48 protein-coding genes, 12 pseudogenes and 1 riboswitch (2 of these 61 running past the window's edge) are annotated in these 57242 nt (G+C 71.8%); of the genes and pseudogenes, 30 read left to right on the top strand and 30 right to left on the bottom strand.

All coding sequences use genetic code 11. From position 1 onward, the window contains the following. The 10 genes and pseudogenes from MF408_RS24000 to MF408_RS23965 form a co-directional block, all read right to left on the bottom strand. A protein-coding gene (locus MF408_RS24000) for an ABC transporter substrate-binding protein (RefSeq protein WP_240249671.1) crosses the window boundary here: on the bottom strand, positions 1 to 1038 show its 5' portion. 495 nt of this gene lie to the left of the window's left edge; only the first 1038 of its 1533 coding nucleotides appear in the window; its start codon is at positions 1036 to 1038; its stop codon lies off the left edge, out of view. A gap of 96 nt (positions 1039 to 1134) precedes the next feature. Further along, the gene (locus MF408_RS23995; protein ID WP_240249670.1) at positions 1135 to 1890 is read right to left on the bottom strand and encodes an SDR family oxidoreductase; all 756 of its coding nucleotides are present in this window, start codon (positions 1888 to 1890) and stop codon (positions 1135 to 1137) included. Then, a complete protein-coding gene (locus MF408_RS23990) occupies positions 1887 to 2696 on the bottom strand; it encodes an enoyl-CoA hydratase/isomerase family protein (protein ID WP_240249669.1) in 810 nt (269 codons plus the stop codon). The genes MF408_RS23995 and MF408_RS23990 overlap by 4 nt, the downstream gene beginning before the upstream one ends. 1 nt (position 2697) lies before the next feature. Then, entirely contained in the window at positions 2698 to 3522 is an 825-nt protein-coding gene (locus tag MF408_RS26330; RefSeq protein ID WP_275693289.1) for a CocE/NonD family hydrolase, read from the bottom strand. After that, positions 3519 to 4328, bottom strand: a pseudogene (locus tag MF408_RS26325) (CocE/NonD family hydrolase); the annotation flags it as partial. The pseudogene MF408_RS26325 and the gene MF408_RS26330, both read right to left, overlap by 4 nt. Positions 4329 to 4375: 47 nt before the next feature. Beyond that, positions 4376 to 4600, bottom strand: coding sequence for an SDR family oxidoreductase (locus MF408_RS26320; RefSeq protein ID WP_275693531.1), 225 nt, complete (start codon positions 4598 to 4600; stop codon positions 4376 to 4378). 58 nt (positions 4601 to 4658) lie between these two features. Next, a pseudogene (locus tag MF408_RS26315) lies at positions 4659 to 5141 on the bottom strand (SDR family oxidoreductase); the annotation flags it as partial. A gap of 11 nt (positions 5142 to 5152) precedes the next feature. Continuing rightward, positions 5153 to 5905, bottom strand: coding sequence for an enoyl-CoA hydratase-related protein (locus MF408_RS23975; RefSeq protein ID WP_240249668.1), 753 nt, complete (start codon positions 5903 to 5905; stop codon positions 5153 to 5155). A gap of 62 nt (positions 5906 to 5967) precedes the next feature. Beyond that, positions 5968 to 6258 (bottom strand): annotated as a pseudogene (locus MF408_RS26310) (SDR family oxidoreductase); the annotation flags it as partial. Between the two features lie 1835 nt (positions 6259 to 8093). Next, positions 8094 to 9095, bottom strand: a complete 1002-nt coding sequence (locus MF408_RS23965; RefSeq protein WP_240249667.1) for a TetR/AcrR family transcriptional regulator — start codon at positions 9093 to 9095, stop codon at positions 8094 to 8096. 150 nt (positions 9096 to 9245) lie between these two features. Here MF408_RS23965 and MF408_RS23960 point away from each other — a divergent pair, with 150 nt between their 5' ends. The 4 genes from MF408_RS23960 (at position 9246) to MF408_RS23945 (ending at position 12244) form a co-directional block, all read left to right on the top strand. Continuing rightward, positions 9246 to 10463: an acyl-CoA dehydrogenase family protein gene (locus MF408_RS23960; RefSeq protein WP_240249666.1), complete on the top strand. Its 1218-nt coding sequence runs from the start codon at positions 9246 to 9248 to the stop codon at positions 10461 to 10463. Beyond that, positions 10460 to 11068, top strand: a complete 609-nt coding sequence (locus tag MF408_RS23955; RefSeq protein ID WP_240249665.1) for a phosphotransferase family protein — start codon at positions 10460 to 10462, stop codon at positions 11066 to 11068. Before MF408_RS23960 ends, MF408_RS23955 begins: the two co-directional genes overlap by 4 nt. Positions 11069 to 11178: 110 nt before the next feature. Next, the gene (locus MF408_RS23950) at positions 11179 to 11475 is read left to right on the top strand and encodes a hypothetical protein (protein WP_240249664.1); all 297 of its coding nucleotides are present in this window, start codon (positions 11179 to 11181) and stop codon (positions 11473 to 11475) included. Further along, positions 11468 to 12244, top strand: a complete 777-nt coding sequence (locus tag MF408_RS23945) for an SDR family oxidoreductase (RefSeq protein WP_240249663.1) — start codon at positions 11468 to 11470, stop codon at positions 12242 to 12244. Before MF408_RS23950 ends, MF408_RS23945 begins: the two co-directional genes overlap by 8 nt. Before the next feature lie 122 nt (positions 12245 to 12366). Here MF408_RS23945 and MF408_RS23940 read toward each other — a convergent pair whose 3' ends face one another. After that, on the bottom strand, positions 12367 to 13419 hold the full coding sequence (locus MF408_RS23940) for a 3'-5' exonuclease (protein WP_240249662.1): 1053 nt from the start codon (positions 13417 to 13419) through the stop codon (positions 12367 to 12369). Positions 13420 to 13628: 209 nt separating this feature from the next. Further along, positions 13629 to 15050 (bottom strand): annotated as a pseudogene (glnA, locus tag MF408_RS23935) (type I glutamate--ammonia ligase). A 255-nt stretch (positions 15051 to 15305) separates the two neighbouring features. Here glnA and MF408_RS23930 point away from each other — a divergent pair. From MF408_RS23930 to MF408_RS23915, 4 genes are all read left to right on the top strand, one after another. After that, positions 15306 to 15629, top strand: coding sequence for a hypothetical protein (locus tag MF408_RS23930; protein WP_240249661.1), 324 nt, complete (start codon positions 15306 to 15308; stop codon positions 15627 to 15629). A gap of 516 nt (positions 15630 to 16145) precedes the next feature. Further along, positions 16146 to 17024 carry a hypothetical protein gene (locus tag MF408_RS23925; protein ID WP_240249660.1) on the top strand — a complete coding sequence of 293 codons (879 nt, stop codon included), beginning with the start codon at positions 16146 to 16148 and terminating at the stop codon, positions 17022 to 17024. Then, entirely contained in the window at positions 17021 to 17584 is a 564-nt protein-coding gene (locus tag MF408_RS23920; RefSeq protein WP_240249659.1) for a hypothetical protein, read from the top strand. Before MF408_RS23925 ends, MF408_RS23920 begins: the two co-directional genes overlap by 4 nt. A gap of 27 nt (positions 17585 to 17611) precedes the next feature. Then, positions 17612 to 18157, top strand: a complete 546-nt coding sequence (locus tag MF408_RS23915; protein ID WP_240249658.1) for an RDD family protein — start codon at positions 17612 to 17614, stop codon at positions 18155 to 18157. Here MF408_RS23915 and MF408_RS23910 read toward each other — a convergent pair. The 5 genes and pseudogenes from MF408_RS23910 to lipB form a co-directional block, all read right to left on the bottom strand. Next, a complete protein-coding gene (locus MF408_RS23910) occupies positions 18093 to 18767 on the bottom strand; it encodes a DUF4191 domain-containing protein (protein ID WP_240249657.1) in 675 nt (224 codons plus the stop codon). The two genes, MF408_RS23915 and MF408_RS23910, sit on opposite strands and share 65 nt — an antisense overlap. A 58-nt stretch (positions 18768 to 18825) precedes the next feature. Then, on the bottom strand, positions 18826 to 19773 hold the full coding sequence (gene lipA / locus MF408_RS23905; RefSeq protein ID WP_240249656.1) for a lipoyl synthase: 948 nt from the start codon (positions 19771 to 19773) through the stop codon (positions 18826 to 18828). Positions 19774 to 19825: 52 nt separating this feature from the next. Next, positions 19826 to 20812, bottom strand: a complete 987-nt coding sequence (locus MF408_RS23900; RefSeq protein WP_240249655.1) for a hypothetical protein — start codon at positions 20810 to 20812, stop codon at positions 19826 to 19828. Further along, positions 20809 to 21761, bottom strand: a pseudogene (locus tag MF408_RS27525) (ABC transporter ATP-binding protein). Before MF408_RS27525 ends, MF408_RS23900 begins: the two are co-directional and overlap by 4 nt. Positions 21762 to 21864: 103 nt before the next feature. Next, complete coding sequence (lipB, locus tag MF408_RS23890) at positions 21865 to 22596, bottom strand: lipoyl(octanoyl) transferase LipB (protein WP_240249654.1); 732 nt, start codon at positions 22594 to 22596, stop codon at positions 21865 to 21867. Between the two features lie 82 nt (positions 22597 to 22678). Between lipB and MF408_RS23885 the strand changes: the two genes are divergently transcribed. Then, entirely contained in the window at positions 22679 to 23221 is a 543-nt protein-coding gene (locus MF408_RS23885; protein ID WP_240249653.1) for a hypothetical protein, read from the top strand. 16 nt (positions 23222 to 23237) lie between these two features. On the opposite strand, the gene MF408_RS23880 is transcribed toward MF408_RS23885, so the two are convergent. Together MF408_RS23880 and MF408_RS23875 are read right to left on the bottom strand one after the other, a co-directional pair. Further along, positions 23238 to 23642 (bottom strand): DUF1731 domain-containing protein, encoded by a 405-nt coding sequence (locus tag MF408_RS23880; protein WP_240249652.1) that lies wholly within the window; start codon positions 23640 to 23642, stop codon positions 23238 to 23240. Next, positions 23642 to 24130, bottom strand: coding sequence for an NAD-dependent epimerase/dehydratase family protein (locus MF408_RS23875; RefSeq protein WP_240249651.1), 489 nt, complete (start codon positions 24128 to 24130; stop codon positions 23642 to 23644). The genes MF408_RS23880 and MF408_RS23875 overlap by 1 nt, the downstream gene beginning before the upstream one ends. 121 nt (positions 24131 to 24251) lie before the next feature. Next, positions 24252 to 24486: riboswitch (cobalamin riboswitch) on the top strand. Between the two features lie 3 nt (positions 24487 to 24489). Between MF408_RS23875 and MF408_RS23870 the strand changes: the two are divergent. After that, a pseudogene (locus MF408_RS23870) lies at positions 24490 to 26193 on the top strand (ribonucleoside-diphosphate reductase subunit alpha); the annotation flags it as partial. Positions 26194 to 26251: 58 nt separating this feature from the next. After that, positions 26252 to 26980: a hypothetical protein gene (locus tag MF408_RS23865; RefSeq protein ID WP_240249650.1), complete on the top strand. Its 729-nt coding sequence runs from the start codon at positions 26252 to 26254 to the stop codon at positions 26978 to 26980. A 227-nt stretch (positions 26981 to 27207) separates the two neighbouring features. Here the strand turns inward: MF408_RS23865 and MF408_RS23860 are convergent, their stop codons facing one another. Beyond that, positions 27208 to 27843: a hypothetical protein gene (locus tag MF408_RS23860; protein WP_240249649.1), complete on the bottom strand. Its 636-nt coding sequence runs from the start codon at positions 27841 to 27843 to the stop codon at positions 27208 to 27210. Between MF408_RS23860 and MF408_RS23855 the strand changes: the two genes are divergently transcribed. After that, positions 27842 to 28036: a hypothetical protein gene (locus tag MF408_RS23855; RefSeq protein WP_240249648.1), complete on the top strand. Its 195-nt coding sequence runs from the start codon at positions 27842 to 27844 to the stop codon at positions 28034 to 28036. The genes MF408_RS23860 and MF408_RS23855 overlap by 2 nt on opposite strands. Positions 28037 to 28122: 86 nt before the next feature. Here MF408_RS23855 and sucB read toward each other — a convergent pair. The 3 genes and pseudogenes from sucB to lpdA form a co-directional block, all read right to left on the bottom strand. After that, positions 28123 to 29464 (bottom strand): annotated as a pseudogene (sucB, locus tag MF408_RS27520) (2-oxoglutarate dehydrogenase, E2 component, dihydrolipoamide succinyltransferase). After that, positions 29461 to 29937, bottom strand: a complete 477-nt coding sequence (locus MF408_RS23840; protein WP_240249646.1) for a biotin/lipoyl-containing protein — start codon at positions 29935 to 29937, stop codon at positions 29461 to 29463. The pseudogene sucB and the gene MF408_RS23840 overlap by 4 nt, the downstream one beginning before the upstream one ends. 80 nt (positions 29938 to 30017) lie before the next feature. Then, positions 30018 to 31427 carry a dihydrolipoyl dehydrogenase gene (gene lpdA / locus MF408_RS23835; protein WP_240249645.1) on the bottom strand — a complete coding sequence of 470 codons (1410 nt, stop codon included), beginning with the start codon at positions 31425 to 31427 and terminating at the stop codon, positions 30018 to 30020. A 137-nt stretch (positions 31428 to 31564) separates the two neighbouring features. Here lpdA and MF408_RS23830 point away from each other — a divergent pair, with 137 nt between their 5' ends. After that, positions 31565 to 31948, top strand: a complete 384-nt coding sequence (locus MF408_RS23830) for a hypothetical protein (RefSeq protein ID WP_240249644.1) — start codon at positions 31565 to 31567, stop codon at positions 31946 to 31948. Between the two features lie 29 nt (positions 31949 to 31977). Here MF408_RS23830 and MF408_RS26295 read toward each other — a convergent pair whose 3' ends face one another. From MF408_RS26295 to MF408_RS23820, 3 genes and pseudogenes are all read right to left on the bottom strand, one after another. Beyond that, positions 31978 to 32316 carry a hypothetical protein gene (locus tag MF408_RS26295; protein ID WP_275693530.1) on the bottom strand — a complete coding sequence of 113 codons (339 nt, stop codon included), beginning with the start codon at positions 32314 to 32316 and terminating at the stop codon, positions 31978 to 31980. A gap of 91 nt (positions 32317 to 32407) precedes the next feature. After that, positions 32408 to 32902: pseudogene (locus tag MF408_RS26290) on the bottom strand (leucyl aminopeptidase); the annotation flags it as partial. Beyond that, positions 32899 to 33354 carry a M17 family peptidase N-terminal domain-containing protein gene (locus MF408_RS23820; protein ID WP_240252161.1) on the bottom strand — a complete coding sequence of 152 codons (456 nt, stop codon included), beginning with the start codon at positions 33352 to 33354 and terminating at the stop codon, positions 32899 to 32901. The gene MF408_RS23820 and the pseudogene MF408_RS26290, both read right to left, overlap by 4 nt. 159 nt (positions 33355 to 33513) lie before the next feature. Here MF408_RS23820 and MF408_RS27515 point away from each other — a divergent pair. The 5 genes and pseudogenes from MF408_RS27515 to MF408_RS23805 all read left to right on the top strand — a co-directional run. Further along, positions 33514 to 33708, top strand: a pseudogene (locus MF408_RS27515) (glycine cleavage system protein T); the annotation flags it as partial. Between the two features lie 25 nt (positions 33709 to 33733). Next, positions 33734 to 34438, top strand: a complete 705-nt coding sequence (locus MF408_RS27510; protein ID WP_345893810.1) for a hypothetical protein — start codon at positions 33734 to 33736, stop codon at positions 34436 to 34438. Then, the gene (locus tag MF408_RS27505; protein WP_345893809.1) at positions 34429 to 34635 is read left to right on the top strand and encodes a glycine cleavage T C-terminal barrel domain-containing protein; all 207 of its coding nucleotides are present in this window, start codon (positions 34429 to 34431) and stop codon (positions 34633 to 34635) included. Before MF408_RS27510 ends, MF408_RS27505 begins: the two co-directional genes overlap by 10 nt. Beyond that, a complete protein-coding gene (locus MF408_RS23810) occupies positions 34632 to 34907 on the top strand; it encodes a hypothetical protein (RefSeq protein WP_240249643.1) in 276 nt (91 codons plus the stop codon). Before MF408_RS27505 ends, MF408_RS23810 begins: the two co-directional genes overlap by 4 nt. Before the next feature lie 5 nt (positions 34908 to 34912). After that, positions 34913 to 35707: a thymidylate synthase gene (locus MF408_RS23805; protein ID WP_240249642.1), complete on the top strand. Its 795-nt coding sequence runs from the start codon at positions 34913 to 34915 to the stop codon at positions 35705 to 35707. 28 nt (positions 35708 to 35735) lie between these two features. Here the strand turns inward: MF408_RS23805 and MF408_RS23800 are convergent, their stop codons facing one another. Next, positions 35736 to 35906, bottom strand: coding sequence for a hypothetical protein (locus tag MF408_RS23800; RefSeq protein WP_240249641.1), 171 nt, complete (start codon positions 35904 to 35906; stop codon positions 35736 to 35738). 758 nt (positions 35907 to 36664) lie between these two features. Between MF408_RS23800 and MF408_RS23795 the strand changes: the two genes are divergently transcribed. The 3 genes and pseudogenes from MF408_RS23795 to MF408_RS23785 all read left to right on the top strand — a co-directional run bounded on the left by MF408_RS23795 (position 36665) and on the right by MF408_RS23785 (position 38138). Next, positions 36665 to 37195, top strand: coding sequence for a dihydrofolate reductase (locus MF408_RS23795; RefSeq protein WP_240249640.1), 531 nt, complete (start codon positions 36665 to 36667; stop codon positions 37193 to 37195). A 5-nt stretch (positions 37196 to 37200) separates the two neighbouring features. Then, positions 37201 to 37596 (top strand): annotated as a pseudogene (locus MF408_RS23790) (LLM class flavin-dependent oxidoreductase); the annotation flags it as partial. After that, positions 37518 to 38138 carry an LLM class flavin-dependent oxidoreductase gene (locus tag MF408_RS23785; protein WP_240252159.1) on the top strand — a complete coding sequence of 207 codons (621 nt, stop codon included), beginning with the start codon at positions 37518 to 37520 and terminating at the stop codon, positions 38136 to 38138. The pseudogene MF408_RS23790 and the gene MF408_RS23785, both read left to right, overlap by 79 nt. Before the next feature lie 23 nt (positions 38139 to 38161). Here MF408_RS23785 and MF408_RS23780 read toward each other — a convergent pair whose 3' ends face one another. Then, the gene (locus MF408_RS23780) at positions 38162 to 39436 is read right to left on the bottom strand and encodes a sulfatase-like hydrolase/transferase (RefSeq protein WP_240252157.1); all 1275 of its coding nucleotides are present in this window, start codon (positions 39434 to 39436) and stop codon (positions 38162 to 38164) included. Between the two features lie 440 nt (positions 39437 to 39876). On the opposite strand from MF408_RS23780, the gene dapA reads away from it, so the two are divergent. Next, positions 39877 to 40773: a 4-hydroxy-tetrahydrodipicolinate synthase gene (gene dapA / locus MF408_RS23775; RefSeq protein WP_240249639.1), complete on the top strand. Its 897-nt coding sequence runs from the start codon at positions 39877 to 39879 to the stop codon at positions 40771 to 40773. After that, positions 40770 to 42456: pseudogene (locus MF408_RS23770) on the top strand (ribonuclease J). The gene dapA and the pseudogene MF408_RS23770 overlap by 4 nt, the downstream one beginning before the upstream one ends. A gap of 112 nt (positions 42457 to 42568) precedes the next feature. Here MF408_RS23770 and MF408_RS23765 read toward each other — a convergent pair. Next, positions 42569 to 43291 (bottom strand): Ig-like domain-containing protein, encoded by a 723-nt coding sequence (locus MF408_RS23765; protein WP_240249638.1) that lies wholly within the window; start codon positions 43289 to 43291, stop codon positions 42569 to 42571. A gap of 302 nt (positions 43292 to 43593) precedes the next feature. Beyond that, positions 43594 to 45756, bottom strand: coding sequence for a M4 family metallopeptidase (locus MF408_RS26285; RefSeq protein ID WP_275693286.1), 2163 nt, complete (start codon positions 45754 to 45756; stop codon positions 43594 to 43596). Between the two features lie 274 nt (positions 45757 to 46030). Between MF408_RS26285 and MF408_RS23745 the strand changes: the two are divergent. The 7 genes and pseudogenes from MF408_RS23745 to MF408_RS23715 form a co-directional block, all read left to right on the top strand. Beyond that, positions 46031 to 48610: pseudogene (locus MF408_RS23745) on the top strand (DNA translocase FtsK). Between the two features lie 422 nt (positions 48611 to 49032). Continuing rightward, positions 49033 to 50364 (top strand): RodZ domain-containing protein, encoded by a 1332-nt coding sequence (locus tag MF408_RS23740; RefSeq protein WP_240249637.1) that lies wholly within the window; start codon positions 49033 to 49035, stop codon positions 50362 to 50364. Positions 50365 to 50690: 326 nt separating this feature from the next. After that, a complete protein-coding gene (gene rimO / locus MF408_RS23735; RefSeq protein ID WP_240249636.1) occupies positions 50691 to 52130 on the top strand; it encodes a 30S ribosomal protein S12 methylthiotransferase RimO in 1440 nt (479 codons plus the stop codon). Then, positions 52127 to 52762, top strand: a complete 636-nt coding sequence (gene pgsA, locus MF408_RS23730; protein WP_240249635.1) for a CDP-diacylglycerol--glycerol-3-phosphate 3-phosphatidyltransferase — start codon at positions 52127 to 52129, stop codon at positions 52760 to 52762. The genes rimO and pgsA overlap by 4 nt, the downstream gene beginning before the upstream one ends. 243 nt (positions 52763 to 53005) lie before the next feature. Beyond that, positions 53006 to 54772: a putative Ig domain-containing protein gene (locus MF408_RS23725; RefSeq protein ID WP_240249634.1), complete on the top strand. Its 1767-nt coding sequence runs from the start codon at positions 53006 to 53008 to the stop codon at positions 54770 to 54772. After that, complete coding sequence (locus MF408_RS23720; RefSeq protein ID WP_345893980.1) at positions 54660 to 56252, top strand: ExeM/NucH family extracellular endonuclease; 1593 nt, start codon at positions 54660 to 54662, stop codon at positions 56250 to 56252. The genes MF408_RS23725 and MF408_RS23720 overlap by 113 nt, the downstream gene beginning before the upstream one ends. After that, positions 56239 to 57242, top strand: the 5' portion of a protein-coding gene (locus MF408_RS23715) for a 5'-nucleotidase C-terminal domain-containing protein (RefSeq protein WP_240249633.1). The gene runs 1111 nt beyond the window's last position; the window shows 1004 of its 2115 coding nt (coding positions 1–1004); the start codon lies at positions 56239 to 56241; the stop codon falls past the right edge of the window. The genes MF408_RS23720 and MF408_RS23715 overlap by 14 nt, the downstream gene beginning before the upstream one ends.

Below are 57242 nucleotides of genomic sequence, written 5' to 3'. Positions count from 1 at the left end.
GAGGGATCGCGCCTCGTCCTGGTCGAAGTCGTAGACCACGTCCTCCGGCGCTGCGGCCCAGTAGTCGGACGGGAAGAGGCTGGAGGCCGGACTGCCCAGCTCGAAGTAGGCGCTCTCGACGATCGCCTCGCGGTCGATCGCCAGGTTCAGTGCCCGGCGCACCCGTGGGTCGTTCAGCTCGGGCGCGGCGGTGTTGAAGTAGACCTGGTCCACCCACAGGCGCGGAGTCCGCTCCAGCTGGAGGTCCGAGTCGTCTCCCGCCGTGGAGGCCGCTGCTGCGGGGTAGCTCAGCGCGATGTGCTGCTGGCCCGAACGCAGGGAAGTGGCACGGGTGGTCGGGTCGGCGATCACGTTGAACTGGATCTCCTGGACCCGGGCAGCATCTGCGTTCCAATAGTCCTCGAACCGCTCCACTCGCAGCGACTGGCCTCGGTTCCACTCCACGTAGGACCAACCGCCCGAACCCACAGGGTTGTTGCTCACGTCACCGTCGCTGGCCTCGACGGCCGCCGGGGAGACCATCATTCCGGCGCGGTCGGAAAGAGCCATGAGGAGCGACGCGTCCGGCTCGGAGAGCAGGAGGGTGACGGTGCGCGGGTCCTCCACGCGGATCGTCTTCACCGCGGCAAGGTCCACGGCCACGTTCGACCCCTCGCCCCGGGCGCGCTCGAGGTTGAACTTCACGGCCTCGGCGTCCAGCGCGGTGCCGTCGTGGAACGTGAGGCCCTCGCGCAGGGTCAGCGTCAGCTCGGTCGGACTCGCCTGCTGCCACTCCTCGACAAGTCCCGGCTGCGGGGTCATGTCCGCGTCGAAGCTGATCAGCGTCTCGTAGATCGGGTAGAGCATGACGTGATCGCCGCCAGCACTCCCGAGGATCGGGTCGAGCGACGACGCGTCGGCCGGCACTGCCACCTCGAGCCGCTTGTCGCCGGACTTCGTCGAGTCGCTATCGGTGCCGCCGCACGCAGAGACCGCAAGAGTGATCGCCACGACGACCGCGGCCAACCGCGTTGGTCTGGCCAGTCTGTTGAGGTTCATGCCGTTCTTCCTTCCTCTCGGCGCGTTGGTGCGCCGCTGAGACCTACGGGAGTCGCTGTCGAACTGCCTGGACCCGGCTTCATTGGGTGACCTCCTTCACCCGAGGAGATGTCCGCCGTCGGCGACGACCACCTGGCCGGTCACCCAGCGGCCGTGCTCGCTGCAGACGAAACCGACGAGGGCAGCGAGGTCGTCGGGCTGGCCGACCCGGCCGAGAGGCGTACGCCGTGCGACGGCCGCCTTGAGGCGTTCGGGATCACCGGAGATGTCACCCAGGGCGTCGGTGTCGATCACGCCGCCGCTCACGACGTTGACAGTGACTCCGCGGCGGCCCAGCTCGACGGCCAGGTACCGCGTGGCGGCCTCGACGGCTGCCATCGAGGTCGCGATCGGGGCGTAGCCGGGGACATGAAGTCGCGTCCCCGTGCTGGCGATCGAGACCACCCGCCCGCCGTCGTCCAGATCCGCTCCTGCCGCGTCCACGAGACCGAGAAGTGCTCCGAGCCGAGCGGTGAACATCTCCTGGTAGACCGCGAGAGGGACGTCGAGGGCAGGACCCAACAGGGGCGTGTCGGCTCCGAAACCGGTGGCGTTCGAGACGACGGCACGGACTCGACCCAGTCGGTCGCGGGCCGCAGAGACGAAGTCGGCGCAGGACTCCGACGACCGGACGTCGACCTGGAGGGCGACCGCGTTCCGCCCTGCGGCGCGGATGTCCGCGGCCACGGACTCGCCCTCTGCTGCCCGGGAGTAGTAGCCGATCGCGACGTCGAACCCGAGGCGCGCGAGCTCCGCAGCGACCGCGCTGCCGACGCCGCGGCTGGCGCCGGTGACGACTGCGACCCCGCTCACGACGCGCCGCCCTCACCCAGGCCGTCGAAGCGGACGGGCTCGCCGGGCGCTGCGGCGGCGTAGCGCTGCCGTGCCGCTGCCTGGAGGCGGGTCGACTCGTCGGTTGCGAGCAGCTGGGCGAAGGTGCTGCCTTCGAGCCGTAGGGCGTCGGAGACCGGGAGCGCCATCCCGTCGCGGAGGACGGCCTTGGCTGCGACGAGTGCTGTGCGCGGAAGCTTCGCCACCGCGGCTGCCTCGGTGCGTACGACGGACGCGAACTCGCCGTCCTCGTACACCCGGCTCACGATCCCCAGCTCGAATGCTCGGGTCGCGTCGAACCTGGCGCCGGTGATCACCAGGTCGGTTGCCGGTCCTCGACCGATCAGTCGGCTCAGTCGCTGCGTCCCGCCGGCGCCCGGGATGATCCCCAGCGCGGTCTCGATGAACGAGAAGTGCGCACGACGGCTCGCCCAGCGCATCGTGCACGCCAACGACAGCTCGATCCCGCCGCCCCAAGCCTGACCGTCGATCGCCGCGATCACCGGCTGGGGCATCGTCTCGATGAGCCGCATCGTCGCGTACCAGGACCGAGCCTCCGGCAGGGGTCCGCTCGACAGCCGGGCGAGCTCTTCCAGGTCGGCGTGAGCCACGAAGTAGCCGTCGACGGCGCTTCGCAGCACGACCACCGACACCGCGGCGTCCTCGGAGAGCTCGCTGAGCAGGGTGCCCAGCTCGGCGAGTCCGTCGAAGGTCAAGAAGTTGCGCGGCGGGTTGCTGAGGACGAGCTCGGCGACGCCGTCCTGAGTCGTGACCGTCCATTGGGGCATGTCAGATGTCCTTCTGGTTGTCGATGGCGTCGACAGTGAGCGTGGAGCCGGCGGGGTGCAGGTTCACCGTGACCGTGCGTGCCTCGCCGGACGTGACCGACGGCTCGAGCGAGTTCAGGTTGCGGTCCGCGTGGGGGAACGCACTGCTGGTGATCAGCAGGCCCATCCGGTGGCCGGCCTTGAAGCGCTGAGCCGTGTAGCCGAGACCGATCCGGACGTCGAGGACCTGGCCGGACCGATCGTGCTGCTCGACCGCGTCGGTGCGATCCCGAAGGCGCACGATGCCTTCGGCGACCGGGTAGATGCGTCCGTCCGGCCAACAGTCGACCAGACGAACGACCACGTCGGTGTCCGGCTGGTCGATCTCCACGCGCAGGTCGGCGCGGACCCGGCCGACGACGTCGACGGCAGTGGAGAGTGGGGGAGTCTGGTAGCTCAGCACGTCCGAGCGGTCGAGCTGCCAGGAGAGGTCGATCGGGCCCGGTGTGGATCGGCCGAGGTGGATCACGCGCCCGCCGCGGGCGGGAATCGGTACGAGCGGGTCGTAGCGGTAGGAGTCGACCGCAGCGTTTCCGCTCGCAGCCTCGCCGAGGAGGCCGGAGCCGCCCCCGGCACGTGCGCCGGGGTGCAGGTGCAGGACGTACGCCGACGTGTCGGGAGGGGGCCAGCCTGGTGCCGAGTCCCAGCGGTCGGCGCCCATCAGGAAGTACGTCACCTCGTGCGACGGCGCGCCGGAGGCGGCGTCCTTCCGGCGGAAGAAGTCGAGCTGTCGGGCCGGGGAGCCCGGCGGCGCCGGCAGATGCCGTGATGCCGAAGTTGTGCTCACCGACGAGGTGGGACAGGGATCCCGTGTGTGCCCACGGTCCGACGACCAGTCGGTGCGACAGTCCCGGTTGCTCGGCGACGGCCTCCCCGGAAGGCGTCGACGGTCGCGGAGCAGAAGACGTCGTACCAGCCGGTCGTGACGAAGACCGGCACGTCGACGTCCGAGGCACGCCATTCCGGCGTCGTGCTGACCTCGCCGCTCAGGAGTGCAGCGACGTCGAGGGGGAACCCGGTGAGGGACGACATCGGGCCCTCGGCAAGCGGCAAGGCCGTGAGCGCGGGGCTCGGGTCAGCCCACAAGTCCCGCAGCGTGGCGACCGTGCGCTCGTCGGCCTGTTCCGGGTGCCGCGCGACCCAGTCCGTCGCCATGTAGATCAGCCAGGTGAGGACCTGCTCGAGGCGCATGGCGCCGCCCATCTCGCGTCGATCCCTGCTGCCGGTGGTCACCATGGCGGCGGCGACACCGGCGAGGCTGGGCGGTCGCGTCGACGCGCCGAGGAACGAGAGGATGCCGCCGTACGACGTGCCCGCGAGGATCACCTGGCCGTTGCACCACTCCTGGCGTGCGACCCACTCCACGGTGTCGAACGTGTCGAGGGCCTCCTGGTCCCACATCAGCGGGGCCCAGCCGCCGTCGGAGCCGAAGCGTCCTCGCGTGTCCTGCATGACGGCGGCATAGCCGCCGAGGATGCAGTCGAGCGGTTTGAGCACGTCGGAGGTGAGCGCACGTCGGCCGTACGGCGTCCGGAAGACCACGGCAGGAGCCGGCTCGTCGAGGCGCCACACGTCGGAGCGCAGCACCACGCCGTCGCGCATCGGTGTCTCGACGTCGCCGTGCCACGAGGCGTTCGTCGTCACGCCGGCGCCTTGATCTGGAGCATCCGGCTCGCCATCTCGTTCCAACCCGCGGTCGCCCCGCCGTCCACGTTGATGACGCCGCCGGTCAGGTAGGACGAGCCGGGGAGCGCAGCGAAGACGGCGGCACGGGCCTGTTCCTCGGGCTGGCTCAGTCGGCCCACGGAGGTCGAACCGACGAGGATGTCGCGCAGCTCGCCCTCGGGCCAGAGCGAGTCCACCATGGCCGTGTGCGTCGGCCCGGAGATCAGGGCGACCGCACGGATTCCCCTGTGCGCCGTAGTCGAGCGCGACGGACCGGGTCAGCCCCACCACCGCGTGCTTCGCCATGTTGTAGACGGGGGACCGGGGCGTGGCACCGATGCCACACATCGACGCGGTGAAGAGGAAGACGCCGCCGCGCTCGCGCATGTAGCGGACGGCGGAGCGGACGAGGAAGAAGTTCGCGTCGCAACAGACACCCATGACCCGGCGGTAGTCGGCGTCGGAGATCGAGTGCGCGCGGCCGGGCACGTTGATGCCCGCGTTGCCGTGGACGATGTCGAGGCGTCCGTACCGGTCGACCACCTCGGCCAGCCCGCGCTCGACGGCCTCGGAGTCGGACACGTCGACGCTGAGGATGTCGGGCCCCGCCTCGAGGTCGAACCCGACAGCGATGGCGCCTGCGCGACGGAACAGCTCCATCGAGGCCGCGCCGATTCCGCTGGCGGCCCCGGTGATCACCGCGACGTGTCCGTCGAAGCGTCCGAAGATGTCGTGATCCATGTGTGGTTTCCTCATTTCCCGGTGAACCGTGGGGTGCGCTTCTGCACGAACGCGTTGGCGCCTTCGATGGCGTCGGCGACCTCGACGTTGTTCCGGATGTGGACTACGTTCTGGAACCGCAGGGCAAGTTGGACGGGCTGGCCGGCGCACTGCTCGCGCAGCTCCTTGAACAGGCCGATCGCCGCCGTGGGCCCGTCTGCGAGCCGACGTGCCTGCGCGAGAACGGCGTTCGTCAACTCGTCGTGGGGTACCACCTCGGTGAAGATTCCGAGACGCCCGGCCTCGTGCGCGTCGAGGAGCTCGCCGGACAGGTAGATTTGGGTTGCGCGAGCGGCCCCGACGAGCCGCGAGAGCATCACGAGGCCGCCGGCCTGGGCCACCTTGATGAGCGCACTCCCGATTCGAGCCTCGGTGCTGGCGATCCGCAGGTCGCCGGCGCACGCGAGCTCGGCTCCAGCGCCAGCGGCGAACCCGTTCACAGCGGTGATCACGGGCACCCGGCTGGTGACGATGAGCTCCAGGATCCGCAAGTACATCGGGTCGAGCGTGTTGCCGATGACCGGCGACTGTCGGTAGTCCCCGTTGATGTGCTCCTCCACGGCGCCGAGGTCGTCGCCGGCGCAGAACGCCCTGCCCTCGCCGGTGATCACCACGACACGAGTTGCCGGGTCGCCCGTGAGGCGATCGAGAGCCTGGTAGAGATCCTCGCCGAGCTGCCTGTCGATCGCGTTGAGGCGGTGCGGCCGGTTGAGCGCGATCCACACGACCCCGGGGTGCGGGCTCGTCACCAGGAGCGTCTCCAGGTGGAGGTGGTCATCCTGAGTGGTCATTGGCGGTTCATTCCTCCATCGATGAAGAGCGACTGACCCGTGATGTAGGCGGACTCGTCGCTGAGAAGCCACGCCACCGCTGCGGCGACGTCGGCAGGGGTGCCGAGGCGCCGCAGCGGCAGACCGCGCGACACGCGCTCGGCGATCGAGCGCAGCGAGCCCTGGTCGAGCATCGGGGTGTCGATGAAGCCCGGGCAGACCGCGTTGGCGCGGACACCCCGCGGTCCGAGCTCGACCGCGAGGGAGCGAGTCAGCGTGAGCAGACCGCCCTTGCTGGCGTCGTACGCCGCTTGCCCCCGCGAATCCGATCACCGCGATCGAGCAGATGTTGACGATCGCCCCGGTCCCGCTCAGCGTCAGCGCGTCGGCCAGGTCGCGCGACAGGCGGAACGGGGCGTCGAGGTTGACGCTGAGGACCCGGGTCCAGTCGTCGTCGTGATGCTCGCCCAGCGGCGCGCGGTGCTCGACCCCGGCGTTGTTGACGAGTCCGTCCAGCCCGCCGAGCTCGTCACGACACAGCGTTGACACGGCGGCGAGGGCGGAGGGATCGAGCAGATCCACGCCGGCGAGCGTCAGGCCCGCCGGACCGTCGGCTACCCGAGCGGCCACGACCTCCGGCCGGTCCACCCCCAGGACGCACCGCACCCTCCGCAAGGAGCCGCTCCGTGAGCGCTGCGCCGATGCCCCCGAGCGCGCCGGTGACCAGGACGCGACGGTCTGCCAGGCGCCCGCTCATCGCTGCACCTGCCCAGCCGGTCCGAGCAGCCGGGAGGCGTTGCCGTGGAGCCAGGCCGCGCGTACGTCGTCCTCGAGCGGGAGGGCTGCTGCGGCGGCTGCGATCTGTCCGGGTGAGGTGCCATGTGTCCAGCTCGTGGAACCGAACATGACGCGGTGCTTCAGGGAGCGGGAACCGTGGAGGAAGAGGGGCTCCCCATCCCGACCCGGGCTGGGCCATCGTCTCAGGGTGATGTGAGGAGAACTCGAGGTAGACGTTCGGGTGGCGCTGCAGGAGCGCCACAGCCTCCGCGATCCATGGCCACCCCCGTGGCCGAGGACGATCTTCAGGTCCGGATGGCGCAGGGCGATCCGGTCGATGACCTGAGGGGCACTGATCGTCATCGGCGCCGCCGATGAGAAGTTCTGGCCGCTGTGGATCCACACCGGTAGGCCGCGATCGACCGCGAACCGCCAGAGCGGGTCGTGAACAGCGTCGCTCGGATCGACCCGATCGAGGAACGGGATGACCGAGAGACCCGTGAGTCCGAGCTCGTCGACGGCCCGGGTCGCCTCCGCTACGCGACCGGTCGGCTCCGCCAGAGACACGCCCGCCCAGCCTAGGAACCTGTCCGGATGGGCAGCGACGATCCCGGCGACGTGGTCGTTCAGGGTCCCGCCCCCCGCACGGCCAGGGTCCCCCGTGAAGGACCTGGACGACATCGTCGGCAACGAGCCCCGCGACGTGCTCGGAGAGTGTCACTGCCTCGGTCAGTGCTCCCGCGAGCCTGTCGATGGCAGCGTCGAGGTCGTCGGTGAGAAGGCAGCGGACGGTGGTGGGGGACAGGTCGGTCAGGCGAGCGAAGCGGCCGGCGAAGACGTCGCCGTACCGCGGCGCCTCGCGGAGCAGTGCGCCGAGATAGGTCTGCCAGCCGGCGCGCTCGTAGACGACGTCGCACATGTCGAGCGTCCGACCAGTTGGCTGCATGAACGTTTGTTTATCAGTGGCAGCGGTCACATGTCAACAAACGTTCATACATTCATCCTGTTAGAGTCCCCCCGTGACCGCCAGGCGTCGGGATGCCCGCCAGACCGACACCGCCGAACGGATCCTGCACGTCGCGACGGAGCTGTTCTTCGTTGCGGGCTACCCCGGTACGTCGGTACGCCAGATCATGCGCGCGTGCGACGTCTCGGCGGCATCGATGTACAACCACTTCACGTCGAAGGAAGACGTTCTCTACGCCATTCTCGTGCGATCGTTGGAGGACTCGTTGTCGTCGCTGCGGGTCGCCTCGGCGACTGCCGACCGCGACGCGGAGGCGCAGCTGCGGGCATTGGTCCGCGCCATCTCGACCTTCCACTCCGAGCGACAGCTCGAGGGCCTCGTCAGTCAGACCGAGTGGCGTTACCTACCGCCGGCGCGCGCCGCCGACGTGCTCGAACTCCAGAGGGAGGTGCGGGCGCTGTTCGAGGAATGCCTCTCCCGCGGGGTCGAGTCCGGCGAGTTCGCCTTGGGTGCGGCGGGCGTCGATGTCGAGGTCGCGGCGAAGTCGATCCTCGATCTCTGCATCAACGCGGGCAAGTGGTTCCGGCCGCACGGCAGGCTCGGCTCTGCCGACATCGCGCGCCAGCACGTCGAGTTGGTGGCATGCCTGGTAGGGGCGGGACGCGCGGGCGGTCGGCGGGCGGGCGACGCCGGCGGATCGTCCGCCATCGGTGGAGAGCCGGTCAGGTAGGACGGACGACGCAGACCCGGCCGCAGCTCGAGGCAGTCGTCCAGGCAGGTTTCCGCTATGAAGCGTTCCCCCACCATTGCCATCACCATCGCGACGTGCTGGCGTGCCAGCTCGGCCGAGGACACCCGACCGCCGTGCCGGAACCATCGGCCCGCGTTCATGCACAGGTCGAGGATCGCCTTCGCCGTGATGTCGACGTCGACCCCGCGGTCGACGAACGAGAAGGACCCGTCGTCGGCCCCCCGGCGCAGAACGCGCTCGAAGATCTCTCGCACCTCGCGCTGCCTGACCAGGATCGCCTGGGCGCGCTCGCGTGGCAGGTGCCGCCACTCCCGTTGGCTGACGATGCCCTCGACCTGGCGTTCGGTGTGGAACCTCGAGATCGCCTCCACCAAGGCGGCCAGCTGTGCGCCCGGGTCCTCGCCGGCGGCGTCCAGCCCGGACCGGAGCACCGTGAGCGTGTCGTCGTGCGAGCGCTCGAGGATCGCGTACAGCACGTCCTCCTTCGAGGCGAAGTGGTTGTACATCGACCCGGCCGTCACGTCGCACGCGGTCATGATCCGTCGCACCGAGGTGGCGGCGTAGCCGTCCGTGAAGAACATCTGCGCTGCCACGTCGAGGATCCGCTGGGCGGTCGGCGACATCGGCGCGGCTTGGCTGTTCCCGGTCACGCCCCGACGCTACACCGGGAGGGTGAACGTTTGTTGACCTCCGTCACCAGGACATGGTAAACAAACGTTCATGCACCGCCTTGGCGCCCCGAGGCTGGAAGCCGGGTGCCGGCCCATCCGCGGTGCGTCTCCGACCGCAAGGAAGAGGCCATGGCTGAAGCAATGGAGATCGGGCTCGGCGCCTTCCTGCGGCGCGCCGACGAGCTCGCCGACCTGGTCGAGCGCACCAGGTCCTTCGTGAGAGACGTCGTGCTCCCGATCGAGGACGCTGCCGAGGGCGACGTCGAGGCGGCCGGCGGTGACCGGCTGCGGGTGGAGCTCCAGCAGGAGGCTCGGGCCCGCGGGCTGCTCAGCCCGCACGGACCCGAGGACCTGGGCGGCCTCGGCCTCGGCATGGTCGACCGCGTCCCGGTGTTCGAGGCGGCCGGGTGGTCGCTCTTCGGGCCGATGGCGCTCAACATCGCGGCGCCCGACGAGGGCAACATGCACCTGCTCGACAGAACCGCGACCGGTGCGCAGCGGGAGGAGTTCCTCCGTCCGCTCGTCGGTGGCCAGGTGCGGTCGGCGTTCGCGATGACCGAGCCGGCTCCGGGCGCCGGGTCCGACCCGTCAGCGCTGCGCACCGAGGCCCGGCGGGTGCTCGGGGGCTGGCGGATCTCGGGCCGCAAGATCTTCATCACCGGTGCCGACGGTGCCGGCTTCTTCATCGTGATGGCGCGGACGTCGGGCCAGCCGGGGGACAGCAGCGGCGCCACGATGTTCCTGACCCCCGCCGACGTCGACGGCATCCGGATCGTCCGGCACGTCCGCACGCTCGACCGGTCCATGCTCGGCGGCCACTGCGAGGTCGTCCTCGACGACGTGTTCGTGCCCGATGATGGGGTTCTCGGGGAGGTCGACCAGGGCTTCGCCAACGCCCAGGTCCGCCTCGGTCCGGCCCGGATGACCCACGTGATGCGGTGGCTGGGGGCCGCCCTCCGCGGGCACGACGTCGCACTGCGTTACGTGACCGAGCGGCAGGCGTTCGGCGGCCCGCTAGCGGAGTCGGGCCTGGTCCACCAGATGGTCGCGGACAACGAGATCGACATCGCCGCAACCCGGGCGCTCCTGCTCGATGCGTGCCGCGAGCTCGACTCTGGCGGGCGCGCATCGGCGTCCACCTCGATCGCCAAGACGTTCGGCGCCGAGGCCATCGGGCGCATCGTCGACCGGTCCGTCCAGATGTGCGGCGGGCTAGGCGTGTCCGAGGACCTGCCCCTGGCCCGGCTCTCCCGCGAGGTCCGGCCGTTCCGGATCTACGACGGCGCCTCCGAGGTGCACCGCTGGTCGATCGCCCGACGCGCGCTGCGGAAGGTGGAGCGCGGATGACGGAACTGGCTCCCGAGGAGCTCCTGCGGGTCGGTGCCCTCCTCGCCTCGGCCGGTGAGGAACTCGCTGGGCCGCTCGAGGCGAGCCTCGTCGTGGGCGGTCGCTCCAACCTGACCTACCGCCTCTCCGACGGCCGGCGGTCGTGGGCGCTGCGGCGTCCACCACGCGCCGCGGTCATCGAGTCGGCGCACGACATGGCGCGCGAGTACCGCGTCGTCGCGGCGCTTCGGGGCACGGCGGTGCCCGTCGCCCGCCCCGTCGTCCTCGATGAGGGCGGCGCCCTGGGCGTGCCCTGCGCGATCGTCGAGTTCGTCGAGGGGCGCACGGTCCGCTCCCGGGACGCCCTGGTCGGCTGGTCGCCCGCCGACCACGCTCGTTGTGCCGCGGGGCTGGTCGACACCTTGGCCGCGCTGCACGCGATCGACCCGGCGTCGGTGGGGCTCGGCGAGCACGGCCGACCCGGCGGCTACGCCGCCCGTCAGCTGCGGCGGTGGCACCGGCAGTGGGAGCAGATCGGCGGCACGGACCCGCGGGCGGACCGCCTGCACGCGCGGCTCACGGCCCTCCCTGCCCGAGCAGCGGCTGACCGGCATCGTGCACGGTGACTTCCGCGTCGACAACCTGATCCTCGCACCGGACGACCCCGGGGAGGTGCTGGCGGTCGTCGACTGGGAGCTCTCCACCCTCGGCGACCCGGCCGCAGACGTGGCCCCTCATGTGCGCCTACCGCCATCCGGCGCTCGACGGGGTCCTCGGCCTCCCTGCTGCCTGGGCGAGCGAGCAGTTCCCGAGCGCCGACGAGCTGTGGGACTGCTACCAGGAGCGGTCCGGCCGCGACCTCGTGGACAAGGCGTTCCACATGGGGCTCGCCTACTACAAGATCGCGATGATCGCCGCCGGCATCAGCTACCGACACGGCCAGGGGGCCACCTCCGGCAACGGGTACGAGGGCGTCGCGGCCACGGTTCCGGTGCTCCTCGACGCGGGCCTGGCAGGTTTGGACGATGACTGAGGCGCGCGGCCGCGCGAGCGCCCTCGTCACGGGGGCGTCGCGCGGGATCGGGCTCGGGATCGCCGAGATGCTCGCTCGCCGCGGCACCGCGCTGACGATCACGGCCCGGGACGAGGAACGCCTCGCCGATGTTTCCGGGCACCTGCGTGAGCTGGGTGCGCCGGAGGTGGTGCCGGTCGCCGGCGACCTGGCCGACCCGGCGCTTCCAGACGTCCTGGGCAAGAGGCACGCCGAGGCGTTCGGCGACCTCGGTTGCCTCGTGCTCAATGCCGGTGTTGGGACCGCCGCGCCGATCGGCGACCTCCCGGAGGCACGGCTCGACAAGACACTGGCCGTCAACCTACGTGCTCCGGTGTTGCTCCTCCAGCGGCTGCTGCCCCTGCTGCGCGCGGCCGACCGCGCCCGCGTGGTGGTGCTCTCGTCCATCAGCGGCGTCTACGCGGAGCCCGGCTTGGCGGCGTACGGCGCGACCAAGGCGGCGCTCAACTCGCTGGTCGAGACGCTCAACGCCGAGGAGTCGGGCAACGGCGTCAGCGCCACCGCGATCGCCCCCCGGTTACGTCGACACCGACATGTCGGCCTGGACCCACGACCGCATCCCACCCGACGAGATGATCCCGGTGAGCGACTTGGTCACGCTCGTGGAGGCGCTGGTGTCGCTGAGCGCCCGGTCGGTGGTGCCCCGGATACTGATCACCCGCGCTGGGACGTCGGGCTTCGAAGCCTGAACAGCTCGGAGGGGAGACGCGAACCATGCGGCGCGACGTAGGTTCGCGTATCGAAGTGCCGTCGGCTTCGACTGCGCTACCGCGATTGAAGATGGAGCCAGATGCTCGATAGCGCGCGGGAGCTGCAGCGGCACGCGGAACGTTGCGAGGAAGTGCAGACCGGCTAGAAGAAGTCAGCGAGCATTGCGGCATCGCGCCACGCCTCGAAGCTCTTACCTGCGCTGACACCGCGGTCGTTTCGAAAGACATCTCTTGTGACTCCCGCATCCCGCGCGCGGCGAGCATCACGGGCGAACGCGAGACGCGAGGGATCAGACGGTGGGTTGTCGTAGAACTTCGCGTCGCGGAGCAGTGACTTCACGGTGTCCTGACTGACGCCGAGTGCGTCAGCGATATCGCTGCGTGACGAACCTGCACGCTGCATCGCGAGAGCCCGTGTCCCACGCTGGACGCGTGCCTTCATCGTGCTCCTTCCTGGCGGGTCGCCCAGCGCCCCGACATCGCTCCGCCCGGGAGTCGGTGGCGCCGTGGGCTGGAGCTCGCCGAAGTAGTCGGGAAGGGCGAGCGCCTTCGCGGCGGCCTTGAGCTGACGGATCTCTGCGGTCGTGAGCACGTCGTCGTCCAGCGCTACGACCTTGATCCCGTCGAGGAATCGCTTGTTCAGTGCGCCTACCTGCTCGCCGCCCATGCCGGCTGTCCCCGCGAGACGCGCAAGCACCTTCGCCTCATCGCCGGTGATGCGTCCATCGGAGAGCACCTCGGCAAGCGCGTCGAGATACGCCTCAGCGGCAGCGTCATTCGGTGCAAGCCCGGTGGTGGGCAGACGCGCCATGAGAGACTGCATCCAGCCGTCAGTTCCCTTGCGCAGCGCGACAGCTCGCGTCACCAATGGAAGTTGCCCGGCTGGGCTGTTGTGACTCCACGTCATCGGCCCGCCTGCGTAACGAACTGGAGACCGCAACTTGCTTGTCATCTGCGGCAGCAGTGCGGCCACTGCCCGCACATCGCCCAGTGCGGCATGCTTGTCGACGAGCGGGACGCCCGCAGCTCGTGCGATCGTGCTGAGCTTGTGGTTCGGCGTGGCGAATGCCTGCCGGCCGAGCCAGAGCGTGCACAGCGCCGGGATCGGAGAGATGTTGATACCCGCGCGCTGCAGTTCTCTCGCGAGGAACGCTTCCTCGAAGGTCGCGTTGTGTGCGACTGCGTCGCGGCTCACGCCGCAGAGGACCTCTGCACGTCAGGTGCCGCTCCAGGCGACCTCAGGAGCTCGAGCTCGATCGGATCTCCCACATCTACTCGATCTCGGACACCCCCGCGTGCGACCCAACGAGAAGTGGCGGCTGACGCCGCGGGAGTTTCCGCAGGTCAGCCGCCACTTTCGACGACTCTGGAGAACGAGTTCGAGCTGTTCTCCTATATCTGAGCCTAAATGTCGTAGTACAGCTCGAACTCGTGCGGGTGCGGGCGCTGCTGGACCGGCTCGATCTCGTGCTCGCGCTTGTAGGAGATCCAGGTCTCGATGAGGTCGGGGGTGAAGACGTTGCCCGCGGTGAGGAAGTCGTGGTCCTCCTCGAGGGCGTCGAGCACGGCGCCGAGCGAGGTGGGGACCTGGTCGATCTCGGCCATCTCGTCCGGCGGGAGCTCGTAGATGTCCTTGTCGATCGGCGCGGCCGGCTCGATCTTGTTCTGGATGCCGTCGAGGCCGGCGAGCATGAGCGCGGAGAAGGCGAGGTAGGGGTTGGCCGAGGGGTCGGGGGAACCGGGTCTCGATGCGCTTGGCCTTCGGGTTGGAGCCGGTGATCGGGATCCGGACCGAGGCGGAGCGGTTGCGCGAGGAGTAGACCAGCGAGATCGGGGCCTCGAAGCCCCTTCACCAGGCGGTGGTAGGAGTTCACGGTCGGGTTGGTGAACGCGAGCACCGCGGGAGCGTGCTTGAGGATGCCGCCGATGTACCACCGGGCGAGGTCGGAGAGGCCGCCGTAGCCGGTCTCGTCGTAGAACAGCGGCTCGCCGTCTTTCCACAGCGACTGGTGCACGTGCATGCCCGAGCCGTTGTCGCCGAAGATCGGCTTCGGCATGAAGGTGACCGACTTGTTGTTGTGCCACGCGGTGTTCTTGATGACGTACTTGAACTTCATGACGTCGTCGGCCGAGCGCAGCAGCGTGTCGAACCGGTAGTTGATCTCCGCCTGGCCGGCGGTGCCCACCTCGTGGTGGGAGCGCTCGACGGTGAGGCCGACGTTCTCCAGGTTCTTCACCATCTGGTCGCGCAGGTCGCCGTAGTGGTCGTACGGCGCCACCGGGAAGTAGCCGCCCTTGAACCGCGTCTTGTAGCCCAGGTTGTCGCCCTCGGCGCCGGAGTTCCACCAGCCCTCGACGGAGTCGATGTGGTAGAAGCCCTCGTTGGCGCTGGTGGAGTAGCGCACCTTGTCGAAGATGTAGAACTCCGCCTCCGGCGCGAAGAACGCCGTGTCGGCCACGCCGGTCGTCTCGAGGTAGGCGAGCGCCTTGCGGGCCACGTTGCGCGGGTCGCGCGAGTAGGGCTCGCCGGTGATCGGGTCGTGGATGAAGAAGTTGACGACCAGCGTCTTCGACTCCCGGAACGGGTCGACGTACGCCGTGGTCGGGTCGGGGGTAGAGCGCCATGTCGGACTCGTTGATCGCCTGGAAGCCGCGGATCGAGGAGCCGTCGAACCCGAGCCCGTCCTCGAACACCGACTCGTCGAACGTCGACACGGGGACGGTGAAGTGCTGCATGACGCCGGGCAGGTCGCAGAACCGGACGTCGACCATCTCGACGCCCTCGTCCTTGATGAAGCTGAGCAGCTCTTCGCTGTTGTTGAACATTCGTTCCTCCTCGGCTGAGCCGGGCTCAGCCTCCAGTCAGGATCGGTCTCGGGATCGAGGATTCGCGGTCGGGCGATCCGGGACGCGACGCTGCGTGCCGACCTCTGCCCGAAACCTAGGGAGAGGCCGTTTCTCGACCATCACCACTTTGTTTCGTCGATGTAACAGGTTCGTCGGGCTGCCAGCCTACGTCGCGGGTTTACCGCGGGCGCGCACCGGTCAAGAACCGGGGGGAGTGCGAGGAGGGTCCCAGGAGTGGGTCACGAGTTCTACATCGACTACGACGGGTCGGGCGCCGCGGCGACCCGGTTCGCCTCGAAGGCGCGCGAGCTGGACGCCGCCGCGACCCGGGGTGCCGAGGGCGCCCGGGCCTTCCCCGACGACCCGTCGAGCTACCTCGACGACCTCCTCCTCGGCCCGCTGCGCGCCGGCATGGACGTCGTCAACGCCGCCGACGACGTCCTGACCGCGGTCGGCGGCCGGCTCGGCGCGTTCTCGATGGAGCTGGAGGCGCTGAGCACGCTGGTGAAGGACACCGTGCGGGTGACGAACGAGATCGACGTGGAGTACCGGCTCTGATGGCCAGCGAGGCCGCCCGCGCCCGCTTCCCCTACCCGCCGGAGGACCCGGGCATCCTGCGCTCGCAGCAGCGCGCCGTCCACAACCTGGGGCAGCTGCTGCTCGACAGCCACGCCGAGGTCGACGACGACTCGCTGCGGCTGGCCGAGTCGTGGCGCTCCGACACCGCCACCACCGCCGTCGCCGACGTCCGCGTCCTCGCCACGACGATGAAGGGCGACAGCGACCGGCTGGGCGACGCGGCGACCGCGCTGGCGACGTACGTCGGCCACGTCGAGGACGCGCGCGGCGACATCGACGGCATCCGCCGGCGCTACGACGACGCCGTGGTCGACCGGGCCGCCGCCGACCGCGACATGCCCGACGCCGTCGACACCCGGTTCGAGCGCGAGGAGCAGCGCGACATCAACCGGCAGGCCTTCGATCGCGCCGTCGCCGGTCTCGACGGCGAAGTACGACGACGTCCTCGAGGACCTCAGGACGCGTGGCCGCCCCGTCCTCGACCAGCTCCGCGGCGTGCTGCGGCACTTCGTCGGAGCCAACCCGCCGACGGGCTGGACGCTCGGCGAGGTCGCCTACGACCGGGTGTCGGACCGGCTCGAGCTGACCGGCAACCGGATCGAGTACCGCCTCCGGCAGGAGGGCCTGCTCAGCGGCCCGCTGCCCGAGGGCTACTACACGCAGTGGCTGGAGAACGCCGACCGCCGGGGCGTGCCGGCCGAGACGATCATCGAGATCGCTCGCGAGCACGGCATCACGCCCGAGGACTTCGAGGTGCTCGACGGGCTGGAGGAGATCACGGACCCCGACGGCAAGTCTTACTTCCTGCTCCCCGACGGCATCAGCGGCGACGACGCCCGCAAGGCGGTGCTGATGACCTACATCCTCAACGCGGGCACCGACTACGGCGACGGCCACCAGACCGACTTCACGCCCGAGGCGTACTCCGCCGACGAGGTGCAGCGGATCATCGACCGGCAGGCTGCCAACGACTGGTCCTACGACGAGGACGTCGGCTTCGTCCACGACAACGGCGGCCGGCTGGTCACCACGCCCAACGGGATGCTCATGGGCCTGGGCGGCAACTGGCTGCAGGACCTCTACAGCCAGAAGGGCGGCACCGCCTGGGGCGACATCTTCATGGCGAACATCGACGACCCCGACGACGCCGCCGAGCAGCTGCGCGACATGGTCCGGTCGGGCAACGCGTGGTACACCGACGACGACGGCAACCCCTACGAGGGCACCCTCGACCTCGACCGCCTGCTCCACCACGAGGAGCGGCACTCCCGCCAGTGGGCCGACAAGGGCCGCTGGGGCATGATCTGGGACGTGGCGACCGACAGCGACGGCATCGAGGAGGAGGCCGGCCTCGGGGACGGCGGCTACCGGTGACCCGCCTCCGCGCACTGCCGGCAGCGGCCGTCCTGTCGCTGGTCGCCGCACTCGGCGCGTGCGACGACACCGGCGACCCCGACGACGGGTGGGACCCCGACGCCCAGTTCGCGCCGTCGCTGCGCCCGGCGTTCGGCGTCCGTGCCGCCGACGACGGCGGCCTGCGGATCTGGACCGGCTCCGCGTGCTCCCGGGTCACCCGGGTGGCGCTGGCGTTCGAGCCGGGCGACGACGAGCTGGTGCTCACCGCCCGCGGCGAGCGGGGCGCCACGGTCGAGCACCTCCCGCTCGCCGGGCCGCACCGCGGGTTCGAGGTGGAGCAGGCGCTGCCGGAGGACTTCGACTGGCGTGACGCGACGTCGGTGCGGCTGTCGGTCGACGGCGATCCCGGCGGCTGGGGGTCGAGCGCCGACCTCGCGGAGGTCGTCGACGGCTCGGCCGAGCACCCCGCCGACACGTTCTGGTTCCAGGACGTCGGCTGGCTCGGCCCGGCGGAGGTGGCCGAGCGCGACGGAGAGTCGTTCCTCGCCACCTGCACGCCCGACCCGGCGAAGGAGTGACCGCTCCGGCCGCCCTAGGGTGGGCGGGTGCCTGACAGCCCGCCCCGCAGCCTGCCGTTCGAGACCGCGTCCTGGGGACGGCGGGTCCTCGCCCTGGTCGTCGACTGGTTCGCTTCGTCGCTGGTCGTGGTGGCGTTCGTCGGCCTCGAGGAGTTCACCCGGCCCGAGACCACCCCGTCGGACTTCTACCCGCTCCTCGTCTACGTGGCCGAGTCCGCGCTGTTCACCTGGCTGCTCGGCGGGTCGTTCGGCAAGCTCGCCACCCCGGCTGCGCGTCGTGCCGGCCGACGGCCGGTTCCGGCCGATGAACCCGTTGCGGCTGCTCCTGCGGCAGGTGCTCGTCGCGCTGGTGATCCCGCCGCTCGTGTTCCGCCAGGACGGCCGTGGCCTGCACGACCTCGCCACCGGCACGGCGACGGTGCGGCTGGAGACGTTCCGCGCCCTGACCGCGCCCTGACCCGGCCGCCGGGCGCTGATCAGCGGCCGCGCAGGTTCTGCCGCATCCCCTTCATGCTGGTCGGCACCGGGCCGCGGGGGGCGGGATCTTCGGCCGCTGGGCGTCGAGCGCCTTGAGCCGGTAGAGGATGTCGGTCATCTCGGCCGGCTTGACCTGCCGGCCGAGCTTGCGGACGTGACGGACCAGGTCGGGCAGCCGCACCTGGCCCTCGCCCTGACCGACGACGATCTCGTGCACGGGGAACTCCGCGGCCACCCGCTCGTGCTTCTTCCGCTCGCTGGTGAGCAGCGGGCGCAGCCGGCTCGGGTTGCCCTCACCGACGAGCACGATGCCCGGAGGGCCCACCACGCGGTGCACCATGTCCTGCTGCTTGGTGAAGCCGATCATCTCCTCCAGCTGCCACCCGCGGCGCAACATGGTGAGCGCCCGGGCGGCCGCGCCGAGCTGGCCCTCGAGCCGGGCGTACGCCGCGCGCTGGGCGCGCCGGCTGAAGACGATCATCATCGCCAGCAGGCCGACGAGCAGACCGCCGACGATCGCCATCACCAGCGCGAACGTGCCGCTGCCGGGGAGGATCCAGAAGACACCGAAGCCGATCGCCCCGAAGACCAGGAACGCGCCGAGCATCCACCACGGGAGGGCGCGGTCGACCTCCTTCGACATCCGGAACGTCTCGACGATCTGCTGCCGTCGGCTCATCTTCGCGGGGTCGATCTGCTTCGCCATCGTGCGGGGTGCCTGACTTCCTCGGTGCTGCGGGGCTTGCGTGGGTGTGGACGGGCGGTCAGGCCGTGGCCCGCTCGCGCGCGTCCATCGCCTGACGGTACAGCCGACCCGCCCGGTAGGACGAACGGACGAGCGGCCCGGACAGCACGCCGGCGAAGCCGATCTCGTCGGCCTCCTGCTGGAGCTCGACGAACTCCTGCGGCTTCACCCACCGCTCGACGGGGTGGTGGCGCACGGAGGGCCGGAGGTACTGGGTGATCGTGAGCAGCTCGCAGCCGGCGTCGTGCAGGTCGCGCATCGCCTGGCTGACCTCCTCACGGGTCTCGCCCATGCCGAGGATCAGGTTGGACTTGGTCACCAGCCCGAAGGCGCGCGCCTGCGTGAGCACGTCGAGCGAGCGCTCGTAGCGGAAGGCGGGGCGGATCCGCTTGAAGATCCGCGGCACGGTCTCGACGTTGTGGGCGAGCACCTCGGGACGCGACTCGAACACCTCGGCGAGCAGCTCGGGGCGGCCGTTGAAGTCGGGGATCAGGTTCTCGACCCCGGTGCCGGGGTTCAGCTCGTGGATGGCGCGCACGGTCTCGGCGTACAGCCAGGCGCCGCCGTCGGCGAGGTCGTCGCGGGCGACGCCCGTGATCGTGGCGTAGCGCAGCTCCATCGTGCGCACCGACTCCGCGACCCGGCGCGGCTCGTCGCGGTCGAGCGGCTGCGGCTTGCCGGTGTCGATCTGGCAGAAGTCGCACCGCCGTGTGCACTGGTCGCCGCCGATGAGGAACGTCGCCTCCCGGTCCTCCCAGCACTCGAAGATGTTGGGGCAGCCGGCCTCCTGGCACACGGTGTGCAGGCCCTCGGACTTCACCAGCGACTGGAGCGCGGTGTACTCCGGGCCCATCTTCGCCCGGGTCTTGATCCACTCCGGCTTCCGCTCGATCGGGGTCTGCGCGTTGCGCACCTCGAGGCGGAGGAGCTTGCGACCTTCGGGCTGCGGGGCGGGAGCGGTCGTCACGCGCTCCAGCCTACTCCGCGGGCCTCGGCCGATCCTCGCGGGCCGCTCCGGCTCAGGGGACGTCGCGGCGCTGGAACGAGACGACGGAGGCGGCGACGGCGGCGGCGAGGATCGCGGAGACGTACGCCGCGCCGCGGCGCAGCGACAGCTCCCGCTCGACGCCGCAGAGCTCCCCGCTCCCGGGGAGTCCGCACGGCTCGTCGGCCCAGTAGGTGGCGCCGTCGAGGACGACGGCGGCGAGGTTGAGACCCGGGTTCCAGACGGAGTCGACGCCGACCACAGCGAGCACCACGCCGCCCGCCAGGCTCAGGGCGAGCAGGATGCCGAGCGCTGCCACCGTGCTGCGGAACAGCATGGTGAGCGCGTAGCCGGCGAGCGCGACGCCGCCCGCGACCAGGGCGCCGCGGCCGCCCATCTGCAGGCAGTCGACCAGGACCCCGTCGCGCACCCGGATGTCGCGGCTGCCCGCGACCACGTAGAGCGCCAGCCAGTAGGAGGTGACCACGACCGCGGTCACCACCGCGGCGAAGCCGGCCACGACCACGCCCTTGGCCGCCCAGACCCGCAACCTCCGGCTCTCGAAGAGCAGCTGGTTGCTGACCGACCCGCTCGCCCAGTCGTGGCCCGCGAACGTGGTGCCGACCAGCAGCATGAGGATCGCGAGCACGACGACGACGGCCAGCCCCGAGCCCTCGTCGCGCTCCTCCGCCAGCCGGAGCTCGTCGTGCCACAGGTAGTCGTCGACGCTCGGGGTGAGCGCCTGCTCGCAGGCCGCGCGCAGGTCGTCGGCGCCGGGCGGGACGCCGTACCGCCGCGGCCGGTCGGTGCACCGCTCGACGTCGCGTTGCCACCACCGCGAGGAGACGTCCTGCGCGATCGCCTCCTCGGCCTGGGCCCGCTCGGCGTCCGACGGGGGAGCCGTGTTGACGACCCGGGCGATGCCGATGACGGCCGGGACCACGACGGCGACCGCGAGGAGGACGAGCACGGCCCGGCGGCACAGGAGCCGGGTCAGCTCCACCCGCAGGAGGCGGCTCATGCGGCACCTCCGGCTCGCGGGCCGGCCGTCGGGTCGCCGAGCTGCTCGCCCTCGGTGAGCTCGAGGAAGTAGGACTCGAGGTCCGCGCGCAGCGGCGCGAGCTCGGTGAGCCAGATGCCGGCCTCGCCGAGTACCCGGGTGAGCCGACCCGGGTCGTCGGTCTCGACGTGGACGGCGCCGTCGACGTGGCTGGGGGCGAAACCGGCGCGGCCGAGGACCTCCGCGGCGGCCGCGGTGTCGGGCGCGACCAGCCGGTACGCCGACCCGCTACCGAGCAGCTCGTCGACGGTGCCGGAGGCGAGCAATCGCCCGGCGCCGATGATCGTCGCGCTGGTGCACACCTGCTGCACCTCGGCGAGGATGTGCGAGCTGAGCAGCACCGTCACGCCCGACGCGCCGAGGTCGCGGATCGTCTCCCGGATCTCCCGGATGCCCGCCGGGTCGAGGCCGTTGGTGGGCTCGTCGAGGATCATCAGGTCCGGCCGCTTGAGGAGGGTCGCGGCGATCGCCAGCCGCTGCTTCATGCCGAGCGAGTAGGACCGGTAGCGGTCCTTGTCCCGGCCGGTGAGGCGCACCGTCTCGATCGCGTGGTCGACGCGCCCGGCCGGGGCGCCGATGGCGCCGGCGAGGAGCTGGAGGTTGCGGCGACCGCTGAAGTTGGGGAGAACTTCGGCGACTCCACCACGGCGCCGACGCGTCCGATGACGTGCGGGAGCTGGGCCGGAACCGGCCGCCCGAAGAGCCGCATGGTGCCCGCGGTCGGCCGGGCCAGCCCGAGCAGCATCCGGATCGTCGTGGTCTTGCCCGACCCGTTGGGGCCGAGGAACCCGTGCACCCCGCCGGCGGGCACCGCGAGGTCGAGGCCCTGCACGGCCACGCGCAGCCCACCGCGACGGCTGCGGAACTCCTTCCGCAGCCCGGTGGTCTCGATGACCAGGTCGCTCCCCATGCCGCCCCCGTCACGCCGTCGTACGTCGACGGCCGGACGATCCGACCACACCGGACGGAGCGGCGGCGCAGGACACGCCGACGGGCTCGGGAGCCGGTCGTCCCTACCGGCCCGGCGTGAGCACCGGCACGCGGGGGACCCGCCCCGGCTCAGGCCGCGGCTCGTAGTCGGGGGTCGGCTCGTAGGGCTGCCAGGCGAGCAGGTCGGCCAGGTGGTGACGCACGGAGGGCAGCACCTCCGCGACGGTCACCTCGCGCCCGAGCTCGCGGGAGAGGCTCGTGACCCCTGCGTCGTCGATGCCGCAGGGGACGAACCGGTCGTACCAGCCGAGGTCGACGTCGCAGTTGAGCGAGAATCCGTGCATGGTGACCCGGCGGCTCACCCGGATCCCGAGGGCGGCGATCTTGCGCTCCGGCCCCCGCTCGTCGGCGCGCATCCAGACGCCGCTGCGCCCCGGCACGCGGGCGGTCGCCACGCCGAGGTCGCGGCACACGCCGATCAACGCCTCCTCGACGCGGCGGACGTAGTCGACGACCTTCACGTGGTCGGGCAGCCCGACGATCGGGTAGCCCACCAGCTGCCCGGGGCCGTGGAAGGTGATCTTGCCGCCGCGGTCGACGTCGACGACGGCCGCGCCGCCCGGGTCGGTGGGGCGCTCGTGCGGCTCCGTCCGCTTGCCGGCCGTGAAGACCGGCGGGTGCTCCAGGAGGAGCACGGTGCCCGGGCGGGTGCCGTCGACCACCTCGGCGTGCACGCGGCGCTGGAGCTCCCAGGCCTCGAGGTAGTCGACCGCGTCGTCACCCAGACCGGCTTCCCGGAACTGCAGCTCGCTCACGATCGCGAGCCTACCCCCGGGCGGCGCCGCGGCCTGTGGAGAGGCAGGTGCGCCGACCGGCCGACCGGGGTAGGACGGACCCGTGCCCGGCCGCCACTCGCACCGGCCACGGGCCCGGCTCCGCGGGCCGGTGGCGCTGCTCGTCGCGGTCGTGGTGGCGGCCGGCACGGTGCGGGGGTGCGGCGGCGACCGGGTGCCGGGGGAGCGGCCGGTCGCCGTCGCGCCGCGGGTGGAGGCGTCGGGGCCGCAGGCGCCACCGGCCGCGGTGGCCGTGCTGCACTCCTGGGACCGGGCCCGGGCGGCCGCCTGGGCGCGCGGCGACGTCGACGCGCTGCGGCGGCTCTACCTGCCGGGCTCGGTGGCCGGCGACCACGACGTCGCGATGCTGCGGAGGTGGTCGGACCGCGGCCTGCGGGTCCGCGCGATGCGGATGCAGTTGCTGGCCGCCCGCACCCGGGTCGAGAGCGCGGACCGGCTGGTCCTCCTCGTCACCGACCGGCTCGCGACCGCCACGGTCGGAGCGGGCCTCCGGCTGCCCCGCGACCGGGTAAGCACCCGCCGGCTGGACTTCCGGCGTACGACGGACCGCTGGGTGCTCGCGTCGGTGCGCGACGTGCGCGGCTGACCTGGGCCGACCCGGTTCAGCGCTCGCCGGCGGCGCCCGCGCGGACGACCGAGGCGACGTCGGGGTCGTGGAACTCGTAGCCGAGAGTGAGCAGCTTCTCCGGCCGGGTGCGCATCGAGCCCAGCAGCTCGGAGGTGAGCCGCCCGGCCGCCCGCACCGCCGGGCGGGGTGCGTGCACGATCGCCGGCCGGCCGACCTCGGCCGCCAGCGCGGCGGTGTAGTCGGCGTTGGTCGGGGTCTCGACGCAGCACAGGTTGACCGGCCCGGAGGCCGCCGGGTGCTCGACGACGTACGCCGCCGCGCCGACCCAGTCGCGCAGCGAGATCATCGGCATGTACTGCCGTCCGGTGCCGAGCCGGCCGCCGAGGCCCAACCGGAACTGCAGCAGCTGCTGCTTGAGCGGCGGACTGGTGCGGTCCATCACCGGCGCGGTGCGCAGGACCGCGACCCGGGCGCCGGCGCCGGCCGCGGGGAGGTAGCCGCCTGCCACTCCCGGCACACCGCCGTCATGAAGGCGTGCCCGCGGGTGTCGGCGTCCTCGGTGAGCACCGCGGCGCCGTGGTCGCCGTACCACCCGACCCCGTTGCCCGCCACGAACGCGGGCGGCGTGCCCGAGCGAGCGGCGGCGGCGATCGTCTCCGCCAGCAGGCCCGTCGTGCGCAGCCGGCTCTCCCGCAGCCGGTGCGCCCAGCGCCGCGACCACGGGTTGCCCAGCGTCGGGGAGCCGGCGAGGTTGACGACCACGTCGGCCGACGCCACCAGGTCGGCGTCGACCTGGTCGGCGTCGGGGTCCCACGTCGACTCGGACGCGGACCGCGCGGGACGGCGGACCAGGGCGGTCACCCGGTGGCCCCGCCGCTCGAGCTCGGTGCGCAGGTGGCTGCCGAGGAACCCGGAACTGCCCGCCATCACGACGTGGAGGGGGCGTCATGCCTGTACCTTGCCACGCCGCGGAAGGGATCCGTCTCGTCTCCTGCTTCCGACACGCCGGCACAACATGTCGTCCCCGGACGGGCCCTGGTCCCCACATATGGTGGCGTGTGCAGCTGGTTCGAGTGCTCTGACAGGGGCGATCGAGGCAAGAGGGAACCCGGTGCGAGTCCGGGACTGCCCCGCAGCGGTGAGTGGGAACGACCTCCGTCAAGAGCACTGGGACGCAAGCCGGCGTCCTGGGAAGCGACGGTCAGTAGGGGTCGCGGTCAGGCGTCTGCCCGACCGCGGCGAGCCCGCGAGTCCGAAGACCTGCCAGCGCGCCATGCCCGCCGGGCATGGTGGTCCGAGGCCTCGAGGGAAGGCCGACGGCTGGTGGGAGCTGCGCGACCGTGGCTGCCCGCGACCGTCGCCCTCGCGTCCCGGACCGTCAGGACCGATCTCGCGAGGAGAGAGAAGTGACGGTCACCGCAACACCACAGCGCGCCCCGATGCGCGTGCGCAAGCGCAACGGGGACACCGAGCCCGTCGACGTCGCCAAGATCGTGCGTGCCGTCGACCGGGTCGCCGACGACCTTCCGGACGTCGACCCGATGCGGGTCGCGACCCGCACGATCAGCGGGCTCTACGACGGCGCGACCACCGCCGAGCTCGACCGGCTGTCGATCCAGACCGCCGCGGAGATGATCGGGGAGGAACCGGAGTACTCCCGGCTCGCCGCCCGGCTCCTGGCGGCCTACGTCGACAAGGAGGTGCGCAACCAGGGCGTCGCCTCGTTCAGCCAGGCAGTCGCGCTCGGTCACGCCGAGGGGCTGATCGGCGAAGAGACCGCCCGGTTCGTGAAGGACAACGCGCGCAAGCTCGACTTCGCGGTCGATCCCGACGGCGACCGGCGGTTCGAGTACTTCGGGTTGCGCACGGTCTACGACCGCTACCTGCTCCGGCACCCCGCGACCCGGCTCGTCCTGGAGACACCGCAGTACTTCCTGCTGCGGGTCGCCTGCGGCCTCGCGACCTCCCCGGCAGAGGCGATCGGGTTCTACCGGCTGATGTCATCGCTCGCGTACCTGCCGAGCAGCCCGACACTGTTCAACTCCGGGACCCGGCACACGCAGCTGTCGTCGTGCTACCTGCTCGACTCGCCGCGCGACGAGCTCGACTCGATCTACAGCCGCTACCACCAGGTGGCGCGGCTGTCGAAGTTCGCCGGCGGGATCGGGCTCGCCTTCTCGCGCGTGCGCTCCCGGGGCGCGCTGATCCGCGGCACCAACGGCCGTTCCAACGGGATCGTGCCGTTCCTGCGGACGCTCGACGCGTCGGTGGCCGCGGTCAACCAAGGCGGCCGACGCAAGGGGGCAGCGTGCGTCTACCTCGAGCCGTGGCACCCCGACGTCGAGGAGTTCCTCGAGCTGCGGGACAACACCGGCGAGGACGCCCGCCGGACCCACAACCTCAACCTGGCCAACTGGGTGCCCGACGAGTTCATGCGCCGCGTGGAGGCCGACGAGGAGTGGTCGCTGATCGACCCGGACCAGGCGCCGGAGCTGCCCGACCTGTGGGGAGACGCGTTCGACGTCGCCTACCGCCGGGCGGAGGCCGAGGGTCGCGTCGTCCGCACCGTCCGGGCCCGCGACCTCTACGGCCGGATGATGCGCACGCTCGCCCAGACCGGCAACGGCTGGATGACCTTCAAGGACGCGGCCAACCGCACCTGCAACCAGACCCGCGACGACGGTGGACCGGTCGTGCACCTCTCCAACCTGTGCACCGAGATCCTCGAGGTCACCTCCGAGGAGGAGACCGCTGTCTGCAACCTCGGCTCGGTCAACCTCGCGCGCCACCTCACCGCCGACGGCGTCGATTGGGACCGGCTCCGGGAGACCGTGCGCGCCGCCGTGCCCCTGCTCGACCGGGTGGTCGACATCAACTACTACCCGAGCGAGGAGGCCGCCCGGTCCAACCCGCGGTGGCGGCCGGTCGGACTCGGGCTGATGGGCCTGCAGGACGTGTTCTTCGCCCTCGGGCTGCCGTTCGATTCCGCGGAGGCGCGGGGAGCTCTCGACCAGGATCTCGGAGGAGGTCTACCTCACCGCGCTCGAGGTGTCCTGCGACCTCGCGACCGAGCACGGCCCGCACCCGGCGTTCCCGGAGACCCGGGCCGCCGCAGGGCAGCTGCAGCCCGACCTGTGGAGTGTCAGCCCCACCCAGACCGAGCGGTGGGCGTCGCTACGCGAGCGGATCGCCGAGCACGGGCTGCGCAACGCGCTGCTGGTGGCCATCGCGCCGACGGCGACCATCGCGTCGATCGCCGGCTGCTACGAGTGCATCGAGCCGCAGGTGTCGAACCTGTTCAAGCGCGAGACGCTCTCCGGTGAGTTCCTCCAGGTCAACACTGCCCTGGTCCGTGAGCTCAAGCAGCGCGGGCTGTGGACGCCCGAGGTCCGCGAGGCGGTCAAGCGCGCGGAGGGGGTCGGTGCAGGGCGTGACCGACCTGCCCGACGACGTACGGACTCTCTTCCGCACCGCCTGGGAGCTACCGCAACGGGCCTTGATCGACCTCGCCGCGGCGCGCGCCCGTACGTCGACCAGAGCCAGTCGCTGAACCTCTTCATGGCCGGCCCGACGATCGGGAAGCTCTCCTCGATGTACCGCTACGCCTGGCGCGCGGGGTTGAAGACGACCTACTACCTGCGCTCCCGTCCCGCCACCCGGATCCAGCAGGCGACCGTCTCCGTCGCCACGCCGACCACCGTGAGCACCACCCCGACCGACCAGGCGGCAGTCGCCTGCTCCCTGGAGAACCCCGAGACCTGCGAGGCCTGCCAGTGACGACCCAGCGCTCCACGACCGAGACCCCCACGACCGCCACCGACCACTCCGAGACCCGGATGCTGCTCGACCCCGGGATGAACCTCACGCTTCGCCCGATGCGGTACCCGCACTTCTACGACCGGTACCGCGATGCGATCAAGAACACCTGGACCGTCGAGGAGGTCGACCTGCACTCCGACCTCGCCGACCTCGACCGGCTGACCGACGCCGAGCGGCACCTTGTGTCACGGCTGGTCGCGTTCTTCGCGACCGGCGACACCATCGTGGCCAACAACCTGGTGCTCAACCTCTACCAGCACGTGAACTGCCCGGAGGGGCGCCTCTACCTCTCGCGGCAGCTCTTCGAGGAGGCGGTGCACGTGCAGTTCTACCTGACCCTCCTCGACACCTACGTGCCCGACGAGGCGGAGCGGCACGACGCGTTCGCCGCCGTCGACAACATTCCGTCGATCAAGCACAAGGCCGACTTCTGCTTCCGGTGGATCGACTCGGTCTTCGCCCTCGACCGATTGGAGACGCGCGAGGACCGGCGGGCGTTCCTGCTGAACCTGATCTGCTTCGCCGCGGTCATCGAGGGGCTCTTCTTCTACGGCGCCTTCGCCTACGTCTACTTCCTCCGCTCGCGAGGGCTGCTCAACGGGCTCGCCTCCGGCACCAATTGGGTGTTCCGCGACGAGTCGATGCACATGGCGTTCGCGTTCGACGTCGTCGACACCGTCCGCCAGGAGGAGCCGGAGCTGTTCGACGACGAGCTGGCCGCGCAGGTGCGGCAGATGCTCGTCGAGGGCGTCGACGCGGAGGCGCAGTTCGCAGAGGACCTCCTCGGCGGGGGGCGTCGCCGGGCTCTCGACCGCCGACATGCGCGCCTACCTCGAGCACGTCGCCGACCGCCGGATGCAGCGCCTCGGGCTCGAGCCGATCTACGGTACAGCGAACCCGCTGTCGTTCATGGAGCTGCAGGACGTGCAGGAGCTGTCGAACTTCTTCGAGCGGCGGGTCTCGGCCTACCAGGTGGGCGTCACCGGCGCCGTCGGGTTCGACGAGGACTTCTGACGCGGCCGGACCGCGGTACGACGAACGCCGGGTGCCCCGCGCGAGGCACCCGGCGTTCGTGTCGTCGCCGTGGGGTTCGGTGTCGCTCAGACCTCGAACTTGCCGGCCTCGAGGCGCTTCTTGACGTCCTGGAGGAACCGGCCGGCGTCGGCGCCGTCGACCAGCCGGTGGTCGTAGGTCAACGCCAGGTAGACCATGTGCCGCACCGCGATCGTCTCGCCGAGCTGCGGGTCGTCGATGACGACCGGGCGCTTCACGACCGCGCCCGGCCCGAGGATCGCGACCTGCGGCTGGTTGATGATCGGCGTGTCCCAGAGGGCGCCGACGCTGCCCAGGTTCGTGATCGTGAAGGTGCCGCCGGAGAGCTCGTCGGGGCCGATCTTGTTGGTGCGGGTGCGCTGGGCGATGTCGGCGATCTTCTTGGCGAGGCCGGAGATCGACAGGTCGCCGGCTCCCTTCACCACCGGGGTGATCAGGCCCTTCTCCGTGTCGACCGCGATCGCGAGGTGCTCCTGGTCGTGGTAGGTGACCGTGCCTGCGTCGATGTCGAGCGTCGCGTTGAGCGCCGGGTGCTCCTTGAGCGCGTCGATCGCCGCCTTCGCGAAGAACGGCAGGTAGGACAGCTTCACGCCCTCGCGGGCCACGAAGTCCTGCTTCACGCTCTCGCGCAGTCGCGCGATGTTGGTGACGTCGACCTCCACGACCTGCGTAAGCTGGGCGGAGACGTGGAGCGACTCCACCATCCGCTCCGCGATGATCTTGCGCAGCCGGCTGACTTTCTCGGTGCGTCCGCGCAGCGGCGACGGCCGCGCCGGTGCGGGCGCGTCCGACGAGGACGACGAGGCCGCGGGGGGCGGCGGCAGCCGCCGGCGCGGGCTGCGACTTCTTCGCGGCCGCGTCGAGCACGTCCTGCTTGCGGATCCGGCCGCCGACGCCGGAGCCCTGCACGCTCGACAGGTCGACGTCGTGCTGGGCGGCGAGCTTGCGCACCAGCGGCGTCACGTAGCCGGGGCCGTCGCCGCTCGGCGCCGACGGCTGCTCCTGCTTGTCCTCCTGGCGCGGCGCCGGAGCCTGCTGCTGCTGGGGCGCCGGCTTCTGCTCCTCCTGCTGCTGCGGAGCGGGAGCCGGCTCCTGCTGCTCCTGCTGGGGCGCCTGCTCCTGCTGGGGCTCGGGGGCCTGCTCCTGCTGCTGGGGCGCCGGGCTGCCGGAGCCGATGATCGCCAACTCGGCGCCGACCTCGACCGTCTCGTCCTCGCTGGCCTTGATCTCGAGCAGGGTGCCGGCGACCGGCGACGGGATCTCGGTGTCGACCTTGTCGGTGGAGACCTCGAGCAGCGGCTCGTCGACGGCCACCTCGTCACCGACCTGCTTCAGCCACCGGGTCACGGTGCCCTCGGTCACCGACTCGCCGAGCGCGGGCAGGGTCACCGGCGTGCCGTCCCCACCGGACTGGCCGCCCGACTGGTCACCGGACGGGTCACCGGACGGGGGCGTCGTCCTGCGGCGGCTCGGGTGCCGACGGCTGCTCGGCCGGCGCCGGCTGCTGCTCCTGCGGGCTGGGCTCCTCCTGCTGGGGAGCCTGCTCCTCCCTGCTGGTCCTGCTGGTCCTGCTGGTCCGACTGGTCGGACCCACCGCCCGAGCCGGAGTCGGAGGAGGCCTCGTCCTCGGCGCCGACGATCGCGAGCACCGCGCCGACCTCGACCGTGTCGTCCTCGTTGGCCTTGATCTCGAGGAGGGTGCCGGCGACGGGGGAGGGGATCTCGGTGTCGACCTTGTCGGTGGAGACCTCGAGCAGCGGCTCGTCCACCGCGACCTGGTCGCCGACCTGCTTGAGCCAGCGGGTGACGGTGCCTTCGGTGACGGATTCGCCGAGTGCCGGGAGGTTGACTTCGGTGGCCATGGATTCCTCGTCTTCGCTGTTGGGTCTGGCTGGGTCTGGCTGGGTCGGGCTGGATCTGGTCGTGCGTGGCTGCTGATCGGTCAGCTGTGGGTGTGGAGCGGTTTGCCGGCGAGGGCGAGGAACGCCTCGCCGAGAGCCTCGTTCTGCGTCGGGTGCGCGTGGACGAGGGGGGCGACGTCCTCGGGGTGGGCCTCCCAGCCGTAGACCAGCTGCGCCTCGCCGATGAGCTCACCGACGCGCTCGCCGACCAGGTGCACCCCGAGCACCGGTCCGTCGACCTGGCGCACCAGCTTGACGAAGCCCTGGGTGCGCAGGATCTGGCTGCGTCCGTTGCCGGCGAGGTCGTAGGTCAGCGTCGTCACGGCGTCGTCGCCGTGCTGCTCCTTGGCCTGCTCCTCGGTCAGTCCGACGGAGGCGACCTCGGGCCGGGAGTAGGTGACGCGCGGGATGCCGCGCTCGTCGATCGGACGCGGGTCGAGCCCCGCGACCTGCTCGGCCACGTGGATGCCCTGCTGGAAGCCGCGGTGCGCGAGCTGGAGGCCCGGCGTGATGTCGCCGACGGCCCAGATCCCGTCGACGGCGGTGCGGCAGTGGTCGTCGACCACGACGTGGCCGCGCTCGAGGGTCACGCCCTGCTCCTCGTAGCCGAGGCCCTCGGTGCGCGGGACCCGGCCGACGGCGACCAGGAGCAGGTCGGCGGTCAGCACCGTGCCGTCGGAGAGCGTGACGGTGACGCCCACGGTGGCGTCGGCGCCGGTCTCGACCCGTTCGACGGACGTGCCGGTGCGGACGGTGATCCCGCGCTTGCGGAACGCGCGCTCCAGCGCGGCCGAGGACGCGGCGTCCTCCGGCGGCAGCAGCCGCGGCAGCGCCTCCACGACCGTCACCTCGGCGCCGAAGCTGCGCCACACGCTGGCGAACTCGCACCCGATCACGCCGCCGCCGAGGACCACCACCGATCCGGGCACCCGGTCGAGGCGGAGCGCGTCGTCGGAGGTCACGACCCGCGTGCCGTCGACGTCGATGCCGGGCAGGGCGCGGGGGGCGGAGCCGGTCGCGAGCACGACGTTGCGGCCGGTGACGACGGTGCTGCCGTCGGCGCCCGTCACGGTCACCTCACGCGGACCGGTCAGCCGGCCGGTGCCCTCGACGACCCGGATGCCCCGGCTCCGCACCAGGCCCGTCAGTCCCTTGAACAGCCGGTTGACCACGCCGTCGGCGTAGGACCGGACGCCCGCGGCGTCGACGCCGTCGAGCTTGGCGAGCACACCGAAGGTGTCGGCCTCGCGGGCGGCGTCGGCGACCTCGGCGGCGTGGAGCAGCGCCTTGGTGGGGATGCAGCCGACGTGGAGGCAGGTGCCGCCGAGCTTGGCCTGCTCGACGATCGCGACCGTCAGGCCGAGCTGCGCGGCGCGGAGGGCACAGGCGTAACCGCCGGACCCCGCACCGAGGATGAGTACGTCGACCTCGCCGTCGTCCGCCTCGGCCACCGCTGCTCCTTCCCTGTCCACGAGTGCGCGGACCATCCTTGCACCCTCCTGGATGCGCGGCACAACGACCTCGGCCAAACCGGTCGCGTCCGGCGCGACGTCCGGCCGGGACGGAGCGGATCGGGCACACTGGTGCCATGGCGTTGTGGGACCGGTTCCGGCGCGGACCGAGGATGAGCGGGCCGGCGAAGGACGCGGCGCGCACCGGGTCGACGCGCGTGCGCGCGGCCGACAAGGTCGACGAGCAGCACCTGCGCGAGTGGGTGGCCGCCCGCCGTGGGGTGGAGGGGTTCGTCGAGCCGCGCACGGCCGTCAGCGAGGTGACGCTCCTGCTGGTCGCGCACGACGGCGAGTGGACGCGCCGTCGGGTGCCGGGCGTCTCCTGGGCGCACGACTTCTGCAACCGCCACCAGGTGCCGTCCTACGACGCCGCGGTGGTGGGGATCCCGCAGCGGATGCGCGACTACAACGCGCGGGTGCGCAAGGCGCAGAAGCAGGCGCGGCCGCCGCTGGCGGAGTAGCGAGCCCCGGCGCGACCAGCGCGACCGGCTCAGCCCGCCGGCGGCGCCAGCGACCGCACCAGCTCGACCAGGGTCGCGACACCGAAGCCGGTGCCGCCCGACGTCCAGTGGCCGGTCGGGCCGCCCTTGTTGAACGCCGGCCCGGCGATGTCGAGGTGCGCCCACGGCAGACCGCCGGTGAAGGAGCGGAGGAACGCGGCCGCGAACAGGCCGCCGCCCCAGCGGATCCAGTCGTGCTGGGAGAGGTCGGCGATCTTCGAGCTGCGGATCCGCTCCTCCATGTGCTCCGGGATCGGCATCGGCCACGCCTCCTCGCCGGCCGCCCGCGCCGCGGCGAGCACCTGCTCGACCACGGCGTCGTCGCCCATCACGCCGCAGATCCGCTCGCCGAGGGCGAAGCACCATGTGGGCCGTGAGCGTCGCGACGTCGACGACCAGGTCCGGCTCGCGCTCGACCGCCCGGCCGAGCGCGTCGGCGAGCACCAGCCGCCCCTCGGCGTCGGTGTTGGAGATCTCGACCGTCGTGCCGCCGTACGTCGTGATCACGTCACCGGGCCGCATCGACGCGCCCCCGACCATGTTCTCGGCCAGGGCGGCCACGCCGGTGACCCGCACCGGCAGGCCCAGCCGGGCGACGGCGAGCACGGCCTGGACGACCGCCGCCGCGCCGGCCATGTCCTCCTTCATCGTCGGCATGCTCGTCGCAGGCTTGATGGTGAGCCCGCCGGAGTCGAAGGTGATGCCCTTGCCGACGAGCGCGACGTGGGTGGTGGCGCCGCGGGGCCGGTACTCGAGCTCCACGAGCCGCGGCGCGGCCGCCGACCCGGCGCCGACCGCGAGGATCCCCCCGCAGCCCAGCTCCGTGAGCCGGGCCTCGTCGTGGACCGTCACCTTCACCCCGCGGACCTTCTTCGCTGCTGCGACGACCTCGTCGGCGAGGACCGGCGGCGTCAGGTCCGCGGGCGGGGGTGTTGACCCAGTCGCGGGCGGCGACCACGGCGTCGACGACGAGCTGAGCCTCGTCGAACGCGGCGGCGGTCTCCCTTGCGCCGGGCGACGGGCGAGAGGACGACGATCTCGGCGGGTGCGGTGTCGGACCCGTTGCTCTTGTAGCGGGAGTAGGTGTAGCCGCCCAGCCGGTAGCCCTCGAGCACGGCCCGCACCAGCTCGGGCGTGGTGGCGGGCAGTGCCAGCGCGACCGTCGCCGCGTTGGTGACCGCCCGGGCGGCGGCGCCGGCGGCCCGCCGGACGGCGAGGGCATCGGGGTCGCTGCCGAGCCCGACGAGGACCAGGAGCGGCGAGCCGATGGTCCCCGCGGTGGGGACCTTGACGACCTCGCCGGGCTTGCCGGTCATCCCGACGGTGGCGAGCAGCGGCGCGAGCCGGCGGCCGTAGGCGTCGGCCACGGGCTCGCCTCCTTCGGCCAGCCGCGCGGCGCCCGGTCCTCACCGGCGAGCACGCCGACCACCACCGCCTCGGCGCGGGTCTTGGCGGGACTGGCGGTCCGGAGCGCGTACGTCGTCACCGCGGCAGGATAGACACAGCGCGGGGGTAGATTCGCCGCCATGCCCGACGCGAGCCCTCCCGCACTGTCCCACTCGCCGCTGCACGAACGGCACGTCGCGGCCGGCGCCAAGCTCGCGGAGTTCGGCGGCTGGGAGATGCCGCTGGAGTACCCGACCGGTGTCGTCAAGGAGCACACCGCGGTGCGCGAGGGGGTCGGCGTCTTCGACGTCAGCCACCTCGGCAAGGTGGCCGTGCGCGGCAGCGGGGGCGGCGGCGTACGTGAACCGCACGCTGACCAACGACCTCGGCCGGATCCGCCCCGGGAAGGCCCAGTACACGCTCTGCTGCGACCCGGCGACCGGCGGCATCGTCGACGACGTCATCGCCTACCTCGAGGGCGACGACGACGTGCTGCTGGTGCCCAACGCGGCCAACAGCGCCGAGGTCGTCCGCCGCCTGGTCGCCGAGCTGCCGGACGGGGTGACGGTCACGGACCACCACCACGAGCAGGCGGTGCTCGCCGTCCAGGGTCCGCGGTCGGACGAGGTGCTGTCGGCGGTGGGCCTGCCGGTCGGCCACGAGTACATGAGCTTCGTCGACGCCGAGCTCGGCGGCCGGCGGCTGACGGTGTGCCGCACGGGCTACACGGGGGAGCGGGGCTACGAGCTGATCGCCCCCGCCGAGGTCGCCGTCGAGCTGTGGGACGCGCTGCTGGAGGCGGGTGCGGAGCACGGCATCGTGCCGTGCGGCCTCGGTGCCCGTGACACGCTGCGCACCGAGATGGGCTACCCGTTGCACGGTCAGGGACATCGGGCCCGAGGTCACCCCCAACGAGGCGCGGCTCGGGTGGGCCGTCGGGTGGTCGAAGCCGGAGTTCTGGGGCCGGGACGTGCTGCTCGCGGAGAAGGAGAAGGGGCCGCGGCGCCGACTCGTCGGGCTGGTCGCGGCCGGGCGGGCGATCCCCCCGCCCGCACATGTCGGTGAGCCTGGTGCCCGACGTGCTGCTGGGCGAGATCACCTCCGGCACGTTCTCGCCGACCCTGCGCAAGGGGATCGGCCTGGCGCTGGTGGCGTCGGTCGTCGCCGACGACGCCGAGGTCGCGGTCGACGTCCGCGGCCGCCGCGAGACGTTCCAGGTCACCCGACCGCCGTTCGTCCGGACCCAGGTGCGTGAGTCGTGAACCTCCCCGACCCGCCCCCGATCTTCCGACAGCCGTCCCCGGCCGAGCGGCCCTGGTGGTGGCGCCTCGAGGACGCCGCCGGCACCGAGGTCGAGCTCACCGGGCCCGCCGCCGAGGAGTACGGCGACCGCCGGTTCGCCAGCCAGGCCGACGCCGAGTCGTGGATCGGCGAGACCTGGTCCGCCCCTCGCCGACGAGGGCGTCGCCGCCGTCACCCTCTTCGAGCTCGACCGCGAGGTGTACGGACCGATGTCGCTCAGCGCGTAGGCTGACCGCCGTGCAGGCCTACCTCGATCTCGTCCGCCGGATCCTCGACGAGGGCGTGGCGAAGGGCGACCGCACCGGCACCGGGACGCTCAGCGTGTTCGGCCACCAGATGCGGTTCGACCTCGGCGAGGGCTTCCCGCTGGTGACGACCAAGAAGGTGCACACCCGGTCGGTGTTCGCCGAGCTGCTGTGGTTCCTCCGCGGCGACACCAACGTCAAGTGGCTGCAGGACCGCGGCGTCACCATCTGGGACGAGTGGGCCGACGACGACGGCGACCTCGGCCCGGTCTACGGCGCCCAGTGGCGGTCGTGGCCGGCACCCGACGGGCAGCACATCGACCAGCTCGCCCAGGTGGTCGACCAGCTCCGCACCGACCCCGACAGCCGCCGCCACGTCGTCTCGGCGTGGAACCCCGCCGACATCCCGCAGATGGCGCTGGCGCCGTGCCACACGCTCTTCCAGTTCTACGTCGCCGACGGGCGGCTCAGCTGCCAGCTCTACCAGCGCTCGGCCGACGTGTTCCTCGGCGTGCCGTTCAACATCGCGTCCTACGCGCTGCTGACCCACATGGTCGCGCAGGTCACGGGCCTGCGCGTCGGCGACTTCGTGCACACGCTCGGCGACGCCCACCTCTACTCCAACCACCTCGAGCAGGCGCGGCTCCAGCTGACCCGCGACCCGCGGCCGCTGCCGACGCTGTGGCTCGACCCGTCGATCACGGAGATCGACGCCTTCGACCTCGAGCACGTCCGGGTCGAGGGCTACGACCCGCACCCGGCGATCAAGGCGCCGATCGCGGTCTGACAGGAGGGGCCCGGCCCGGACGGCGAGCTCAGCCGTCGCGGCCGAGGTGGCAGGTCTCGAGGCCGTGGTCGATCGCGGCCCGCCCACCCGCGGGTGACATCCGGAGCACGAACCGCCCGGTGCGACCGCCCACCCGGAGGGTGAGCCGGAAGGCGGTCGCGCCGCCCGCCTCGAGGAAGGCGTGGCTGTCGCAGCGCACCGGCGTGACGGGCAGCGCGAAGCGGCGGGGGCGGGTCGGAGGCCTCGACCCGGGCGCGGATCGTCCACGACTCCCCGGGCGGGGGCCCGAAGACCGGCGTCCCTCCCACCTCGACGACCTCGACCGCTCCGGGCCGTCCGGTCGGCGTCGCCACCAGGGTCAGCGTGCCGATGCCGTCCCGCGCGGGGACCGTGTCCGCCCAGCGCAGGTCGACCAGCCGGCGTACATCGACCTCGAAGCAGCGCGCTGCGACGTACTGGCCGACGACGTCGACCGGATCGGTCACCGGCACCGGCTGCCGTCCGGACGCGGTGTGCACGACGACCACCGGGTCCCGGGCCGGCACGTCGGCGCAGCGCGGCTCGGGCAGCGGCAGCGGGTAGCCGCGGCGCAGCCCGGCGGGGGGCGGTGCGCAGCCGCTGCGCGCGGATCGGGCGGGACAGGCGGGGGTCGTCGTAGACGATCCGCGTCGGCTCGACGTCCTCGCCGGTGCCGTTGTCGAGCCACACCTGGATCCGGTGCCGGGCGGCGTCGCGGGAGTACTGCAGCAGCTCGGCCTCCACCCGGCCGCTCGGCGTCGACGGAGGCACCACGACCACCGACGGCGACTCCTCGGCGCCGCCGCGGGGCTCGTCGACGTCGGAGCCCTCCGTCGAGCACGCCGCCGTCGTGGCGAGCAGCAGCGCCACGACCGCGGATGGCAGGCTTCGTCCCATGACTGCGCGAGTGTCCACCGATTCCCCGATCGGCGCCACCGGATGACCCCGGGCGGCAGGCCGGTGACGATGGTCGCCGCGGTGGCGGACAACGGCGTGATCGGCGCGGCGCGGGGCATCCCGTGGAAGATCCAGGCCGACTGGGACCACTTCAAGGCCCTCACCACCGGGCACGTGCTGCTGATGGGACGCACCACGCACGAGGGCATCGGCCGGCCGCTGCCCGGCCGCACGACGGTCGTCCTCACCGGCGACACCGGCTGGTCCGACGAGGGGGTCCACGTCGCCCACAGCGTCACCGAGGCCCTCGCGCTCGCGGACCGGCTGCTCGACGGCACCCCGGCGGACCGGCAGGTGATGGTCGCCGGCGGTGCGGCGGTCTACGCGGCGGCGCTGCCGTTCGCCGACGAGCAGGTGATCAGCGAGATCCACCTGAGCCCGGAGGGCGACACGTTCTACCCTGGTTTCGACCGCACCGAGTGGCAGGAGGTGCGGCGGGAGCCGCGCGACGGGTTCGAGATCGTGTGGTGGCGGCGCACGGAGGAGGCGGTCAGGAGGCGTCTGGAAGGCTAGGAGCCATGGAGCTCAGAGTCTTCACCGAACCCCAGCAGGGTGCCTCGTACGACGACCTGCTCGCGGTCGCCCGCACCGCCGAGCAGCTCGGCTACGGCGCCTTCTTCCGGTCCGACCACTACCTGACGATGGGCGGGGACGGGCTGCCCGGACCGACCGACGCGTGGACGACGCTCGCCGGTCTCGCCCGGGACACCAGCACGATCCGGCTCGGCACGCTGATGACCAGCGCCACCTTCCGGCACCCTGGCGTGCTCGCCATCCAGGTCGCCCAGGTCGACCAGATGAGCGGCGGCCGGGTGGAGCTCGGCCTCGGCGCCGGTTGGTTCGAGGGCGAGCACACCGCCTACGGGGTCCCGTTCCCCGGCACCGGCGAGCGCTTCGAGCGGTTCGCGGAACAGCTCGAGCTGGTCACCGGGCTGTGGGCGACCCCGGCGGGGAGCGCTACGACTTCGAGGGGCGGCACTACCGGCTGGCGGACTCGCCCGCGCTGCCCAAGCCGGTGCAGGACGGTGGCCGCCGGGGCGGCCCGCCTGTCCTGGTCGGCGGGCTGGGCAAGAAGCGCACGCCCGCCCTGGCGGCGGCGTACGCCGACGAGTTCAACCTGCCCTTCGTCGACGTGGACACGACCCGCGAGCAGTTCGGCCGGGTGCGCGCCGCCTGCGAGGACGTCGGTCGCGACCCCTCCTCGCTGACCTGGTCCAACGCGCTGGTGCTCTGCGTCGGCACGGACGAGGCAGAGATCGCCCGCCGGGCGGGTGCGATCGGCCGGGAGGTCGACGAGCTGCGGACCAACGGGCTCGCCGGCACCCCGCAGGAGGTCGTCGACAAGATCGGCACCTACGCCGAGGCCGGCGCCCAGCGCGTCTACCTCCAGGTCCTCGACCTCGCCGACCTCGACCACCTGCACCTGGTGGCCGAGGAGGTCATGCCCCACGTGTGACCGACCGGCGGCGCCAGGGGCGGTCAGTAGTGGTCGCCGGAGGGCTGCATGCCCGGCGGCGGGACCGCCGGGCGCGGCTCGGCGGGCCGGCCGCCGGCCCAGGGCTTCGGCCCCGCGAGCGGCCCGAACGCCTGGTTGCAGCTCTTCTGCCCGTTGCACCGGATGAGCTGCGAGCTGCGACGCTCCAGCTCGGCGCGGATGTGGGTGTACGCCGGGTCGTAGAGGCGGTTGACGAGGGCGTGCGGGTCCCGCAACCGGTCGAAGAGGACACCGGTGCTGGGCCTCCCGGCGTGCACCGCGTAGAGGTAGCGGCGCGTGGTGACCCCCCAGTACCGCCAGCCCGGGGTCGCGTCGGCGACGGTGTCGCCGATCTGGATCGGGAGGGTGTCGCGGCTGCCGCGCGTCAACCGGCGCAGGCTGAGGCCGTCGAGGGTCCGCCCGGGCTCCACGCCCCCGGCCCAGTCGAGGAAGGTGGCCGTGAGGTCCACCAGGGTCACCGGCTCGTGCACCCGGGCGCCGCGGGCGACGCCGGGGCCCCGCACGACCAGCGGGATCTCGAGCGCCTCGTCGAACGGCAGGTCCTTGCCGCGCAGCCGGTGCTCGCCGAGGAGGAAGCCGTTGTCGGAGGCGAACACGACGTAGGTGTTGTCGAGCTCGCCGAGCCGCTTCAGCCGGCGGATCGTGGAGGCGACCGCGTCGTCGGCCGAGCGCAGGGCCCGTGCGCGGGCCCGGGCGAACTGGGTCATCCGCCGGTGGGTGGTGGAGTGGCGTCGGAGGTCGCTCGGGAGGTCGGAGACGTCCTTCTCGAGGTACGACGGCTTGTGCGCGGACGTCGGCCGCAGCCGGGCGTAGTGGCGGCGGTACTTGCGCTGGGCGACGGGCAGTCCCCAGGCGTCGCCGTCCTCGGCTTCGGCCGCGTTGTGGGGGGCGACGTGGTTGACGACGGTGAAGAACGGCTGGTCGGCCTTCGCGAACCGGGTGATCGCGCGGTTGCTGCGCGCGGCGATGATGCCGGAGATGTAGCGGTTGCGGTAGGTGTCGCCGTCGACGAAGATCGCGCGCTTGTCGTAGGTGTACGTGCCCCGGACCTGGGTGTCCCAGACCGTCCAGCCCCGCTCCGTGGGCGAGGCCTCGAGCTGGTACAGGTTCAGGTACTTGCCGTGGTGGGAGGTGAGGTAGCCGGCGTCCTGCAGCCAGGTGGCGATCGTGTTGTCCGGCTGGCGGAGGCTCTGGTAGCCGCCCCACCGGCCCCGGTTGGTCTGGACGCCGCTGTTGTGGCCGTACTGCCCGGTGAGGATCTCCGCCCGCGCGGGGGCAGCAGAGCGGGTTCGGCGAAAGGGCGCCGGTGTAGGTCGTGCCCTGCGCGACCAGCAGCCGCTGCACGTTCGGCATGAAGCGCAGCTCGTCCTTGCGCATGTCGTCGGTGAGGATCAGCACGATGTTGGGCCGCCGGTCGGGGGCGGCGGCTGCGGCCGCCGCCGCCTGCGGGCCGCTGTCGGCGTCGGTCGGTCCCGTCAGCGACGCGAGCAGCGCCGTCGCGACCGCCAGGAGCGCGAGGCCGACGTACCGGCAGGCAGCAGTGATGGACAACGCGTGGATCCTCCCCGATCGAATGTGCGTCCGGATTACATCACCCGACGCCCGCGGCCGGGTCATTACCGCCGATCGCGCGCCGTCGCCGGCGGCGGCACGGCCCCGGGTCGGCGGGCGCACGCGCCGCAGGGGATAGCCTTGACCCATGACTTCGCCTCCCTTCGGCACCGTGCTGACCGCGATGGTCACCCCCATGCGGGAGGACAACACTGTTGACGTCCAGGGGGCCCAGAAGGTTGCGCGCCACCTCGTCGACCACGGGCACGACGGGATCGTCGTGTCGGGCACGACCGGTGAGTCGCCGACGACGACCGTCGCCGAGGACGGCGAGGTCCTCGCCGCGGTCCGCGACGCCGTGGGGCCCGGCGTCACGCTGGTCGCCGGGGTCGGCACCAACGACACCCGCACGTCCCTCGAGCTGGCCCGGCAGGCCGAGAAGGTCGGCGCCGACGGTCTGCTCCTGGTGACGCCGTACTACAGCAAGCCGGCCCAGCGTGGGCTCGTCGAGCACTTCCGCCAGGTCGCCGCGGCCACGGACGTGCCGGTGATGCTCTACGACGTGCCGGGCCGCACCGGCACGACGATCGGTCTCGACGTCTACCGCGAGGCCGCTGCCTGGGACACCGTCGTCGCCGTCAAGGAGGCCACCGGCGACCTCGCCCGCGGCACCCGGCTGCTCGACCTCGGCTACGCGATCTACTCCGGCGACGACGCGCTCAACCTGGCCTGGCTGGCCCACGGCGCGGTCGGCTTCGTCTCGGTCGTCGGCCACGTGCTCGGCGACCGGCTGCGGCAGATGCTCGAGGCGTTCCACCACGGCGACCCGGCCGCCGCGCTCGACACCTACGCCGGCATGCAGCCGGCGATCGAGGCGATCATGGGTGCCCCCAACTACGGCGCGACCGCGGCGAAGGCCGCCCTGCAGCTCACCGGTGTCCTCGACAACCGCCGCGTGCGGTCCCCGCAGGTCGAGCTCGACGACACCGAGCTCGCCGCCCTCCGGGCCGGGCTCGAGGCCGCCGGCGTCGAGGTCGTCGCATGAGCCACGCGCACCCCGAGCTCGGCCCGCCGCCGGAGCTGCCGAAGGGCGGCCTGCGCGTCATCCCGCTCGGCGGCCTCGGCGAGGTCGGCCGCAACATGACCGTCTTCGAGTACGACGGCCGCCTGCTGATCGTCGACTGCGGCGTGCTCTTCCCCGACGAGCACCACCCCGGCGTCGACCTGATCCTCCCCGACTTCGCGCCGATCCGCGACCGCCTCGACGCCGTCGAGGCCCTGGTGCTGACCCACGGTCACGAGGACCACATCGGCGCGACGCCGTACCTGCTCCGCGAGCGCCCGGACATCCCGCTGGTCGGCTCCGAGCTGACGCTGGCCCTGGTCAACGGCAAGATCCGGGAGCACCGGCTCAAGCAGACCGCGTTCCAGACGGTCAAGGAGGGCGACCGGGTCAGCTTCGGCCCGTTCGACCTCGAGTTCGTCGCGGTCAACCACTCGATCCCCGACGCGCTCGCGGTGGCGATCCGCACCGGCGCCGGGATGGTGCTGCACACGGGCGACTTCAAGATGGACCAGCTGCCGCTCGACGGCCGGATCACCGACCTGCGCGCGTTCGCCCGGCTGGGGGAGGAGGGCGTCGACCTCTTCCTGACCGACTCCACCAACGCCGAGGTGCCGGGGTTCACCACCCAGGAGAAGAAGATCACCCCGGTCCTCGACCAGGTCTTCCGCGACGCCGGCCAGCGGATCATCGTCGCCTGCTTCGCCTCCCACGTGCACCGCGTGCAGCAGATCCTCGACACCGCCGTCGCCCACGGGCGCAAGGTCGCGTTCGTCGGGCGGTCGATGGTGCGCAACATGGGGATCGCCCGCGACCTCGGCTACCTCACCATCCCGCCCGGCGTGATGGTCGAGGCCAAGGAGCTGGCCGACCTGCCCCCCCGAGCGCCAGGTGCTGATCTCGACCGGGTCGCAGGGCGAGCCGATGAGCGCCCTCGCGCGGATCGCCAACCGCACCCACAACTTCGTCCACCTCGAGTCCGGCGACACGGTCGTGCTGGCCTCCAGCCTGATCCCCGGCAACGAGAACGCGGTCTACCGCGTGATCAACGGTCTGGCCCGGTGGGGCGCCAACATCGTGCACAAGGGCAACGCGCTCGTGCACGTCAGCGGCCACGCCAGCGCCGGTGAGCTCCTCTACTGCTACAACATCGTGCGGCCGCGCAACGTGCTGCCGGTGCACGGCGAGATCCGGCACATGCTCGCCAACGGCGCGCTGGCCAAGGAGACCGGTGTCGAGAACGTCGTCTACGCCGAGGACGGCATGGTCGTCGACCTCGTCGACGGTGTCGCGAAGGTCGCCGGCAAGGTCGACGCCGGCTACGTCTTCGTGGACGGCCAGTCGATCGGCGACGTCACCGAGACCGAGCTCAAGGACCGCCGGATCCTCGGTGAGGAGGGCTTCATCTCGGTGATCGTCGTCGTCGACTCCGTCTCCGGGAAGGTGTCGTCCGGCCCCGAGATCCACGCCCGCGGCCACGCGTGGGCCGACTCGGACTTCGAGGAGATCAAGCAGCCGATCGTCGACGCGGTCAACCGCTCGATCGAGGAAGGCAACACCGACACCTACCAGCTGCAGCAGACCGTGCGCCGCACGATCGGCCGCTGGGTGAGCAACACCCACCGCCGGCGGCCGATGATCATCCCGGTCGTCGTCGAGGCGTAGCAGCCGCCGGCCCTCGTCGCCGAGAGCCGCGGCGAGCCGCGAGGCGTCGCAAGACATCGGGCCCCGCCCCTCCCGGAGGAGGAGCGGGGCCCGACTTCGTGCTGCGCCCGGGTCAGGCGGTGGTCACCTGCGGACCACCCCGCACCCGGAACGCGTCGCGGCTCGCCTTGAACGACGCGTTGCCGACGTAGACGGCCACCAGCTGGTGCCGTCCGACCGCGAGCTTGCGCTTCGCGACCTTGATGGTGACGACGCCCTTCCTGTTCAGCGTGCCCTGGCCGAGGACCCGCTTGCCCTTCCGGATCTGCACCTTGCCCTTCGGGGTGTCGGCGCTGCCGACCTTCACCTTCACGAAGAACGGCTTGTTGCGCTTGATCGTCTTGGGCTTGACCGACACGACCTTGGTCTTCGTGTTGGCCTTCGCGGGAGCCTCGTCGGCCTCCTCGCAGATCGACACCTGCACGTCGTCGACGTACCAGCCGTCCACGCCGTTGCAGCCGTCGCGACCCATGTCGAACCGGAACTGCACGGTGTCGCCCGGGATCAGGCCGAGCCGCGGCAGGCTGATGACCGAGGTGCCCCACGAACCGGTGCTCTCGCCGCCGTCGGTGCCGGTGAAGCCCGGCTCGCCGGCGAGCGGGTTGCTGTTGCCGGCCGCAGCCGACTCGAACTCCCCGCGCGGGCCGTTGAACACCCATGCCTCCTCGGGGATGACCTCGAAGGTCTCCCCGCCGTCGGTGCTGTACTTGACGTTGCCGCCGTCGTACAGCGCCTCGGTCGCCACCAGGTGGTCGAACGAGAGCCGCGGCTGGAAGCCCTCCGGGACTTCGATCACCGGCGAGATCAGCCCGTTGCGGGACGACTCGTCGTTCGCGTCGCCCCGCGCAGCTGCCGGTCGTCGGGTCGGCCCCGTAGGCGACCGTGGACGGCGCCCGCGTGCCGCTGCCACCGGGGTACTCGGTGACCGTCGGCATGTCGTCGGTCGTCACCCACGGGTGGTGGACGTTGCCGCCGAGCTGCGGGAAGCCGATGCCTGCGTAGTCGCCGAACTCGTGGTCCTGGGTCCAGCCCTCGAGACCGTCCTCGAAGTCCTCCGACCAGGTCGTCGTCGACTCGAGGCCCGTGCCGCAGGAGACCTCACCCTTCTCCAGGAGCGGCTGGAAGTTGCACTTCACGGGCTCCATCCGCAGCTGGGTCTCGGCGATGGCGTCGGTCACCGCTGCGCAGTCGGCGGCGGTGATCGGGTCGGCCAGCTCGGGCGTGGCCGCACCGTCGGAGCCGTCGGGCTCCGTCGGCTCCCCCGAGCGTCACCTCGTTGATGTCCTCACCGGTCAGCGTGGCGCATGAGGCCTCCAGGCCGTCGGCCAGCTCGGCGAAGCCCGAGGTCGGCGTCAGGTGGTTGGTCTGCGTGTGCCAGAAGATGTTGGCCGCCTTGTCCAGCCCGATCGGCTGGACGACTCCGGGGAGGCCGTCGACCAGGATCGCGAAGGCACGGTTGACCACACCCGAGTTGGTGTGCACGCCGCCGGCGTCGTCGTAGTTCTCGTCACAGGTGTACTCGGCGTCGGAGACGCGGCCCGGGTCGCCGTAGCAGTTCGGGTTCCACATGTCGCGGATCGCGCCGCCGAACGCCGGGTCCGACTCTCCCGACAGCCAGCGGTAGGTCTCGTCGGTGTCGGCCGGCACCGCGGAGATCTCGAAGGACACGGGCTCGCCGGCCTCCTTGAACTTCGCACCGTCCTCGAACGACACCATCACGCCGTAGAGGTCGGCGACGCCGGACATGGACGTCATCGCACCGGACTCGGTGTTGCCGACCACGATGCCGACCGCACCCGCGGCCACGGCGTTGTCCGCCTTGACCTGGAACGTGCAGGTGCCGCGGTCGACGTAGGCCCACTGGCCCTCGATCTCCTCGGCGTTGTCGTACGCCGTGCAGCCGTCGGTGGTCGTCGGGCCGTCGTCGTTGGCCTCGTCGGTCGCCACCACGGCGGTGCCGGTCACGGGCTCCTGGCCGAACACCGGGCCGAAGGACGCCGGGATCGCCTCACAGGGACCGGCGACCTCCTCCGGGGCGGTGATCTCCATGTCGACCGCGGAGCGGGTGAAGTCCGAGCACTGGCCGGGCGTGCGCAGCACCGGGTCGTCCTGCGTCTCGCCGCCCTCGTTGTGGCGGTCGTTCAGCATGTCGACTGTCTCGCCCCAGATGTCGGAGTACGCCTCGTTCATCGCGCCCGACTGCCACTGGTAGATCAGGCCCGAGGTCGACTCCGTGTAGGCGTGGCCCCACTCGTGCGCGACGGTGTCGTCACCCGTCACGCCGGTGCAGTAGTTGGTCGTGACGCCGTTCCAGTTGGCGTTGGGGCAGTTGATGGTCGGGTCGTTGTTGACCGTGATCATCTGGCCACCCTCGCCGTCCCAGGCGTCGTAGCCGAAGGTGTTCATGAACATCCAGTAGGCCTCGGCCGTGCCGAGAACCTCGTTCTGCTGGTCCTCGTCGAGGTCTCCCGGGAACGGGTCGCCCTCCTCCCAGACGAGGTTCTCCGGGTCGTAGGCCCCCTCGTAGAGCTCACGGTCGAGGGCGTGCGCCATCATCGACCAGCGGTTGAGGACCTTGCCGGTGGCGGCGTCCAGGATGACGGTCTCGCGGACCGTGTCCTGGTTCCAGACCTCAACGGCCCACGCCAGGCGGGACTTGCCCGGGATGCCGCGGGTGGAGCCCATCCGGTAGATCGTCTTGTCGACCGAGCGCACCTCGAGGGTGTCGGCGACGGCGTCCGGGAGGGCGTCCTCGTAGCCCGACGGGCGGCTCTTGACCGCGCCGAGGGCCCGGGCCGTCGCCTGCTCCTCGGAGACCGTCGCCGTGGTGTCCACCTCGGCGTCGGGCACGACGAAGCCGTTGACCGACGTGAGCCGGCCGCTCTTGTCGACGTGCGCCTTCAGCTCCGCGCCGAAGACGGGGATGCCGTCGTAGGACTGGGTGAAGGTGATCGAGGAGCCGTAGCGGTCGGTGAAGACCTCGGTCGGCTCGAGCTGGCTGGCCTCCACGCCGAACACGTCGGCGGCGTACCGGTCGACGTACCGGTCGGCCTTCGTCCTGGCCTGCGCGACGTTGTCGGCGGCCACGGACGGCAGCAGGTCTCCGTCGGCGGCCTTGGCGCGGACGATGCCCGCCTTGCCGGTGGCGGGGTTGGTGCGGAGCGCCACGGCGCCGTCGGCGGCCTGCCGGATCTTCTCGACCGCGGTCGGGTCCGGCCTGGGCGCCGCCGTCGCGGTGTTCATCATCGGGGGTGCCGCCAAGCCGGCGGCGATGAGGGCGAGGCCGAGCGTCAAGCTGTGGCCCCGAGACAGAATTTTCACCGAGTGGTCCCTTCCCATGCATGAATTGCGGGAGGTGCGGCCCGAGAGGGGGCACCATCCGGAACCCTAGAAGTCGGCTCGATCCGGATCTAGACCTTGATTTTTCCGGGCGTGTCGGGTTCTTGTTACCAGTTGCTCACCTCGGCCGGATCCGGCGCGGCGACACGCTTCCGTGATCCCTGTGGCTGGAGTGACGAATGAGTAGGGTCGCAGCATGGCGACCCGTACGTCTTCCCCCGCCGCGGTCGCGCAGCCGGAGCACGTCCACCAGCCGCAGCAGCGGCAAGGCAGGCACCAGCTCGCGTCCACGGAGTACGTCCAAGTCCCGGGCCACGAAGTCCCGGCGACCGGCCCCGCGCGCCGTCCGCAGCGGGCCCGGCCCGGTGGCCCGGTCCTTCTCTGCGCTCGCCCGCGCCCTCGCGGCGGTGTGGCTCGGGATCGCGCACGGCGTCGGAGCCGTCAGTGCGGGGATCGTCGGCGGCGTCAAGGAGATCGAGCCCGAGCAGCGGCGCGACGGCGTCGGGCTGCTGCTGTGCGGGCTGGCCGTGGTCGTCGCCGCCGGCGTGTGGTTCGAGGTGCCCGGCGGCGCCATGGAGCTGGTGCGCACCGTCGTCTCCGGCTCCGTCGGCAAGGTCGGCTGGTTCGTCCCGCTGGTCGTGCTCCTCGCCGGCTGGCGGGTGATGCGCGACCCGGTGCGCAACGGGCCGGTCGGCCGGCAGGTGATCGGGTGGACCACGTTCGCGTTCGGGCTCCTCGGCATCGTCCACATCGCCAACGGCAGCCCCGAGCCGGTCAGCGGCGACACCTCGCCGCTGCGAGAGGGCGGGGGCGCCGTCGGGTACGTCGTCTCGGCGCTGCTGCTCGACCTGCTCCGGTCGGCGTACGTCGTCGTGCCGCTGCTGGCGCTGCTCGCGTTCTTCGGGGTGCTGGTCATCACCGCGACCCCGCTCTACCGGGTGCCCGACCGGCTGCGCGAGCTCGGCGACCTGCTGCTCGGCCACCCGCACGGCGCCGGTGACGCCGCGGACGAGGAGACCCAGCCGATCCGGACCCGCGGCGGTGACGACACCGTCGACCCGCTGATGGGCGACCCGGCCTACGACACGCCGCTGCTCTCCGAGCCGCGGAAGAAGCGGCGCGGCCGCAAGCCCGACCCCAGCACCGAGGAATCGATGGAGCTGCGGGAGCCGATCGACATCCCGCTCGAGGACCCGGCCGAGCCCGAGCCGCCGGCGCCCGCGGCGCAGGAGGAGACCGGCGAGCTCGAGCCGCCGCCGCACAGCCCGCTGCCGCAGCGGGTCGAGCAGCTCGCGCTCTCCGGCGACATCGCCTACACGCTGCCGGCCGGCGACGTGCTCAAGCCCGGCTCGCCGCACCGCGCCCGGTCGAAGGCGTCCGACGCGGTGGTCGAGAAGCTGAGCCAGGTGCTCGACGAGTTCGGCATCGACGCCCAGGTCACCGGCTACACGCGCGGCCCGACCGTCACCCGCTACGAGATCGAGCTCGGCACCGGCGTGAAGGTGGAGAAGATCCTCGGCGTCGCGCGCAACATCTCCCTACGCCGTCGGCTCGGAGGACGTGCGGATCCTCAGCCCGATCCCCGGCAAGTCCGCGGTCGGCGTCGAGATCCCCAACACCGACAAGGAGATCGTCTCCCCTGGGCGACGTGCTGCGCTCCAACGTGGCGCGCAACGACCACCACCCGATGGTGTCCGGCCTCGGCAAGGACGTCGAGGGCGGCTTCGTCGTCGCCAACCTCGCGAAGATGCCGCACCTGCTGGTCGCCGGCGCCACCGGCTCCGGCAAGTCGAGCTTCATCAACTCGATGATCACCTCGGTGCTGATGCGGGCCACACCCGACGAGGTCCGGATGATCATGGTCGACCCCAAGCGGGTGGAGCTCAACGCCTACGAGGGCGTCCCGCACCTGATCACCCCGATCATCACCAACCCCAAGAAGGCCGCCGAGGCGCTGCAGTGGGTTGTGCGCGAGATGGACCTGCGCTACGACGACCTGGCCAACTTCGGCTTCCGCCACGTCGACGACTTCAACAAGGCTGTCCGCGCGGGGAAGGTCGAGGTGCCGCCCGGCAGCGAGCGCGTGCTGACGCCGTACCCCTATCTGCTCGTCATCGTCGACGAGCTCGCCGACCTGATGATGGTGGCGCCGCGCGACGTCGAGGACGCGATCGTCCGGATCACCCAGCTCGCGCGCGCCGCCGGCATCCACCTGGTGCTCGCGACGCAGCGCCCCTCGGTCGACGTCGTCACCGGCCTGATCAAGGCGAACGTGCCGTCGCGGCTGGCGTTCGCGACCTCCTCGCTCGCCGACAGCCGGGTCATCCTCGACCAGCCGGGCGCGGAGAAGCTGGTCGGCCAGGGTGACGGGCTGTTCCTGCCGATGGGTGCGTCGAAGCCCATAAGAGTCCAGGGCAGCTGGGTGACCGAGGCGGAGATCCACCAGGTCGTCAAGCACTGCAAGGGCCAGCTCGAGCCGTCGTACCGCGAGGACGTCACCGCGCCGCAGGGCGGCGGCAAGGTGCTCGACGACGACATCGGCGACGACCTCGACCTCGTCGTCCAGGCGATCGAGCTCGTCGTCTCCACGCAGTTCGGCTCCACGTCGATGCTGCAACGCAAGCTCCGGGTCGGCTTCGCCAAGGCCGGCCGGTTGATGGACATCCTCGAGAGCCGGGGCGTGGTCGGGCCGAGCGAAGGCTCCAAGGCCCGCGACGTGCTGGTGAAGCCCGACGAGCTCGACTCCGTGATCGCCACGATCCAGGGGGAGGCATGACGCCATGACCGACGAGACCGAGACCCAGACCCAGCCTGAGAACCAGACCGAGGACCAGGCCGAGGACCAGGCCGACGTCCCGGCCGACAGCCGGGGTGACGAGCCCACGCGGCAGGTCGAGGTGCGCCGCAACGTCGCCCTGTCCGGCGTCGTCGGTGCCGTCGCCGCCGTGCTGGCGGTCGCGTTCGCGCTCCGGGCGTTCGACGACGGCGCCGCGCTCGACTGGGCGACGTTCGGCGTCCTCGCCGTCGTCACCCTTCTGCACCTCGCCGCGCTGGTCGACGGCCGTGCGCCGCTGCTCGTTGCCGACCCGCTCGGCGTACGGCTGCGGCACGGCGCGACCTGGGAGGGGATCGCGTGGGACGGCGTCGAGTGCCTCGAGCACCTGCCGCGCCGCGCGCCTCCGCGACGGCCACCTGCTGGTGGTCGGCGACGACGGCCAGCAGCTGGTCGTCCCGCTGACCCTCGCGACCCGCCTCGTGGGCGCCGATCGGGCCGGGCTGAGCGACGAGCTGGCCGCGCTGGCCGACGGTCGCGCCGACGTGGTCGAGGTCGTCCCGGGGCTGGCCGAGGACGAGGCCGACGGTGTCGGCGTCGACCCGGACGACGGCGAGGCCGACGCCCCGGGCGGTGTCATGGTCGAGGACACCGTCCGTCTCCAGCGGCGGAGCACCGACGACGTCGAAGAGACCGGGGCAACCGAGACCGGCGCCGACGAGACCGGCGTCGACGAGACCGGGGCAGCCGACGAGACCGACACCGTGGACGGGATCCCGGCCGCCGACGGCGACGCGTCGACCGACGAGATCGAGGCCGTGGTCGTCGACCCGCCGGCCCCGGGGCGCCCGGTGGCGGCGCCGGCGCGGGTCGAGGTGCACCGGCCCGGGACACGCCCGGGGGTCGAGGCTCACACCGGCGCGCGCCCGACGGTGGGCGCGAACGCCCTGCGCCTCGACCCCGAGCTGCGGGCGCTGCCCGAGGAGGAGGCCGACCGGGCCGACCAGGCGCTCACCGTGGTCCTCGACGACCTGGCGGTGCGGCCCGCGGCCGAGCCGGTGGTCGGTCCGCAGCTCGAGACCGCGCGCGAGCGGCTGCGGCTCACCGTCGACCAGCTGTCCGAGCGCACGCGGATCCGCCCGCACGTCATCGAGGCGATCGAGGTCGACGACTTCGGGCCGTGCGGCGGTGACTTCTACGCACGGGGCCACCTGCGCACCCTGGCCCGGGTGCTGGGGGTCGACGCGGGCCCGCTGGTGGCGACGTACGACGAGAAGTACGCCGACGCGCCGATCGACCCGCGCCGGGTCTTCGAGTCCGAGCTCGCCACCGGCGCCGGCGGGGCGATCCGCGGCACGCGCGGCGGCCGCAACTGGTCGGTGCTGGTGGCGGCGATCATGGCGGCGGTGCTGGTGTGGTCGGTCGCCAAGCTCCTGATGGACGGTCCGGTGGAGGTCTCCTCGGTCGACACGCTCAACCAGAGCGCCGGGATCTCCAACGGCCCGAAGAAGGCGGCGGCCGTCCCGGTGACGCTGACCGCAGCCGGCGGTGGCGCGCGGCTGGTCGTCCGCGACGGGAGCGGCGACATCGTGCTCGACGGCCCGCTCGCCTTCGGCCAGACCGCCGAGCTCGAGGTCGTCCCGCCGGTGCGGGTCTGGACCTCCGACGGCTCGGTCGAGATCTCCGTCGACGGCCAGGACCCGGAGCCGCTCGGCGACACCGGCTCCGAGGTCACCAAGGCCATCCCCGCCCCCTGAGTCTGCGCCGACCCGGCTCATCTCCGCACGCAAACGCGCCGACCCGGCTCATCTCCGCACGCAGAACCCCGCCGACCCGGCTCATTTCTGCAGCGCAACGTGCCGGAATGGGCCGGGTCGGGCCTTGTAGCGCGCCGGAATGAGCCGGGTCGAGCCTTGTGAGGTGCCGGAACGAGCCGGGTCGGGCCTTGTGAGGTGCTGGAATGAGCCGGGTCGGGCCTCCTGAGGTGCCGGAATGAGCCGGGTCGGCGCGAATCAGGTGCGGAGACGAGCCGGGTCGGCGTTTCGCGCGGAGGATCGGGGAGCCGCCATACTGGCCACCAGCCATGACGACGACCGAGACCAGCCCCGAACCCGGCACCGGGACCCCCGCCGACGGCTCCGCCCCGCTCGCGGTCGCGCTGCTGACCCTCGGCTGCGCCCGCAACGACGTCGACTCCGAGGAGCTCGCCGGCCGTCTGGCTGCCGACGGGTTCGCCCTGGTCGACGACCCGGGGGCCGCCGACACGGTGGTGGTCAACACCTGCGGCTTCGTCGACGCCGCCAAGAAGGACTCGATCGACACGCTGCTCGAGGCCGCCGACCTCAAGGAGTCCGGCCGGCCGCAGGCCGTGGTCGCCGTCGGCTGCCTCGCCGAGCGGTACGGCGCCGAGCTGGCCGAGTCGCTGCCCGAGGCCGACGCGGTGCTCGGGTTCGACGACTACACCGACATCGCGGCCCGGCTGCGGTCGATCGTGGCGGGGGAGCGGCCCCACCCGCACACCCCGCGCGACCGGCGCAAGCTGCTGCCGATCAGCCCGGCCGACCGGCCCGCGGCCGCACCGGCGACCCTCGAGGCCCGTGCCCGGCTCGACAGCGGTCCGATGGCGGCGCTCAAGCTCGCCAGCGGCTGCGACCGCCGGTGCACGTTCTGCGCGATCCCGACGTTCCGCGGCTCGTTCGTCAGCCGGCGGCCCTCCGACGTGCTCGCCGAGGCGGCCTGGCTCGCCGAGCAGGGCGCGCGGGAGCTGTTCCTCGTGTCGGAGAACTCCACCTCCTACGGCAAGGACCTCGGCGACCTGCGGCTGCTCGAGACGTTGCTGCCCGAGCTGACGGCCGTCGCCGGCGTCGAGCGCGTGCGCGTCTCCTACCTGCAGCCGGCGGAGACCCGCCCCGGCCTCATCGAGGCGATCGCGACCACGCCGGGTGTGGCGCCGTACTTCGACCTGTCCTTCCAGCACGCCAGCTCTTCCGTGCTGCGCCGGATGCGCCGCTTCGGCGATCCCGACAGCTTCCTCGCGCTGCTCGAGCAGGTCCGCGCGCTGGCGCCCGAGGCGGGTGTGCGGTCCAACGTGATCGTCGGGTTCCCCGGTGAGACCGAGCGGGACTTCCAGGTGCTCTGCGACTTCCTGGTCGCCGCCCGGATGGACGTCACCGGCGTCTTCGGCTACTCCGACGAGGACGGCACCGAGGCGGCCGGCTTCGACGACAAGCACGACCAGGACGAGATCCGGGCCCGGGTCGCCCACGTCACCGACCTGGTCACCGAGCTCAACGCACAACGGGCCGAGGAGCGCGTCGGCACGACCGTCGAGGTGCTCGTCGAGGACATCGACCCCGGCGTCGAGGGGTACGTCGAGGGGCGCGCGGCACACCAGGGCCCCGAGGTCGACGGCAGCACCCGGGTCCGAGCCGCCGGCGCACGGGTCGGCGACCTGCTCGAGGCGGTGGTGGTCGGCAGCGACGGGGTCGACCTGGTGGCGGAAGCGACGGGGGAGAAGCGATGACCGAGGAAGCGCCGGCCACGAAGCCGAGCAACTGGAACCTCCCCAACGCGCTCACCACGCTGCGGATCGTGCTGGTGCCGTTCTACGGCTGGGCGCTGCTGGTCGACGGAGGGGACTCGGTGCTGTGGCGCACCGTGGCCTGGGTGATCTTCGTCGTCGCGATGGTGACCGACAAGGTCGACGGCGACATCGCCCGCAGCCGCAACCTGATCACGGACTTCGGGAAGATCGCCGACCCGATCGCCGACAAGGCGATCACCGGCATGGCGTTCATCGGGCTCTCGATCATCATGGACACCTGGTGGATGTGGACGATCACGATCGTCGTCCTCGTCCGGGAGTGGACGGTCACCCTGCTCCGGCTCTCGATCCTCAAGTCGGTGGTGATCGCCGCCGCCGCCAGCGGCAAGTGGAAGACCTTCGTCCAGGCCGGGGCCCTCGGCCTGCTGACGCTGCCGCTGCTGGAGGTCGACGGCTGGCTCGACGTGCCGGGCGAGGTGCTCTGGGTGGTCGGGATCGCCCTCCTCGTGGCCGCGTTCGCGCTGACGCTGTGGTCGGGCTACGAGTTCTTCCGCGACGTGTGGAAGCAGCGGCACCAGATCCGCGGCGGCCGGGCCGGCGCGGACCGCTGACGCCCCGCAGCACCCGCGCGGTCGCACGCGCGCGCCCGACCCCAGGAGTGGTCTGGACCGGTTCCCCAGCGGCCGCGGTGAAATTCCTGTTTCGTTACGAAACAGTTGCCTCAGGTTTCTCTCAGGATCTTGCCTCCGGGGCTGGAAGCGGGCATATGGTCGGTCCACTTCCCCGCTTCTCGGTCGTCCGGGCCGCTCTCCCGGACGGTGTTCCCGCCGTGCCCTCCTCGTGGAAAGTGCCTCATGCCCTCACCGAAGCAGGTCGTGGTCGGAGCCCTCGGGCTCGGCCTCAGCGTCACTGGATTGTCCTTCCTCGCCGCCCCTCCGGCCTCGGCCGTGGGCGGCGTCTTCATCTCCGAGCTCCACTACGACGACAGCACCCCCGACGACGGAGGCGGGGTCGGTGAGTTCGTCGAGCTGACGGCACCCGCCGGCACCGACCTGACCGACTGGAAGGTCGTGCTGGTCAACGGGAACAACAGCACCCCGTACCGGACCGACACGCTGTCCGGCACCGTCGCCGACCAGGTGGACGGCTGGGGCACCCACGTCGTCGCCTACCCTGCCGCCAGCGGCGGTGTCCTCCAGAACGGCAGTCCCGACGGTGTCGCGCTGGTCGACGCCGGCGGAACCGTCGTGGAGTTCGTCTCCTACGAGGGCTCGATGACGGCGAACCTCGGCGAGCCGGCGACCAGCGTCCAGTCAGTCGACACCGGCGTCGCCGAGACCAATGCGACAGCCGGCGACCAGTCGCTGCAGCGGCTGGTCGACGGCACCTGGACCGGCCCGGCGACTCACAGCCGCGGTGTGCCGAACGGCTTCGGCGTGACCGAGCTCGCCGCCACCGACCCCGACGACCTCGAGCTGTACGTCGACGACGCCATGGACGCCGTTCAGCTGCAGGCGACCGGTGGCGTGCCGCCGTACTCGTGGGCCGTCACCGCGGGCGCGCTGCCCGCCGGCGTGACGCTGAGCCCCACCGGTCAGCTGACCGGCACCCCGACCCAGACCGGCGCGTCCACGGTGACGTTCACCGTCACCGACGACGGTGAGCCGGCCGCCACGGACGACGTCGAGGTCACGATCACCGTCGTCGAGGCGCCGGAGCTGCTGTCGATCGCAGAGATCCAGGGCACCGACACCGCCACCTCGCCCCGCGTCGGCGACGTCGTGCGGACCCAGGGCGTCGTGACCGCGATGTACCGCGACCCGGCGTTCGCCAGCTCCAGCATCGACGGCATGTACGTGCAGACCGCGGGCACCGGCGGCACGACGGACGCCACCCCGGGCGCCTCCGACGCGATCTTCGTCTTCGGCGCGAACGCGATGCCGGCCGGCGTCGAGATCGGCGACTCCGTCGAGGTGACCGGCGAGGTCAGCGAGTTCTCGGGCACGACCGAGATCACCCCGGGCACCGGTGACGTGGTCGAGCTGGACACGCCGCTCGACGCGGTGGAGCCGCTCGAGATCGCCTACCCGACGACGGAAGAGGGGCGGGAGGCCCAGGAGGGCATGCTGCTGGCCCCGACCGACACCTTCACCGTCAGCAACGTCTACAACACGAACACGTTCGCCGAGGTCGGCCTCGCGACCGGGGACACGCCGCTGCGGCAGCCGACCGACGTCGCCGACGACGACGATGCCGAGGCGCTGCAGGAGGTCAAGGACGACAATTTCGCCCGGGCCGTGGCGCTCGACGACGGCACGTCGATCAACTACATGACGAACAACGCGGCGAAGGGCCAGCCGCTGCCGTGGCTGACCGCGGCGGACGACGGCCCGAAACCGGTCCGCGTGGGCGCCGAGGCGACGCTGCACGCGCCGGTCATCCTCGAGTTCCGCAACAGCACGTGGAAGTTCCAGCCGACCCGGCCCGTGTTCGGCGGCGAGACCGACGCTGTCGCGACCTTCGAGAACACCCGCGCGGACAACCTGGCGCCGCGGGACGTCGGGGGGCGACCTGAAGCTGGCGACGTTCAACGTCCTCAACTACTTCAACACGACCGGTGAGCAGTACGTCGCCGACGGTGCGGAGCTCACGCGCAAGACGCACTGCACCTACTACACCGACCGCGCCGGCGACCGGATCGCCAACAACCGGTGCGGCCTGGAGAACCCGCCCGGTTCCCCGGAGCCCAACGACGGCAGCGGCCCGCGCGGCGCCGCGACCGACGCCAGCCTGGCGCGGCAGCAGCAGAAGATCGTGACCGCCATCAACGGCCTGGGCGCCGACGTGGTGACCCTCGAGGAGCTCGAGAACTCCGTCAAGCTGCCCGGCGACGCCGACAAGGGCAACCGCGACGACGCCCTCCAGGCCTTGGTGGCGGCGCTCAACGCCGACGCCGGCGCCGGCACCTGGGACTACGTCCCGTCGCCGCCCGAGGCGCTCGGCGCGACCAACGTCACCGAGCAGGACACCATCCGCAACGGGTTCATCTACAAGCCCGCGTCGGTGGAGCCGGTGGGCCGGTCCGACCTGCTCTTCGGCACGACGGCGTTCGCCAACGCCCGCGAGCCGTTGGCGCAGGCGTTCAAGCCGACCGGCGCCGACGACGCCATGACGTTCGCCGTGGTCGTCAACCACTTCAAGTCCAAGGGCGACGGCAACCCGCCGGCGACCGGCGACAACGCCAACGACCCCGACACCGGTGCCTACAACGGCGACCGGGTCCGCCAGGCGGAGGCGCTGGTCGCGTTCGCCGACCGGTTCGCGGCCGCGCGGGGCACCGACAAGGTGTTCCTCACCGGTGACTTCAACGCCTACTCGCAGGAGGACCCGATCACCGTCCTGGAGGAGGCCGGCTACACGATCGTGGAGTCCGACGACGAGGACGACGAGAGCTACAGCTTCAGCGGGCTCTCCGGCTCCCTCGACCACGTCCTCGCCAACGAGGCGGCGCTCGACACCGTCCAGGGTGCCGACGTGTGGGAGATCAACGCCGACGAGGCCATCGCCTTCCAGTACAGCCGGTACAACTACAACGTCACCGACTTCTGGCAGCCGAACCTCCCGTTCGCGGCGTCCGACCACAACCCGGCCATCGTGGGCTTCGACCCGGCGCCGGCGGTCGACCTGCCCAAGCAGATCCAGGTCCTCGGCATCAACGACTTCCACGGTCGGATCCTGGCCAACGGTTCGGAGGCCGGCGCAGCGGTGCTGTCCGGCGCAGTGGAGGACCTCGAGGAGCAGAACCCCAACACGGTGTTCGCTGCAGCGGGCGACCTCATCGGCGCCTCGACGTTCGAGTCCTTCATCCTCAACGACAAGCCCACGATCGACGCGCTCAACGCGGCCGGGCTCGACGTGTCGGCGGTCGGCAACCACGAGCTCGACCAGGGGTACGAAGACCTGGTCGAGCGCGTGATGGCGCCGTACGACCCGGAGGACAACCCCGAGGGCGGCGCCGAGTGGGGAGTACATCTCCGCGAACCTGACGATCACGTCGACCGGCGACCCGGCGGTGCCGGCGACCTGGATGACCGAGCGTGACGGCGTGCAGGTCGGCTTCGTGGGTGCGACGACCGAGGAGCTCAAGTCGCTGGTGAGCCCCGGCGGCGTCGCCGACATCACCGTCGAGGACATCGTCGGGTCGACGAACCAGTACGCCGCCGAGCTGCGGGCCGACGGCGCGGACATCGTGGTGATGCTGGTGCACGAGGGAGCGCCGAACACCAACTGCGCCGCGATGGACGACGACCCGGAGTCGGCGTTCGGCAGCATCGTGACCGGCGTCGGGGACGACGTCGACGCGATCATCTCCGGTCACACGCACCTCGCCTACAACTGCGAGATCGACGGTCGGCCGGTGGTCTCCGCGGGCCAGTACGGCACCGCCCTCAACCAGCTGGTGTTCAACGTCGACCCCGCGACCAACGAGGTCGTCGACATCGACACCGACCTGATCCCGCTCGCCGGTCGCGGCTTCCCGTCCGACCCGGTGGTGGAGCAGATCGTGGCCGACGCGAAGGCCGAGGCGGACATCATCGGGGCGCAGCCCCTCGGCGACATCGAGGACCGGTTCGGCCGGGCCAAGATCCCGGTCGCCGCTGCGCCGCCGGCCCCGCCGCTCGCCGACGAGAACCGCGGCGGTGAGTCGACCCTCGGCAACCTGGTGGCCGAGGTGCAGCGGTGGGCGACCGAGACGCAGGAGGCCGGGTCGGCGCAGATCGCCTTCATGAACCCCGGCGGGCTCCGGGCGGACATGGACGGTGTCGAGGCCGGCGACGTGCGCAGCCTCACCTATCGGGAGGCGGCCAACGTCCAGCCGTTCGCCAACACGCTGGTCAACATGGGCCTGACCGGTGCGCAGATCGAGACGGTGCTGGAGCAGCAGTGGCAGCGCACGGCCAGCGGCACCGTTCCCTCGCGGCCGTTCCTGAAGCTCGGCATCTCCGACGGCTTCGAGTACACCTACGTGGAGACGCCGGTGACCGTGGGCGGCACGGAGACGTTCGAGGGCGAGGTCACGGGGATGTGGCT

The sequence above is a fragment of the Nocardioides sp. TF02-7 genome, assembly GCF_022437945.1.
In the GTDB taxonomy this organism is placed as follows: Bacteria; Actinomycetota; Actinomycetes; order Propionibacteriales; family Nocardioidaceae; genus Nocardioides.
Note: the sequence above shows the minus strand (reverse complement) of the source record. Positions and strands in the feature narration are given on the sequence as shown.

Coding starts and splice junctions, on each gene's coding strand:
- MF408_RS23990 (WP_240249669.1), bottom strand. CDS start 2,696: ATGCCCCAATGGACGGTCACGACTCAGGACGGCGTCGCCGAGCTCGTC.
- MF408_RS26320 (WP_275693531.1), bottom strand. CDS start 4,600: ATGGTGGACTCGCTCTGGCCCGAGGGCGAGCTGCGCGACATCCTCGTC.
- MF408_RS23960 (WP_240249666.1), top strand. CDS start 9,246: ATGGCTGAAGCAATGGAGATCGGGCTCGGCGCCTTCCTGCGGCGCGCC.
- MF408_RS23955 (WP_240249665.1), top strand. CDS start 10,460: ATGACGGAACTGGCTCCCGAGGAGCTCCTGCGGGTCGGTGCCCTCCTC.
- MF408_RS23950 (WP_240249664.1), top strand. CDS start 11,179: ATGTGCGCCTACCGCCATCCGGCGCTCGACGGGGTCCTCGGCCTCCCT.
- MF408_RS23945 (WP_240249663.1), top strand. CDS start 11,468: ATGACTGAGGCGCGCGGCCGCGCGAGCGCCCTCGTCACGGGGGCGTCG.
- MF408_RS23910 (WP_240249657.1), bottom strand. CDS start 18,767: ATGGCGAAGCAGATCGACCCCGCGAAGATGAGCCGACGGCAGCAGATC.
- MF408_RS23900 (WP_240249655.1), bottom strand. CDS start 20,812: ATGAGCCGCCTCCTGCGGGTGGAGCTGACCCGGCTCCTGTGCCGCCGG.
- MF408_RS23880 (WP_240249652.1), bottom strand. CDS start 23,642: ATGGACCGCACCAGTCCGCCGCTCAAGCAGCAGCTGCTGCAGTTCCGG.
- MF408_RS23875 (WP_240249651.1), bottom strand. CDS start 24,130: ATGGCGGGCAGTTCCGGGTTCCTCGGCAGCCACCTGCGCACCGAGCTC.
- MF408_RS23855 (WP_240249648.1), top strand. CDS start 27,842: ATGCGCGCCTACCTCGAGCACGTCGCCGACCGCCGGATGCAGCGCCTC.
- MF408_RS23860 (WP_240249649.1), bottom strand. CDS start 27,843: ATGTCGGCGGTCGAGAGCCCGGCGACGCCCCCCGCCGAGGAGGTCCTC.
- MF408_RS23840 (WP_240249646.1), bottom strand. CDS start 29,937: ATGGCCACCGAAGTCAACCTCCCGGCACTCGGCGAATCCGTCACCGAA.
- MF408_RS23830 (WP_240249644.1), top strand. CDS start 31,565: ATGGCGTTGTGGGACCGGTTCCGGCGCGGACCGAGGATGAGCGGGCCG.
- MF408_RS26295 (WP_275693530.1), bottom strand. CDS start 32,316: ATGGGCGACGACGCCGTGGTCGAGCAGGTGCTCGCCGCGGCGCGGGCG.
- MF408_RS27505 (WP_345893809.1), top strand. CDS start 34,429: ATGTCGGTGAGCCTGGTGCCCGACGTGCTGCTGGGCGAGATCACCTCC.
- MF408_RS23795 (WP_240249640.1), top strand. CDS start 36,665: ATGACCCCGGGCGGCAGGCCGGTGACGATGGTCGCCGCGGTGGCGGAC.
- dapA (WP_240249639.1), top strand. CDS start 39,877: ATGACTTCGCCTCCCTTCGGCACCGTGCTGACCGCGATGGTCACCCCC.
- rimO (WP_240249636.1), top strand. CDS start 50,691: ATGACGACGACCGAGACCAGCCCCGAACCCGGCACCGGGACCCCCGCC.
- pgsA (WP_240249635.1), top strand. CDS start 52,127: ATGACCGAGGAAGCGCCGGCCACGAAGCCGAGCAACTGGAACCTCCCC.
- MF408_RS23725 (WP_240249634.1), top strand. CDS start 53,006: ATGCCCTCACCGAAGCAGGTCGTGGTCGGAGCCCTCGGGCTCGGCCTC.